Origin of the sequence: Elizabethkingia bruuniana (assembly GCF_002024805.1) — a bacterium.
Lineage (GTDB): Bacteria > Bacteroidota > Bacteroidia > Flavobacteriales > Weeksellaceae > Elizabethkingia > Elizabethkingia bruuniana.
This window is the reverse complement of record NZ_CP014337.1, coordinates 4,325,358-4,383,028: the sequence shown is the minus strand read 5'-3', so window position 1 is coordinate 4,383,028 and position 57,671 is coordinate 4,325,358. Positions and strand designations below refer to the sequence as shown.

59 protein-coding genes and 1 other RNA gene (2 of these 60 cut by a window edge) are annotated in these 57,671 nt (G+C 34.9%); 22 read left to right on the top strand and 38 right to left on the bottom strand.

Annotated elements, in window-relative coordinates:
- A protein-coding gene (locus tag AYC65_RS20400) for a GH92 family glycosyl hydrolase (RefSeq protein WP_078674700.1) crosses the window boundary here: on the top strand, window positions 1-565 show its end. Its footprint begins 1,694 nt before the window's first position; only the last 565 of its 2,259 coding nucleotides appear in the window; its start codon lies beyond the left edge, outside the window; it ends in the stop codon at window positions 563-565.
- A 217-nt stretch (window positions 566-782) separates the two neighbouring features.
- Here AYC65_RS20400 and AYC65_RS20395 read toward each other — a convergent pair whose 3' ends face one another.
- Complete coding sequence (locus AYC65_RS20395; protein ID WP_034870689.1) at window positions 783-2,117, bottom strand: dihydroorotase; 1,335 nt, start codon at window positions 2,115-2,117, stop codon at window positions 783-785.
- A gap of 177 nt (window positions 2,118-2,294) precedes the next feature.
- On the opposite strand from AYC65_RS20395, the gene AYC65_RS20390 reads away from it, so the two are divergent.
- From AYC65_RS20390 to AYC65_RS20330, 13 genes are all read left to right on the top strand, one after another.
- Window positions 2,295-3,746 (top strand): lipopolysaccharide biosynthesis protein, encoded by a 1,452-nt coding sequence (locus AYC65_RS20390; RefSeq protein WP_034870688.1) that lies wholly within the window; start codon window positions 2,295-2,297, stop codon window positions 3,744-3,746.
- A 2-nt stretch (window positions 3,747-3,748) separates the two neighbouring features.
- Entirely contained in the window at window positions 3,749-4,189 is a 441-nt protein-coding gene (gene dut / locus AYC65_RS20385) for a dUTP diphosphatase (protein WP_034870687.1), read from the top strand.
- 75 nt (window positions 4,190-4,264) lie between these two features.
- Window positions 4,265-5,068 carry a lipoprotein insertase outer membrane protein LolB1 gene (gene lolB1 / locus AYC65_RS20380; RefSeq protein WP_034870686.1) on the top strand — a complete coding sequence of 268 codons (804 nt, stop codon included), beginning with the start codon at window positions 4,265-4,267 and terminating at the stop codon, window positions 5,066-5,068.
- Window positions 5,065-6,618 carry a murein hydrolase activator EnvC family protein gene (locus tag AYC65_RS20375; RefSeq protein WP_034870685.1) on the top strand — a complete coding sequence of 518 codons (1,554 nt, stop codon included), beginning with the start codon at window positions 5,065-5,067 and terminating at the stop codon, window positions 6,616-6,618. The genes lolB1 and AYC65_RS20375 overlap by 4 nt, the downstream gene beginning before the upstream one ends.
- Before the next feature lie 38 nt (window positions 6,619-6,656).
- On the top strand, window positions 6,657-6,851 hold the full coding sequence (locus AYC65_RS20370) for a twin-arginine translocase TatA/TatE family subunit (RefSeq protein ID WP_009089111.1): 195 nt from the start codon (window positions 6,657-6,659) through the stop codon (window positions 6,849-6,851).
- 3 nt (window positions 6,852-6,854) lie between these two features.
- Complete coding sequence (locus tag AYC65_RS20365; RefSeq protein ID WP_034870684.1) at window positions 6,855-7,472, top strand: DUF4254 domain-containing protein; 618 nt, start codon at window positions 6,855-6,857, stop codon at window positions 7,470-7,472.
- Window positions 7,465-7,935, top strand: a complete 471-nt coding sequence (locus AYC65_RS20360) for a hypothetical protein (protein WP_009089115.1) — start codon at window positions 7,465-7,467, stop codon at window positions 7,933-7,935. The genes AYC65_RS20365 and AYC65_RS20360 overlap by 8 nt, the downstream gene beginning before the upstream one ends.
- 6 nt (window positions 7,936-7,941) lie before the next feature.
- Complete coding sequence (ribA, locus tag AYC65_RS20355) at window positions 7,942-8,535, top strand: GTP cyclohydrolase II (protein ID WP_034870683.1); 594 nt, start codon at window positions 7,942-7,944, stop codon at window positions 8,533-8,535.
- 52 nt (window positions 8,536-8,587) lie between these two features.
- Window positions 8,588-10,276 carry a glycoside hydrolase family 3 protein gene (locus AYC65_RS20350; protein WP_034870682.1) on the top strand — a complete coding sequence of 563 codons (1,689 nt, stop codon included), beginning with the start codon at window positions 8,588-8,590 and terminating at the stop codon, window positions 10,274-10,276.
- A gap of 19 nt (window positions 10,277-10,295) precedes the next feature.
- Window positions 10,296-11,426: an N-acetyl-alpha-D-glucosaminyl L-malate synthase BshA gene (bshA, locus tag AYC65_RS20345; RefSeq protein WP_034870681.1), complete on the top strand. Its 1,131-nt coding sequence runs from the start codon at window positions 10,296-10,298 to the stop codon at window positions 11,424-11,426.
- Window positions 11,427-11,443: 17 nt separating this feature from the next.
- The gene (locus tag AYC65_RS20340) at window positions 11,444-12,373 is read left to right on the top strand and encodes an MBL fold metallo-hydrolase (RefSeq protein WP_034870680.1); all 930 of its coding nucleotides are present in this window, start codon (window positions 11,444-11,446) and stop codon (window positions 12,371-12,373) included.
- A gap of 94 nt (window positions 12,374-12,467) precedes the next feature.
- Entirely contained in the window at window positions 12,468-13,736 is a 1,269-nt protein-coding gene (locus tag AYC65_RS20335; RefSeq protein WP_034870679.1) for a DUF2851 family protein, read from the top strand.
- Window positions 13,714-13,935: a PspC family transcriptional regulator gene (locus AYC65_RS20330; protein WP_021347045.1), complete on the top strand. Its 222-nt coding sequence runs from the start codon at window positions 13,714-13,716 to the stop codon at window positions 13,933-13,935. The genes AYC65_RS20335 and AYC65_RS20330 overlap by 23 nt, the downstream gene beginning before the upstream one ends.
- Before the next feature lie 11 nt (window positions 13,936-13,946).
- Here the strand turns inward: AYC65_RS20330 and AYC65_RS20325 are convergent, their stop codons facing one another.
- The 10 genes from AYC65_RS20325 to AYC65_RS20960 all read right to left on the bottom strand — a co-directional run bounded on the left by AYC65_RS20325 (window position 13,947) and on the right by AYC65_RS20960 (window position 25,935).
- On the bottom strand, window positions 13,947-14,531 hold the full coding sequence (locus tag AYC65_RS20325) for a hypothetical protein (protein WP_034870678.1): 585 nt from the start codon (window positions 14,529-14,531) through the stop codon (window positions 13,947-13,949).
- Between the two features lie 234 nt (window positions 14,532-14,765).
- The gene (locus tag AYC65_RS20320; RefSeq protein WP_034870677.1) at window positions 14,766-15,044 is read right to left on the bottom strand and encodes a hypothetical protein; all 279 of its coding nucleotides are present in this window, start codon (window positions 15,042-15,044) and stop codon (window positions 14,766-14,768) included.
- Window positions 15,045-15,051: 7 nt separating this feature from the next.
- Window positions 15,052-15,807, bottom strand: a complete 756-nt coding sequence (locus tag AYC65_RS20315) for a zincin-like metallopeptidase toxin domain-containing protein (RefSeq protein WP_034870676.1) — start codon at window positions 15,805-15,807, stop codon at window positions 15,052-15,054.
- 87 nt (window positions 15,808-15,894) lie between these two features.
- Window positions 15,895-16,224 (bottom strand): hypothetical protein, encoded by a 330-nt coding sequence (locus AYC65_RS20310; RefSeq protein ID WP_052114757.1) that lies wholly within the window; start codon window positions 16,222-16,224, stop codon window positions 15,895-15,897.
- A gap of 4 nt (window positions 16,225-16,228) precedes the next feature.
- The gene (locus AYC65_RS20305) at window positions 16,229-16,978 is read right to left on the bottom strand and encodes a hypothetical protein (RefSeq protein WP_034870675.1); all 750 of its coding nucleotides are present in this window, start codon (window positions 16,976-16,978) and stop codon (window positions 16,229-16,231) included.
- Between the two features lie 71 nt (window positions 16,979-17,049).
- A complete protein-coding gene (locus tag AYC65_RS20300; RefSeq protein WP_034870674.1) occupies window positions 17,050-17,403 on the bottom strand; it encodes a hypothetical protein in 354 nt (117 codons plus the stop codon).
- A gap of 5 nt (window positions 17,404-17,408) precedes the next feature.
- Complete coding sequence (locus AYC65_RS20295) at window positions 17,409-19,568, bottom strand: phage tail protein (protein WP_034870673.1); 2,160 nt, start codon at window positions 19,566-19,568, stop codon at window positions 17,409-17,411.
- A gap of 69 nt (window positions 19,569-19,637) precedes the next feature.
- Window positions 19,638-23,675: a hypothetical protein gene (locus AYC65_RS20290; RefSeq protein ID WP_034870672.1), complete on the bottom strand. Its 4,038-nt coding sequence runs from the start codon at window positions 23,673-23,675 to the stop codon at window positions 19,638-19,640.
- Between the two features lie 201 nt (window positions 23,676-23,876).
- Window positions 23,877-25,625: a PKD domain-containing protein gene (locus AYC65_RS20285; protein ID WP_034870671.1), complete on the bottom strand. Its 1,749-nt coding sequence runs from the start codon at window positions 25,623-25,625 to the stop codon at window positions 23,877-23,879.
- A gap of 133 nt (window positions 25,626-25,758) precedes the next feature.
- Window positions 25,759-25,935: a hypothetical protein gene (locus AYC65_RS20960; RefSeq protein ID WP_164474828.1), complete on the bottom strand. Its 177-nt coding sequence runs from the start codon at window positions 25,933-25,935 to the stop codon at window positions 25,759-25,761.
- A gap of 499 nt (window positions 25,936-26,434) precedes the next feature.
- Here AYC65_RS20960 and AYC65_RS20280 point away from each other — a divergent pair, with 499 nt between their 5' ends.
- The 5 genes from AYC65_RS20280 to AYC65_RS20260 all read left to right on the top strand — a co-directional run bounded on the left by AYC65_RS20280 (window position 26,435) and on the right by AYC65_RS20260 (window position 30,360).
- Entirely contained in the window at window positions 26,435-26,803 is a 369-nt protein-coding gene (locus tag AYC65_RS20280; RefSeq protein ID WP_034870670.1) for a hypothetical protein, read from the top strand.
- Between the two features lie 193 nt (window positions 26,804-26,996).
- The gene (locus AYC65_RS20275; protein ID WP_034870669.1) at window positions 26,997-27,362 is read left to right on the top strand and encodes a hypothetical protein; all 366 of its coding nucleotides are present in this window, start codon (window positions 26,997-26,999) and stop codon (window positions 27,360-27,362) included.
- Between the two features lie 131 nt (window positions 27,363-27,493).
- Window positions 27,494-28,321, top strand: coding sequence for an MbnP family protein (locus AYC65_RS20270; protein WP_034870668.1), 828 nt, complete (start codon window positions 27,494-27,496; stop codon window positions 28,319-28,321).
- A complete protein-coding gene (locus tag AYC65_RS20265) occupies window positions 28,305-29,390 on the top strand; it encodes a cytochrome-c peroxidase (protein WP_078674698.1) in 1,086 nt (361 codons plus the stop codon). The genes AYC65_RS20270 and AYC65_RS20265 overlap by 17 nt, the downstream gene beginning before the upstream one ends.
- A gap of 13 nt (window positions 29,391-29,403) precedes the next feature.
- Window positions 29,404-30,360: a transporter family protein gene (locus tag AYC65_RS20260; RefSeq protein ID WP_034870753.1), complete on the top strand. Its 957-nt coding sequence runs from the start codon at window positions 29,404-29,406 to the stop codon at window positions 30,358-30,360.
- A gap of 21 nt (window positions 30,361-30,381) precedes the next feature.
- Here AYC65_RS20260 and AYC65_RS21225 read toward each other — a convergent pair whose 3' ends face one another.
- Window positions 30,382-30,507, bottom strand: coding sequence for a hypothetical protein (locus AYC65_RS21225; protein ID WP_257788231.1), 126 nt, complete (start codon window positions 30,505-30,507; stop codon window positions 30,382-30,384).
- A 12-nt stretch (window positions 30,508-30,519) separates the two neighbouring features.
- Between AYC65_RS21225 and AYC65_RS20255 the strand changes: the two genes are divergently transcribed.
- Window positions 30,520-31,086 carry a DUF3575 domain-containing protein gene (locus AYC65_RS20255; protein ID WP_052114755.1) on the top strand — a complete coding sequence of 189 codons (567 nt, stop codon included), beginning with the start codon at window positions 30,520-30,522 and terminating at the stop codon, window positions 31,084-31,086.
- Window positions 31,087-31,117: 31 nt separating this feature from the next.
- On the opposite strand, the gene AYC65_RS20250 is transcribed toward AYC65_RS20255, so the two are convergent.
- Genes AYC65_RS20250 through AYC65_RS20230 form a run of 5 tightly spaced genes read right to left on the bottom strand, consistent with a single transcriptional unit; the run spans window position 31,118 to window position 34,873 of the window.
- Window positions 31,118-31,849, bottom strand: coding sequence for an SIMPL domain-containing protein (locus AYC65_RS20250; RefSeq protein ID WP_034870666.1), 732 nt, complete (start codon window positions 31,847-31,849; stop codon window positions 31,118-31,120).
- 20 nt (window positions 31,850-31,869) lie between these two features.
- A complete protein-coding gene (locus AYC65_RS20245) occupies window positions 31,870-32,655 on the bottom strand; it encodes a hypothetical protein (protein ID WP_034870665.1) in 786 nt (261 codons plus the stop codon).
- 1 nt (window position 32,656) lies between these two features.
- Complete coding sequence (locus AYC65_RS20240) at window positions 32,657-33,376, bottom strand: carboxypeptidase-like regulatory domain-containing protein (RefSeq protein WP_034870664.1); 720 nt, start codon at window positions 33,374-33,376, stop codon at window positions 32,657-32,659.
- A complete protein-coding gene (locus tag AYC65_RS20235) occupies window positions 33,373-34,146 on the bottom strand; it encodes a hypothetical protein (protein ID WP_034870663.1) in 774 nt (257 codons plus the stop codon). The genes AYC65_RS20240 and AYC65_RS20235 overlap by 4 nt, the downstream gene beginning before the upstream one ends.
- Window positions 34,133-34,873: a carboxypeptidase regulatory-like domain-containing protein gene (locus AYC65_RS20230; RefSeq protein ID WP_234300418.1), complete on the bottom strand. Its 741-nt coding sequence runs from the start codon at window positions 34,871-34,873 to the stop codon at window positions 34,133-34,135. The genes AYC65_RS20235 and AYC65_RS20230 overlap by 14 nt, the downstream gene beginning before the upstream one ends.
- Window positions 34,874-35,134: 261 nt before the next feature.
- Here AYC65_RS20230 and ssrA point away from each other — a divergent pair.
- Window positions 35,135-35,534: a transfer-messenger RNA gene (ssrA, locus tag AYC65_RS20225) on the top strand.
- A 388-nt stretch (window positions 35,535-35,922) separates the two neighbouring features.
- Here the strand turns inward: ssrA and AYC65_RS21220 are convergent.
- From AYC65_RS21220 to AYC65_RS20125, 19 genes are all read right to left on the bottom strand, one after another.
- Entirely contained in the window at window positions 35,923-36,057 is a 135-nt protein-coding gene (locus tag AYC65_RS21220; protein ID WP_257788230.1) for a hypothetical protein, read from the bottom strand.
- A 16-nt stretch (window positions 36,058-36,073) separates the two neighbouring features.
- The gene (locus AYC65_RS20220) at window positions 36,074-37,084 is read right to left on the bottom strand and encodes a BspA family leucine-rich repeat surface protein (RefSeq protein ID WP_052114754.1); all 1,011 of its coding nucleotides are present in this window, start codon (window positions 37,082-37,084) and stop codon (window positions 36,074-36,076) included.
- Between the two features lie 6 nt (window positions 37,085-37,090).
- Complete coding sequence (locus AYC65_RS20215; RefSeq protein WP_034870661.1) at window positions 37,091-39,145, bottom strand: CotH kinase family protein; 2,055 nt, start codon at window positions 39,143-39,145, stop codon at window positions 37,091-37,093.
- Between the two features lie 88 nt (window positions 39,146-39,233).
- Entirely contained in the window at window positions 39,234-39,662 is a 429-nt protein-coding gene (locus AYC65_RS20210) for a M15 family metallopeptidase (RefSeq protein ID WP_034870660.1), read from the bottom strand.
- Window positions 39,663-39,691: 29 nt separating this feature from the next.
- The gene (locus AYC65_RS20205) at window positions 39,692-40,216 is read right to left on the bottom strand and encodes a phage holin family protein (RefSeq protein WP_034870659.1); all 525 of its coding nucleotides are present in this window, start codon (window positions 40,214-40,216) and stop codon (window positions 39,692-39,694) included.
- Between the two features lie 82 nt (window positions 40,217-40,298).
- Window positions 40,299-40,499, bottom strand: a complete 201-nt coding sequence (locus AYC65_RS20200; protein ID WP_034870658.1) for a hypothetical protein — start codon at window positions 40,497-40,499, stop codon at window positions 40,299-40,301.
- Between the two features lie 2 nt (window positions 40,500-40,501).
- Window positions 40,502-41,509, bottom strand: a complete 1,008-nt coding sequence (locus AYC65_RS20195; RefSeq protein ID WP_078674696.1) for a BspA family leucine-rich repeat surface protein — start codon at window positions 41,507-41,509, stop codon at window positions 40,502-40,504.
- Window positions 41,510-41,518: 9 nt separating this feature from the next.
- The gene (locus AYC65_RS20190) at window positions 41,519-43,687 is read right to left on the bottom strand and encodes a CotH kinase family protein (RefSeq protein WP_157877528.1); all 2,169 of its coding nucleotides are present in this window, start codon (window positions 43,685-43,687) and stop codon (window positions 41,519-41,521) included.
- 5 nt (window positions 43,688-43,692) lie between these two features.
- A complete protein-coding gene (locus AYC65_RS20185; protein WP_034870655.1) occupies window positions 43,693-44,187 on the bottom strand; it encodes a phage tail tube protein in 495 nt (164 codons plus the stop codon).
- Between the two features lie 21 nt (window positions 44,188-44,208).
- Window positions 44,209-46,119, bottom strand: coding sequence for a hypothetical protein (locus AYC65_RS20180; protein ID WP_034870654.1), 1,911 nt, complete (start codon window positions 46,117-46,119; stop codon window positions 44,209-44,211).
- Between the two features lie 6 nt (window positions 46,120-46,125).
- Window positions 46,126-47,979 (bottom strand): phage tail tape measure protein, encoded by a 1,854-nt coding sequence (locus tag AYC65_RS20175; protein WP_034870653.1) that lies wholly within the window; start codon window positions 47,977-47,979, stop codon window positions 46,126-46,128.
- Window positions 47,966-48,223, bottom strand: coding sequence for a hypothetical protein (locus AYC65_RS20170; protein WP_131828201.1), 258 nt, complete (start codon window positions 48,221-48,223; stop codon window positions 47,966-47,968). The genes AYC65_RS20175 and AYC65_RS20170 overlap by 14 nt, the downstream gene beginning before the upstream one ends.
- A 71-nt stretch (window positions 48,224-48,294) precedes the next feature.
- A complete protein-coding gene (locus AYC65_RS20165; RefSeq protein WP_034870651.1) occupies window positions 48,295-48,660 on the bottom strand; it encodes a hypothetical protein in 366 nt (121 codons plus the stop codon).
- 1 nt (window position 48,661) lies between these two features.
- Window positions 48,662-49,135, bottom strand: coding sequence for a phage tail tube protein (locus tag AYC65_RS20160; protein ID WP_052114753.1), 474 nt, complete (start codon window positions 49,133-49,135; stop codon window positions 48,662-48,664).
- Between the two features lie 1,486 nt (window positions 49,136-50,621).
- Window positions 50,622-51,269: a hypothetical protein gene (locus tag AYC65_RS20150; RefSeq protein WP_034870649.1), complete on the bottom strand. Its 648-nt coding sequence runs from the start codon at window positions 51,267-51,269 to the stop codon at window positions 50,622-50,624.
- Window positions 51,270-51,336: 67 nt separating this feature from the next.
- Window positions 51,337-52,257 (bottom strand): P-loop NTPase family protein, encoded by a 921-nt coding sequence (locus AYC65_RS20145; RefSeq protein ID WP_034870648.1) that lies wholly within the window; start codon window positions 52,255-52,257, stop codon window positions 51,337-51,339.
- Complete coding sequence (locus AYC65_RS20140; protein ID WP_034870647.1) at window positions 52,223-53,077, bottom strand: hypothetical protein; 855 nt, start codon at window positions 53,075-53,077, stop codon at window positions 52,223-52,225. The genes AYC65_RS20145 and AYC65_RS20140 overlap by 35 nt, the downstream gene beginning before the upstream one ends.
- Before the next feature lie 120 nt (window positions 53,078-53,197).
- Window positions 53,198-53,446, bottom strand: coding sequence for a winged helix-turn-helix transcriptional regulator (locus tag AYC65_RS20135; protein WP_034870646.1), 249 nt, complete (start codon window positions 53,444-53,446; stop codon window positions 53,198-53,200).
- A gap of 194 nt (window positions 53,447-53,640) precedes the next feature.
- Window positions 53,641-53,961: a hypothetical protein gene (locus tag AYC65_RS20125; protein ID WP_034870644.1), complete on the bottom strand. Its 321-nt coding sequence runs from the start codon at window positions 53,959-53,961 to the stop codon at window positions 53,641-53,643.
- A gap of 495 nt (window positions 53,962-54,456) precedes the next feature.
- Between AYC65_RS20125 and AYC65_RS20120 the strand changes: the two genes are divergently transcribed.
- Entirely contained in the window at window positions 54,457-55,272 is an 816-nt protein-coding gene (locus tag AYC65_RS20120) for a helix-turn-helix domain-containing protein (protein ID WP_034870643.1), read from the top strand.
- A gap of 317 nt (window positions 55,273-55,589) precedes the next feature.
- Here AYC65_RS20120 and AYC65_RS20115 read toward each other — a convergent pair whose 3' ends face one another.
- Together AYC65_RS20115 and AYC65_RS20110 are read right to left on the bottom strand one after the other, a co-directional pair.
- On the bottom strand, window positions 55,590-56,564 hold the full coding sequence (locus AYC65_RS20115; protein WP_034870642.1) for a ribonucleotide-diphosphate reductase subunit beta: 975 nt from the start codon (window positions 56,562-56,564) through the stop codon (window positions 55,590-55,592).
- Window positions 56,565-56,915: 351 nt separating this feature from the next.
- On the bottom strand, window positions 56,916-57,671 hold the 3' portion of the coding sequence (locus tag AYC65_RS20110) for an MFS transporter (RefSeq protein ID WP_034870641.1). The gene runs 408 nt beyond the window's last position; 756 of the gene's 1,164 nt are visible here — the last part of the coding sequence; the start codon falls outside the window, past its right edge — the gene reads right to left on this strand; it ends in the stop codon at window positions 56,916-56,918.

Below are 57,671 nucleotides of genomic sequence, written 5' to 3'. Positions count from 1 at the left end.
GGAAGGGTTAATCCAGCAAATGGGCGGAAAACAAAAATTTGCTTCCAAACTGGACAAGCTATTTTCCATGCATCTACCAGATGAATTCTTCGCAGATACCGAAGACATTACCCGCGAGGGCATTATTGGTGGCTATGTCCATGGTAATGAACCGGCACATCATGTTGCTTATTTTTATAATTGGACCGGACAGCCGTGGAAAACTCAAAAGCAGGTACGTCATATCTTAGAAATGCAGTATAAGTCTACTCCCGACGGATTAGGCGGGAATGATGATACCGGGCAAATGAGTGCATGGTATATACTAAGTTCTTTAGGCTTTTACCCTGTAGCCCCCGGATCAGAAGATTATGCTATCGGGAGTCCGGCTGTAAGCAATGCAGTCTTAACACTGGAGAACGGAAAGAATTTTGAAATTGAAGCCGTTAATCAGAGTCCGGAAAATGTCTATGTACAAAAGATCCTTCTCAACGGGAAAGAAATTAAAAACTTTACCCTAAAACATTCAGATATTATGAATGGTGGAAAGATCGTTTTCTACATGAGCAATAAACCAAAGAAATAGCTTTCAGCAGGAAAAAAGGCTTCGATAGTTTGGTTCGTCAGGCGCCCTATAAACCAGGCTCAGCCTGACACCTATAAGCTAACAATAAAGTATTTAATAAAACTCAAACAGGTTCTTAGTTTAGTTGTAAAATCTTTTGTCTCTTTTGTGGTTAGGAAAACAAAAAAATGGCCGGAAGAAATTTCCGGCCATTTATAGTTAAGCGTTTTTATATTTCTTATGCTTCAAAAAGCAATCTTTCACCAAACTTACCTTCTGTAACTTTTCCATTCTCAAAAGCTAATTGTCCGTTTACAAAAGTATGGGTAACTTTCGAATGGAAATTCGCTCCTTCGAACGGGCTCCATCCACATTGATATAAAAGATTGTCTTTAGCTACTGTCCAGTTTTCATTTAAATCCACCAATACCAAATCGGCTTTATATCCCTCTTTCACATAACCACGTTTTTCTACTTTAAAGAGTATGGCAGGATTATGACACATCTTTTCCACAATCTTTTCCAGAGAGATTTTTCCGTTATGATAATTCTCCAGCATTACTACTAATGAGTGCTGTACTAAAGGTCCGCCAGACGGGCATTTTGTATACACATTTTGCTTTTCTTCAAAAGTATGCGGTGCATGGTCCGTAGCAATTACATCTATACGATCATCCAACAGAGCTTCCCATAATCCGTCTTTGTCCTTCTGGGTTTTTACAGCAGGATTCCATTTGATCAGAGAACCTTTTGTCTCGTAATCGTCATTGGTAAAAGTAAGATGATGTACACATACTTCTGCTGTAATCTTTTTATCTTTTAGCGGAATATCATTTCTGAATAATTCTGTCTCTTTCGCTGTTGATAAATGGAAAATATGCAGTCTTGCTCCGGTCTTTTTCGCCAGCTCAATAGCCTTGGATGAAGATTTATAACACGCCTCCTCACTACGAATCAAGTGGTGGAATTTCATCGGAATATCATCACCATATTCATCTACATATTTTTGAGTATTCGCTTTAATTGTTGCTTCATCTTCACAATGTACAGCAATAAGCATTTGAGTATTGCTAAAAATATTCTCCAGTGTTTCAGGATTATCAACCAGCATATTCCCTGTGGAAGAGCCTAAAAACAATTTAATTCCCGGAACATTTCTAGGATTCGTTTTCAGAAGTTCCTCCAGATTATCATTGGTGCCGCCCATCATAAAGCCATAGTTGGCATAGGCTTTCTCCGCAGCAATTTTATATTTATCTTCCAGCAATTCCTGCGTAACAGCATTTGGTACCGTATTCGGCTGATCTATAAAACTGGTAATCCCTCCGGCAACAGCTGCACGGCTTTCAGATTCAATATTTCCTTTATGTGTTAGTCCCGGCTCTCTGAAATGCACCTGATCATCAATAATACCCGGTAGCAAATATTTTCCTTCAGCATCTATTACTCGTTCCGCTTCTGCTTCCGAGATATTTACTGATATTTTGGAAATAATATCATTTTCAATTAGCAGATCGCTTTCAATAATTTGATTTTCATTGACGATTCTGGCATTTTTTATCAGGACTTTCATCTGGTTGTAATTTATTTAATTATCAGATAAAACTTACCAACACTTCAGTTTTCCTATATAGAAACCAATGTTATGGCTTGTTTTATTTTTACTTTTTTAGATTACAACAAATGTAAGGCTTCATCCTAAAAATAAGAAATCAAAATCTATTTTTATCTTTGCGGAAATTTTTGAGCTTTGTACAAGAAACTTTTAGGACAGACAGCAATATATGGCTTCGGGACAATTATCATTCGACTTTTCCCTTTTATTATAAGCCCTTTCCTTACTCGCGCGTTTGGTCCACAGGCACTAGCTCCGTTTGTAGATTTCTATTCTGTAGCCGGAATTATAGTGGTATTACTTTCCCATGGAATGGAAACTACATTCTTCCGTTTCGCCGAAAAAGAAGATGATACACAGAAATTAATTACCACATCAACTTTTAGTGTTGCCGGAGCATCTTTGCTTTTTATGTTGTTATGTTATATCTTCAGATATCCTATTGCAGATGCTTTCAAAACACCAGATCAGGTTAATTACCTTACCATGATGCTTTTTATCCTTGGAATAGACGGGCTTAGTACAATGCCTTTTGTTATTCTGAGAAAAACAGGACGCCCAAAGAAGTTTGCCGTTATTAAGATTCTGAATGGTGTAATCAACTTTGTACTACTAATTTTATTCATTGTAGTTTTACCTAAACTGGGAGACAAAGGACTCTTTGGTTTTACTTATAATAAAGAATTTGGAATAGGATATGTGTTTGTAGCCAACCTTATTGCCAGCATTGCAACATTTTTAATGCTTTTCAGGGAACTTAAGGAGGTCAAATTCTCTAAATTCAGCTTCCCACTATGGAAAAAGATGATGGCGTATTCCTGGCCAATCACCATTGCCGGACTTGCTGGCGTAGTAAATGAAACCCTGGATCGTCAGTTTCTTAAATATCTACTTCCAGAAGGAGAAAGTACACAACAAATGTCCATTTACGGGACAGTTTGTCGATTGGTTACTTTTATGACGCTATTCAGACAGGCATATCTTATGGGAATTGAACCCTTCTTTTTCTCGCATGCTAAAAAAGATAATTCGGGACAGGCATACTCCAAACTAATGACTTTTTTCGTAGTTGCCAACTGCCTTATGCTTTTGGGCTTATGCGCTAATCTGGAATGGATTGCACATGAATATATCCGTAACAAAGAATATTACTCGGGAATTCCTATTGTTCCAATCGTACTGGTTGCATCTGTATTCCTTGGAGTATATCTCAACCTTTCTATATGGTATAAACTAACCGATAAAACCATTTTTGGGGCCTACATTTCTATTATTGGTGCTGCTGTAACCATTGGCATCAACTACTTTTTCATTCCGGAATATGGATATTGGGCTAGTGCCTGGGCAACTTTTGCATCTTATTTTGTAATGATGATTATATCTTTCTTCCTTGGACAATATTACTACCCTATCCCATACAATATGAAGAAGCTATTGGTGTATCTGATACTTTCTATTCTGTTTTCCTACTTATCATATTACACCTTCAATGGAAATTTAATTTTAGGTAACGGATTATTCTTAATATTTTTGGGGCTTGTACTGTTCTTAGAAAAAGACACAATTAAAAATTTCAGAAAATCATAAACATGAAAATAAAAGTAATTAATAAATCTAAACACGATTTACCAAAATATCAAACCGCACAATCAGCAGGAATGGACCTTTATGCCAATATCGAAGCTCCTATTACTCTACAGTCATTGGAAAGAAGAATTATCCCAACAGGATTGTTCATTGAACTTCCGGTAGGTTATGAAGCTCAAGTAAGACCGAGAAGCGGACTGGCTTTTAAAAACGGGGTTACCTGCCTGAACTCTCCGGGAACAATTGATGCTGATTACCGTGGAGAAGTTGGCGTTATTCTGGCTAATTTATCTAAAGATGAATTTACAATCAATGACGGAGACCGTATTGCCCAGTTGGTAATTGCTAAGCATGAAACAGCAGAATGGATCCATGTAGAAAGCCTTGAAGAGACGGAGCGTGGTGCCGGAGGATTCGGAAGTTCTGGTGTTGCTAAAAACTAGTTTTCTGGTTTAGCACATTTTAACATTCTTAATTTTTTTGGTCTGATTTTCGCCGGTAATTTTAAAACCTTCAACATGAAAAATCCAATTCTGTATATTCTTGTCGCAGCATCTCTGGCATCTTGTGCATCCAGAAATATCGCAAAAGAAACTGCACCTAAAAATACGCACGAATCTGTAAAAGACAATGCGTCTTTCTTCTCACACATCCAGCAGCCATCGGCTTTTGATGCTGTGAAAATCTCCAGTAAAATAAATATAGAAAACGGAAAATTCATTCCACAGCTTAATGCTGTTTTTTATATAGAAAACAACAAGAAAGTATGGGCCAACATTACAGCTCTTTTGGGACTAACAGGCGCACGTGGAGTTGCTACACCAGAAGGAATTAAAGGTTATGAAAAAATAAACAGAACCTATATTGATTCTGACTTCACCTATCTGAATAATCTTTTGGGTGTAAACTTCATCAATTATCAGGCACTGCAAAACCTACTAACAGGAAGAACTTTTGTTCCTGTAAACGATAAAGATTTCACCCTTACTCTGAACGCACAGGGCTATAATCTAAAGTCTGTAAAGCCACAGGAAGTTACTGTAGACGGGAAAGTTTCTTCTTATAATGTAAGTATAGATTATGATTCCGGATTCAGACTAAACAAGGTGCAGATCAATGATGCTAAATCTGATAATCAGCTGGAGATTAATTATTCTGACTGGATAAGTGCCAACAATGAAAACTTCCCTAAGAATGTTAAAATAATTATAAAAAATAAAAAAACCGATCAAATTTTGATCGAAAATACGACCTTTGATTTTTCCAGGATGGATACACCGTATTCTGTGCCGTCTAACTATACAAAGAAAGAGATTAAATGACACAAAAGAAGCTATACTTTCTCCTATTTTCCATCATAAGCTTAGGTGCTTTCGGGCAGCAAAAAGAAAAACTCCAACAACAGAATGCTGATCTTAAAAAGCAAATTGCCACTCTAAATGCAGATCTGGCAAAGTCGCAAAAAGAATCCCGCCTTTCCGTTGCTTATTTGCAGAACCTGAACCAGAAAATTGGTTTACGAGAAAAACTGTACACCAATACCCAAAAGGAGAAGCGCTTCATAGAGGATGACATTTACAGACGTCAGCTGGAAATCAATAAATACAACCGCGAATTAGGTGTTCTTAGAAAAAACTATGCTGATATCCTAGTAAAAGCCTATAAAAATAAAGGTGTTCAAAATAAGGTAACCTTTATCCTTTCTTCTAAAAACTTAGGAGAAGCCCTTAGAAGAATTCAGTATTTAAAACAATATTCAGATTTTCAGGATAAAAAAGCAGCTGAAATTACAGATAAAACCAATCAGGTAAAATCAACTGTTTCATTACGCGAAAAATCTAAAAAAGATAAGGAGATCTTGATGCTGAATCAGCAGAAAGAGCTTAAAACGATTAATGTTGAAAGAGAACAGAAAGAGGTTCTTTTAGCTGAGTTTAAACAAAATGAGTCTAAAATCGCAGCTGAAATCCGCCAGAAACAGGTAGAATCTAAAAAGCTTGAAGGTGAGATCAGAAGAATTATTAATGAAGAGATCCGTATTGCTAAGGCTAAAGCCGAGGCTGAAAGAAAAGCGGAAGAAGAGAGACGCCGTTTAGCCCGAATCGCAGCCGAAAAAGAAAAAGCTCGTATTGAAGCTGAAAACCGTGCTAAAGCTGAAGCTCTGGAAAGAGAAAGAAAAGCGGCTGAAGCTGAGGCAAGAAGAGCAGCTGAATTAGCAGCGAAAAAGGCAGCGGACGAGAAAAGACGTGCTGATGAAGCGGCAAAAACTGAGGCTAATGAAAGAGCGACAGCTAAAAAATTAGCCGCTGAAAAAGAATCCCGTGAAGCTGCTGCAAGAGCTAAAGCAGCTGAGGACAGAGCTGCTGCTGCAAGAGACGCAGAAGCAAGACTGGCAAAATCAAATAATGATGCTAAGAAAGCAGCAGAAGATAAGGTGATGAAAGATTATGGTGCAACTACTACCTCAGGATCTAATTTTGCAGATAACAGAGGTCGTATGCCATTCCCTGTAAGAGGACAGATCACACACCGCTTCGGACGCCAGCCTCACCCAGTATTCAAGAATATTCAGGAAGAAAACTCCGGAATTAAGATATCTGTACCTGCAGGTTCAGTTGCAAAATCTGTATTCCCGGGTGTTGTAACCAAAATATTATATGTCGGAGGCTCCAAAACCGTAATGGTAAGACATGGTTCTTACTTTACCATCTACTCCAATCTAAGTTCAGTATCTGTATCTCAGAACCAACAGGTCTCTACGGGTACTCCAATCGGACAGGTAGGACTGGATCTGGATGGCACTTATACGCTGGAATTCCAGATCTGGAACGGAAACTCTCCGGTTGATCCACTTGGATGGATTTCGAACTAAATTATATTGTATCTTTGCAGAAATAAATAATCCAAAAAATGAACAATTTAGCAATCATATTACAGCTATCTATTACCCATGTTCTTATTGTACTGGTAATCCTTCTATTGTTATTCGGAGGTAAAAAAATCCCTGAATTAATGCGTGGTATGGGTTCTGGTATCAAAGAATTTAAGGATGCGGTAAAAGAAGAGGATAAAAAACCTGAAAACCAGGATAACAAACAAGCATAAGATATGTCCCTGACAAAAACAGCCTGGGATATTTTCAATCAGTCTATTATCCAGTATCATATTCAGGATCATGTAGATGCACCCGAGCAAAATCCATTCTCAGAAGGAAGTTTGGAACGGCTTTTGTATTCAAAGAATTGGATCGATACCGTTCAGTGGCATCTTGAAGACATTATCCGCGATGAAAATATTTCTCCAGATGAAGCCCTTCTGATAAAAAGAAGGATAGATGCCTCTAATCAGAAAAGAACTGATCTTGTGGAATACATAGACAGTTATTTTTTTGAAAAATATAAAGATGTTCCGGCAAAAGCAGATGCGAAACTGAATACAGAAACTCCAGCATGGGCCGTTGACAGGTTATCAATTTTAGCATTGAAAATCTATCACATGGACCAGGAGACTAACAGAGAAACTGCAAGCGTGGAGCATCGCGAAAAATGCGCTGCAAAACTAGCTGTACTACAAGAACAGCATATAGATTTATCTTCAGCCATAGAACAGTTGCTTACTGATATAAGTAGCGGATCGGTTAAAATGAAAACTTACAAACAGATGAAAATGTATAATGATGAGAGTTTGAACCCGATCTTATATCAGAAAAAACAGCAAAATGGCTAAAAAAAACATTGGTCTTTTTATACTTATCGGTTTACTAAGTGTTTCATGTTCTGTTGAGACACTCAACTACGTATCCCGTTCGAATAAGGACCAAATGCCCAGTTCTTTAGTTTCTAATTTCGACAATCACTATGTCGAAAGCAAAGCAGCTTCAACTGAAATCAGTATTGAAAAGGTAAAGTACGTGTCGGATTTATCTAATCTTATCACGGTATTTCCTAAATTTAAAAACTCAGCAGTAAATGCTGAAGTTAAAAAACTAAAGGCTGCTGTTCAGTCTTATATTTATGGTACCACGGAAGGAAATTCTAAACAGAAAAGATTGGCCTATCGTGATTATGCTACTTCTTATAAGACCCTTCAGACGCTAAAAAAATATATGAATCGTGATGATATTGAGCTTATCGACCGTTATCTGACGAGAATAAAAGCCAATATCAATTCTTTAGAATACCTTAAGTAATTCAAGATGATCAAAATACAGGCGGAATCTAATGTCCCTACAGAATACGGACAATTCCGGATGATTGCTTTTGCTGAAAATGAAAATGACTGGATGCCTCACATGGCAATCGTAGCCAACAATACAGACCTTAGCCAAACCGTAAACGTAAGATTCCATTCTGAGTGTATTACGGGTGAAGTTTTCCACTCCAGGAAGTGTGAATGCGGACAGCAGTTAGATGCTGCAATGCGATACACGAATGAGCACGGTGGCGTAATTATCTATCTTCGTCAGGAAGGTCGTAATATAGGTATTATCAACAAGCTAAAAGCTTATGCTCTTCAGGAGAAAGGTCTGGATACAGTACAGGCCAATCTGCAGCTTGGACTTCCGGCTGATGACAGAGATTTTAGTGTTGCTATCGAGATCTTGGATCTTCTGGGTATAAAATCTATCAATCTGATTACCAACAATCCTCTTAAGATAAAAGCGGTGGAGGAAAGCGATATAAAACTTGTAGACAGAATCCCTTTACAAATGGAGGCTACACAAGAAAGCAAAGACTACCTCAACGTGAAGAAAACTTACTTTGGCCATTATCTGGACGAGCAAAAGTAATCCGTTTTTTTTAGCATAAAATATTGTAAATTTGTTCATATACTCACGTTATATGAACAAATTCTTTTTTTATACCTTACTTACGATATCCGTTTTTCTATCTCCGGAATATTCTGCACAATATCAGCCTAAAAATATCAATAAGCAGGAACTGGAAAAAGCCCGTCAGTGGGTTGACAAAACATACAATTCTCTAAGTCAGGATGAAAAACTGGGACAGCTATTTATAACTGCTTTATATACTAACAAAGACCAGAATCACATCAATTTTGTCCGCCAGCTGGTTAATAAAGAAAAGATTGGGGGTATTATCCTGATGCAGGATAATGCGGCTCAGGAAATAGATCTTGTTAATGAGTTTCAGGAATCCTCACGAGTTCCACTTCTTATAGGAATGGATGCGGAATGGGGACTGTATCAAAGAATTGCTGCTGCACACAAATTTCCTTGGGCTATTACATTAGGCGCTATTCAGGATGATAAACTGGTGTATGAAATGGCTTCCAAAATTGCCAGTGATGCCAAGAGGATGGGTGTGAACTGGGATTTTGCTCCGGTTGTAGACGTTAATACCAATCCTTCTAATCCTATTATTGGCAATCGTTCCTTTGGTTCGGATGTACAAAATGTTATCCGCAAAGGACTAGCTTACAGCAACGGACTTCAGGACAACGGTGTACTGGCAGCTATCAAGCACTTCCCGGGACATGGAGATACTGACAAAGATTCCCACCTGGATCTTCCGGTTGTAAAACACAATATCGACAGATTAAACAATACCGAACTGGCTCCTTTTAAAGCCTTAATGGATAAAAATGTGGGAGGTGTAATGGTAGCCCATTTATATGTACCAGCTCTGGAATCTAAATCTGGGGTTCCGGCATCTGTCTCCTACTCTATTATTACAGATCTTTTAAAGAAAAAATTCGGCTACAAAGGACTTATCATTACAGATGCTCTGAATATGGGTGCTGTTGCCAGCAGATATAAAGCCGGAGAACTGGATAAAAAAGCATTTGCTGCCGGAAATGATATTATGCTATTTTCGCAGGGAGTATCCGACGGAAAAAAACTTATTCAGCAGGCTATTGATAACGGTGAAATACCACAGTCCCGTATAGAGGAAAGTGTAAAGAAAATATTACTGACCAAATATTATTTAGGTCTTCCAAATTTCAAGAAAATAAGTACTAATAATATTAACAGTGATCTCAACAATGAGAGCCATGCTCAGCTTTCAGAAAAGCTATATGCCAATGCGCTGACTTTACTGAAAAACGATCAGAAACTTTTGCCTCTGCAAAAGAATGAAACAGTATATTATGTTCCGCTGGAGGAAGCGCCTTACAAGACTTTTGCCAGCGAGTTGGGGAACAATATCAATCTTATTGTAAAGAAAGCAAATGAAATCAGCAGTATTCCTTCCGGTGCAAAAGTTATAGTAGGTTTCCACAAAGACAATTCCACAGCCTATAAACCTTACAAAATTTCTGCAGCCAGCAAAGCTGTTTTAAGTAAGCTGTCGGGAAATACAAAAGTAATATTAGATGTCTTCGGAAGCCCATATGCATTAATGGATGTAGATATACAAAATATTCCAGCAGTACTGGTTTCATACGAAAACAATGAATATTCCCAAAAAGCCGCAGCTAAGGCTTATACAGGACAAACCAAAATAAACGGACGCCTTCCTGTATTGATTAACAATCAACTGAAATACGGAGACGGACAGGATCTTTAAAAAAAACGAGAATAGAAAAATGAAAATAGGTATTCTTTGCTATCCCACTTACGGAGGAAGCGGGATTGTTGCAACAGAGCTCGGCATGTTATTGGCCGACAAAGGTTATGAGGTACACTTCATGAGCTCCAGTATGCCGGCGCGACTGGATATGACCAAACCCAATATATATTTCCATAAAGTAAATGTAGAAATCTATCCTTTATTCAAATATCAGCCTTATGATATTGCTCTTTCTTCTACCATTTACCATGTGGTGAAAATATACAAACTGGATCTTATTCACGCCCATTATGCCATCCCTTATGCATATGCAGCTTACATGGCCAAGCAAATGCTAAAGGACGACGGTATAGAAACTCCGCTTATCACGACACTGCACGGAACCGATATTACATTAGTAGGTCAGCATCCAAGTTATAAGAAAGCGGTAGAATTTTCCATCAACAAATCGGACGTTGTAACTTCTGTATCAGAGAGTCTGATGAAGGACACTTACATCAACTTCGATATCAAGAAAGAGATTCAGGTAATTCCTAACTTTATAGACAATGAGATCTTTACAACATTCAACAACTGTTGCAGATCTCAGTTTGCAGAGGACAATGAGCGTATTATGATCCACGTTTCTAACCTTCGTGAGGTTAAACGTATTCAGGATGTTCTGGAAACTTTTAAAAGGGTACAGGAAGAAATCCCAACACGCCTTATTATTATCGGAGAAGGCCCGGAAATGGAGCGTATCAATACCTTCCTTGAAAACAATCCAGAACTGATTTCTAAGATCAGATTAATGGGTAAAGTAAATGATCTTTACCAGATTCTGGCTTATGCAGATGTCTTTATGCTACCATCTCAACAGGAAAGCTTCGGTCTTGCCGCCCTGGAAGCAATGGCTGCAGGAACTCCGGTAATCAGTAGTAATGCTGGTGGAATACCGGAAGTAAATAAACACGGAGTAACCGGATTTATTGCCGATGTTGGTGATGTAGATGCTATGGTGGAATATACCAAAAAACTATTTTCCGATGAAACCCTTCTGGCAAAAATGAAAATTAATGCCAAGGATAATGCTTTAAAATTTGATATTGCTAACATTCTTCCATTGTATGAAGAATTATATAAAGAAGCTTTAATAAAAGTAACTTAAAAAAAACACGAAGCACAATGAAGCATATTCTTTCTGCCCTTTGCCTGTTAACTGCCAGCTTCTGGTCGCAGTTATACAATGCACAAAATACAGATGCATATATAGAAGTATTGGGCGTTGCACAGGACGGAGGCTTTCCGCATATGGGATGTAATAAAGAGGGATGTAACCTGGCATGGGAGCATCCGGAATTAAGAAGGAATGTGTCTTCTCTGGCTTTGGTAGATCCTGTTCAGAAAAAGTGGTGGCTCTTCGATGCTACACCAGATATCAGGCAGCAATTACACGACTTCTCGCAAAGACATAATCAGGAATATCCTTATCTGCCTGAGGGTGTATTTATTACGCATGCGCATATCGGACACTATACCGGATTGATGGAATTCGGCAAAGAGGTCATGAATACGAAGCAGCTCAAGGTATATGTATTGCCTAAACTAAAAAGTTTTCTGGAAAACAATGGTCCATGGAGCCAGCTGGTCAGTCTGAAAAATATAGAGATTATTCCTTTAACTGCCGATCAGGAAGTAAGCATAGGCAACTCTTTGACAGTAAAGGCTTTTACCGTACCTCATCGGGATGAATATTCTGAAACAGCAGGTTTTAGGATGCTAACACCTAAAAAGCGTTTCCTGTTTATTCCAGATATCGATAAATGGAGTAAGTGGAATAAAAGCATTATTGAGGAAGTAAAGAATGTTGATTTTGCATTTCTGGATGCTACTTTCTATGATCAGAATGAAATGGGCAACAGACCAGTTTCGGAAGTTCCACATCCTCTTGTAACAGAAACAGAAAATTTATTTCAGAAAGAACCTGCAGCAGTAAAGAAGAAAATCCATTTTATCCACTTTAATCATTCTAACCGAATATTATGGGATAAAGCTATTCAGGGAAAAGTAAGAGATAAAGGATTTAATATTGCTGAAGAAGGCAGGCAGTATTAAAAAGAGGCAAGATATTCCACCTGCAAACCTTTTTTAATTAAATTAAACTTACTCATTTTATTTTACGTATATTCATTTTCATAAAACACTGAAAATGAATGAAAAATATTTACAGCATATTTGGTATTACAAAAAATTCAGTAATACCAATTTCCATACATCCGAAGGCGAAAGCATTGAAATCCTCGATTTTGGTGAATGGAATATGAATGCCGGTCCGGATTTTCTCTTCGCGAAAATTAAAATTGGCAGGACAACTCTCGCAGGCAGCATAGAGATTCATGTAAAATCTTCAGATTGGCATTTTCACCGGCATTCCGGAGATATTGCTTACAACAATGTAATTCTCCATGTCGTTTATACAGATGATATTGATATTAGTGAACTTCGGGATAAAAATGTACCAACGCTTATACTAAAGGATTACATTGATGAATCTTTAACCGACAGTTATTCAGAAAAAAGTTTCATCCCCTGTGAACACCTTTTTACACCTTCGAAAATTCCTGTACAATACGAAGAGAAAGTCCTTTTGCAAAAGCTGGAAGCCAAAACTATTATCTACAACAGAATACTGGAGCAAAATAAAAATAATTTTGAAGCTTTGCTTTTTCAGCAACTGGCTTATGTTTTCGGGTTAAAGGTAAATGCCGGTATTTTCCATCAGATGGCTTATGCTATAGATTTCAGTATTATTAACAAAATTCGACAGAACAAAGTTCAACTGGAAGCTTTATTTTACGGAATGTGCGGCTGGCTGGAAGAACCTGTAGATAGCATGATGGAATTGTGGAATCGTGAATTCAGGTTTTTACAATCTAAGTTTACATTATTAGATGTTCGTTTTTCTCCAAAATTTTCACGCCTTCGGCCAGCCAATTTTCCCACAATAAGACTTTCACAATTGGCCAATCTATATGCGGAGCGGCAGAATCTATTTTCAATACTGATTCAGGCTCCCGATTATCAGAACATCCGAACTCTACTGTCTTCTCTCTCCGCATCTGAATACTGGACGGATCATTTTAGTTTCGGGAAAAGTGCTCAGATTAGTTTTGTAAAGAAACTAAGCCCTGAGTTTATCAACCTGCTGTTTATCAATTGTATTCTGCCCCTTCAATACTTTTTCCAACAGTTAAACTCGGAATCTAAAGTCAATCATATTATTGATTCTTACCGAAATATTCCTCCGGAGAAAAACCAAATTATAAAACAATGGGAGAAATTGGGTGTGAAATTTCAAAACAGCCTGCAGACACAGGCATTCCTCTATCAGTACAAAACTTTCTGTAAAGCAAAAAAATGCTTAAATTGCGCTATCGGATTTCAAATTCTGAAAAATGCTGAGCAACATAAGACATAAAATGGAAAGACAATGGTTTGGAGTATTAACCCGTATGGGAGCCAAACTAGGGATTCCTGTGTCCAAGCTCCGCGTGTTCTTTATCTACTCCACTTTTGCTACTGCAGGAGTATTCTTCCTTATCTATTTAGGTCTTGCATTTACCTTGTGGATAAAAGATATGTTTATTACCCGAAGACCTAGTGTTTTTGATTTGTAGATAATCAACTTTCATTCCCCTGTTTCAATCCATTTATCTGTTTTCTTTTTTTGATTATAATAATCTTCATTATTTTCTCCGTATTTCAAATAAAAAAACTTTTTCCTTCTAATCCCTTCTTTGCTACCAAACATATAATTTGGAAAGGTTGAATAATATTTATTAAAATCTAAAACATTAGAATTGTACTCATCAACAATTTTATTTAATTCTTCTGCATTTAGCTTTAAAGGGCTTAATTTAATTTTACTATCAGGTTGATCTTCAATACACTTCTCTAAATTTAAATAAGCCTTATTGACTTCGTATTCCAAATTCCATAATTCATCTACCTGGTTTAGACTCCTATTAGTTTTATTTTTGTCAATAATGCTATCAATGATAACTTTATCACAATTTGAGTTATTTGCGAGGTTTTCTATTGCCAAAATACGAGATGAACTTTTCTGGTACAATGATTTCCATATTTTTTCAATCTGGCTATCTTGCTGTTTTAACTTCACTAAAATAGATGACTTGTAACCATCATATACAACAAAGCCAAAAGCCAAGAATAAAATAATAGCGCCTAAAAATATTAATAAGAATTTTTTCATTTTCTATTTTTTTATTTTCCTTTACCACTGCCTCGATATCGCGGATTTGTAATCCTTGATTTCATCCTATTCCATGAAAACGACTTCAATGTCCAACATACTCTCTAATCCCGAATCGTTTCAGGCAGAGCTAAAATAATAATTTTACGGTATGAAAAAACTCAACGGCTCTTTGGTAAAATTAAAACTTTCAATTTAAAAAAAACCGCTTCAAATGAAGCGGTTTTTCTTTATCTAATCCTCCCAATCTTCGGCGTAACCTTGCGGGGTTATAGTAAATAACACTTCTCCTCTTTCTGCATCAACAGTAATATAATTAGAAATTGGATCCAAGTAACCTTCATTATGACAAGTAATTGTATAAACACTTCTTTTTTGTTCATAATACTTCCCATGAGGTATCCTAATGTTTTCTTGATAATTTACCCTTTCTGTTTCTATATATATATAATTTCTGTTTCTTGTTTTAGCATATTCGATAGCTATTTCTACAGCTTTTTCTTTTGTGATCATATGTGGATTATTTTAAAGTTATTATTTTATTGATACTTACACCTTGTCTTTTCTTAGGAATACTCTTTAAATCAATTGGCAATTTTTCTACTAAGGGGTTTCCTAAATTATCCGTCATTCCAAAATCATAATATTTTTGGTTCATATACCATTCAGCATGTTCTAATTCGTCCCTATTCAAGTATCTAGAGTATTCTACTATTTTATCATAGACAAATTTTTCCCGTGGTACTATTTTTTTTTCTATAAAAGCTGCTGGCCCTAAATTTTGACAATCTCTAAAGTGCATCAATTCATGCAGAAACTCATAAATTGTTGCATTTTCTCGTAAGATAAGTTTCATATTCTTACCATCTGTAATAAACATTGCTGCGTTATGAGATTCCAGTACTACAGGCTTTCCGCTTTTTGTATAATAACCATTTACATTAAACACTCCCTTTCCTTCTCCCAATTGAAAATCAACTTTCAAATTTCGAAGATAGTCTTCAATTTTGAATAAATCATCTAAACTCAAAGATTGTCCGAGATACTTACCCCTGTCTAAAAAAGAGGCTGGCTTATTTTTTCTTTCAAGCCTTTTCTTTATCCTATCCTGTTTTCTCTTTATCCTTCTCTCTGCCGGTGTAGAAGCACTATCCACCACTTCATCTCCAAACCCAAAGATTTCATTTAAAAGCTTCTCTAATTTCTGAAAAATATTCTTAACACCTTTCTTAAATTCCCGGATCAGTAAAGAAAAAAACTCAACGGCTTTTGTCAACACATCTTTGGTAAAATTAATGGATTAAATAAAGAAAAACCACTTTTTACTATTGTTCAAAAGTGGTATTATAACTGTATTTTATAATTAAAAGGGGATAGATTGATTTTTATATCCTCCTTTATGTATTAGTTTATCTTCAAAGTCACAAGATGCTATTGCTGAAATATTATTGTTCCATAAAAGATTTAAAATACTATTAATAATAAGTATTTCATCTGAATCGTCTTTAATACTTATTTCCAAAATACTTCTAAAATATAAGAAACCATCAGGGAAATTTTTAGATTTTTTTAAATCAAAGTCGCTGTTTTTTTCCAAAAATGTTTCCCCATTTTCACTAACTATATCTTGTATTTCATGGGAAAATAATTTTGAATTTTCTTCTATATTTGTATAAATTAAACAATCTTTCATATTTTTATTTTTTTAAATTTGGTTTTATGTCAAAAATCCCTTTTTCTAAGATAACAGAAAGATCTATTTCACCAAAAATCTTTTCAAGTAATCTTCTATCTTTACTTAGCTTTGCATAACTTGACGTTATTTTTCCAACTTCTAAAGCATGTAACATTCCTCTATGCTTAGCAGTTCCCTCCAATGGATTACCAAATGCTCTTTTAATCAATTTATTAAAAACATCTTCTGATACTAAAATTCCCACATCTATATCCTTTGGATTTATTTTTCTTACTGAAGATCCCTGAATAATTATTTCAAAATTTTCAATTTCTAATTTTGAAATTACTATTTTTCTAATTTCCTCATAAAATTTCTCAAAATCTTTCAAACTTTTAAAACCAAAAGGGTAACCTCTTTTAAGGACTATTTTTATATAATTGTCCATTTGATTTAGAAGTTCCCCAGTTCTTATTTCTTTAATATTTCCTGTTTTTATGAAACCTGCTAAATCCTGTAAGGTCATATCTAGTCTTTGCCCTTTTCCTGCTATTAGTCTAAAATCCGAATAATTATAAAATTTATGTATATTCGATTTTTCAAGAATTTTTATTAATTCACTAATAGAATAAGCATTTATTTTCTTTACTTTAACAACAACTCCTTCAATTTCAAATACTTCCCCTATTAAATCATCAACTTTAGCTCCATTTTTGGTCCCTGTAAGGAGTTCTTCTATCCATTTGATAAAACCTTTAAATCCTTTGCTCAAGCCCTTCCAAAAGGAAAACCACTTTTAAGAACATAAAAGTGGTTTAAAATTTATTTAATGTTTTTATTGAACTAAAAATATTTAATTATTTTTTTTTCATTCTTAATGTAATTCAGAAAGATTTCCTTTTCCGTTTCTGACCATTTCTTAAATTCAATTATTCCTTTGTTTATAAAGTTAGATGTACTATATTCTATAATTGATAATAATGGAATCCATGCAATTTTAGCAAATCCAAAGAATATCTCATTAATATTATCTTCTGAGCTAATTTCTGTCAATAAAAATTTCTCGAATCTAGAATCTTCTTTCATTCTTTTAGCTAGTATAGGATAATAGTTAATATTTAATTTTTCTTTTTTAGAAATAATTTGCAGTAATTCTTTATTGGAGACTTTATCATACTCTTCTTTGATTGGTATCATAATTTTTAATGTTTTAATAAATTATCTAATTTTTCTAATATCTTTTTATCTGTTGGAGCACCTATTCTTTTAGAGAAATCATCTACCTCTTCTTTTAAATTAATTTTCAAACGATTAATAATTTCAGAATTATTTCCATTCTTTTTAACAAAATCAATTTCCTTCTCATAACTAATAATCTCAGACATAGTCCTAAAATTGGGGTCATAAACTCCTTCAAAACCTAAATATCCTGCATTCTTGTCTGTAACAAAATGCTCAAATTCATGTAATAATGCAGAAAACGAGGCTTCTTTATTTAGTATTATTTGCCCTGGCTTTCCTTTTGAATATCCTGGTACATAAGCAAGAGCTTCAGAATCTTTATAAATAATTTCAACTTTATTTTTTATTAATTCTTTTATTAATTTAGACCATTCTCTTGGATGGGAATTAAATCCCGGACCAAATAATTCCACGACTGGATCCGCTTTTGTATTATATTTTTCTAAATCACTCAATACATCATCTATGTTCTTTCCTTTTTTCGCACCTGCAAGAAGATCTTCTATCCATTTGATAAAACCTTTAAATCCTTTAGCACATGCTTTCCCAAAACTAACCATAAATTTTGAAAGGAAAGCCAGTAAATCTGTAACACCCATTGTAACCACAGATACAGTCTCTCTTATCAAAACTTTAAGCGTGTTTGTTATTTTCTGTACATAAGTCACTCCCTTTACTACATTTCCAACCCCTTCTGTGAAGACGAGAAGAAGAATATTAATCAATACTTCAAAGACAACTACTCCAACATAAAAAGCTATAGTATAACGGGAAATATTTCCAAAGTATTCTTTCATTTTGTCTAACATTCCTTCCAAATCCAATAAAGACAAATCTCCGCTTGCTTTAAACAGGTCTTTGATTCCTTGCAGAAATTTTGGAGCATTCTCACTTACCCAATCTATTACATCTTCTGCTTTTTCCAGTAAATCTCTTCTCTCCAGATATTGTGTATAGGAAAATGCCGTTGTAGGCTGTAAAAGAAACTCTAATATATAAAGAATACATTGCACCAGTCCTACTAAACCATTCAATACTCCGCAATTGAAGGCATTCAGAATTTTTAAAAATTCAATTCCTTTTTCCGCCAAATCTGTGACCAGATCTTTGACCTCTGATAAAAAGGTCTTAATGCTATTGACAATTCCTGTAATTTTCTTTATCAAATTTTTAAAGGAATCCGGTAAATGGTCAACAGAAGCATTTTTTACCTTATTTGCAGCCTGTTGAACAATTGACCATACTTTTGAAAATGCAGCTTCTGCTCCCTGAACAAAAGGATTATTTCCCAGATTTTCAAAAAAATCTGCTGCTTTGGTTATATTCACAGAAACTGAAATACCTCCTATTATTGGAATTAAAGGAGAATAATCCCTGGCTTCCGGATTGTAGTTTTTCTCTGTTGGTTTCAGAGCTTCCAGCTTTTCTGCACACCATCCAATAGCATCGGCAGGAATGGAAGAAATATTTCCAATAATCTCTTCAAACCTCTTGTCCCCTGTATAGACCTGATATTCTCTCATTAAAGCCTGATGTACAAGAGTAGCATCTATTTTATCATGTTCATAAGTATAAGCGAGTTGAGCCAAATAACCTGCTTCATCTTCCATAGAAGTAATGTTTTTGAAAAATTTTCCTCCAATACTGGAAGGTAAAGGTTCTGGAAATTTTTTGAAAAGACTTACAAAATATTCTCCCATTTTAGCAATGTAAAAGTCTCCCGCAAAATTGGATTTATTTGGATCAGGTTTTTCATAAAAAAGAAACAGACTTTGTTTTTCTCTTGGATTAGAGTTATAGCTTTCTAATACTTGTGAACCATTTTCGCAGGGTAAAACTCCCGCTCTGTATTCATATCCATTTTCCCCCTTATTATTGGTTCCGGTAAAAGGAAAACCAGAAACAGGATCATCTGTAAGATAAGAATAGCCTAAAGGAGTTTCTCTGTAATCATGGAATGGACTTCTGTAATCAGGAGAATCATTTCCAACCATTACGTTTTGAAAATTACCATAGTCTTTATTTTGCAACCTCTGAACAGGAATAATTTCATCTAAAGAAGACAATAGTATTTTTTTACTATTCTCGTCAAAGTCCTCTAAATATTCTTTATAATTCATTTTTCAGTTTTTTGATGTTAATAAAAAAGGGCGGCAGTACACCGCCCTCTCTGATAGTTATTATAAAGCTTATTGAAGAGCTTCTTTCAGATCATCCAGTGATAGTTGAGCAACAACCTGCTTAGGATCGTCCTTGGTGGTCAGCTGGAGATAATCATTATTGATTTCCATACTACCTACCATTTTACTTTCAGGAGCCTGCATTGTAGCATCATTCTTTTCGAAATTACTTTCTGTAATCAGTGCTTTTGGATCTTCAAAATCTTTTGGATCTTCCTGTGTAAACGGAAGAGCGTGTTCTACTTTCAGTCCTATGCTTTCCGCCTGAAGAATGGTAAGTGGTGTAGGTATACGGGTAATCCACGCTTTTCCATATTTCTCACCCATTGGCTCACGCATTTCATCTACAATAGACAGATATAAAGGATCTCCAATTACTGGAACTTCACCACCACTCCAGATCTTACCTGTAGACATATAGAACTGTACAGCATCTTCAAAGCCAGGACGTACTGTTGCAACTACTCTTGCCATACCACTTTGTAAGAAAGAACGGAATAACGGATCTATACTTTCAGACTGATAAAGGGTTTTCCAATCGGCCTTATTTCCCCAGAAGTATGGGTAGAAATTATATGACATAATATCCCACTCAAAAGCTTGTTCCATAAACTTAACCAGAGCAGCATAATCGTCCAATATCTTCTTCTTGATCACTTCATAGGTCTCTAAACTTTTTTCGTTCACATCAAAAAGTTTGGTTCCCAGTAAGTTTGGATCCACCATATAAGCTATGCAGTTATGCTTCAATACATCCTGTTCAATCTGACGGTAGAAATTGGCATTCGTTTCTTTAATATTTATAGCTCTGGCTTCTTCTTCAGCAATTGCCTGGTTATAGATAACCATCGCTTCTTCATAGGCTCCGATAATTGCATTGTAAGCTTTTATTTTCCCTAAATTGGTGATTCGACATTTCACATCGATATTAATACTCCCCGTATGATAGCCCATTTGTGAATAAGAAACAGGAACTGCATCTACAAAACTTCCAATATTCTGATATTGAGAGTTAGAAGAGGTATCAAACTTATAATTCCCTACAATAGTGTGGATACCCACTACCTGTTCTCCTTTATACGTTGGACCGAAGGCATATACTTTTGCCATATAGGCTTCAAAGCCTTCCGGAATTGGCAACATGACATTCTCAGATTTTATTTCATCCCATTCAGCATCTTCATTGGAGTCTCCAATGACTTCAAAAGAGAAGGCTTTACCTATACTGATTTCTTCCGATAAATTCATCAGATCTACGCTATACATAGAGCCCCAGAAACTTATAGTTGTCGCATTGATTTTCTCGTAGCTGTCCAACTTTTTACCCAAATCGACTTCATAGGTTCTCGGATCTATAGGTTTTGAGATCACTCTGGCTGTTTTGATAGAGGATGAGGCAAGATTATGAATATTGGATGGTTGTGGCACCATAAATTCAAACATCATCCGTTTCCCGAAGTTAAAAATCTGATTTTTCATCAGTTTATCTACCCATCTGTAAACCCCTACCACATGTTTATCGCCTTTACGGTTATCAAAACCATGGGAATTATTTTCTTCAAACTCTTCAACAATTTTTTCAATACGCTCTTCACGTACCTTGCTCACGACCCTGTCCATTGCTCGTTGTGTAATATCCTGTGCCTGGGTAGTTGCCTGTCGGGTACTCTCTTCTTTGGAACGGTGATTGGCATAGGCTGATGCAATATTAAAATTCGCACCCCATTTTGAAAATCCGGAAGATGTACTTACTGAAGAATCATTGGATTCTTGTAACATTCTGGCAATTTCCGTTTGCATTTCGAAACGGGTCGCTGTAGTTGTATCCGTTAGCTTTTCCTGTTCGGTTTCTTTAGAAGTCGTTGTTGTGTTTTCACTTCTGCGTAACCTTCTGGTAGATTTATCACGGTACTCACGAGCCATGATATTTTCAATATTAGCTACTTCGCCTTCTACATAGGCATGAGTAGACTGTTCTACTTTCAGGTAATCTGCAATTCCCAGTCTTCTGATTCCAAATCCTTTAGGAATAAAGACTTGTCCATCAGAATCTTCATTTGATTTCTGAGCATCTTTAAATATACCTGTAGCACATTTCAGGGTATTAAAATTTTCTAAAACCAATTGCTGAAACTTTCCGCTGATAGAGGCATCAAAAACAAATTTGGTTGATTGTTGCAATTCATTTAGAGTAAGTGTATTGTCAAATAAATCGTGCAGCTGTATTACATTATTGACTGTTACATACCAATCCTGAACATGACCTGACTTCACAACCTTACCTCCATTCATCAATCTATATTCACCAAGGTTAACAAGTGTCGTAGATGGTATTTTTAAATAAGCACTTACTGCTACGATATTTTGTCCCGATGGATGATTAGATGCGCAAACCTCTCCTTCGTACACTTTTTGTTCTGGAGTTTCTTCAACAATGTACAGACCTCCACTACCAGTGTAAGGGAAAGCATTTGTTATATAATCTCTATCTCCATATGAACTAATGATCATCGTAAAATTCAGCTGATACACCTTATTATCTGACAATACTACTTCACCTTGAATAGTAAATCCATTACTTCCTGAATTATTGACAGGAATAGAATTATTACTAAATAGTTTATAAATTCCATCCTGTACAAATACAGCCGAAGAATCTGACACAGGAACAGTTCCCACAGAAGCCTGATAATTAGCACTTATAACAGATAATGCTTTATCGCTAAGCTCTAATAAAACTGACCACTCTGTATTACTTTTGGCTACGGTTGTCGCCGTAAAGCTTTTTGTATCTCCAGCACTTGCAACTAAATTACCAGCAACCGGAACCAATACCCCTCCAATGCTGGTGTATTCTTCTCGTATAACTACTGTGTTATCATTAATTTGCTTATTATAACTGTGGATTTGTTCATCTACAACAGCTATAATTCCGTCCAAATTCTCATACTCTTCTGATACCAGTCCTAAGTCTGAATTGATAGTATCAGACTCCCTTAAACCCATCGCAGATATTTCCACAGAGTCGCCATTATCTATAAGCATTGCCAATGCCTGTAGGGAACTCTCGGATAGCTTATTAGAAAGGAAAGATGCATCCGTTGGTGATGCCTCATACTTAAAGCTGAAATTTTCAGGCACCGAAGCCTGTAATGAACGGTCAGGGTTCTGCAAAGTCGCCTGATGTTCTTTTAAAGCAGCTTTATACGCTTTATGATAACCTGCATCATAACTTTTTTTAGCTTTCTCCAGATCTTTTTTAAGGCTTCTTAGATTCTCTTTGTAATAATTAGCTGCTAAAGCATTTGCTTTTCGAGCTGTGTCGGCATTAACAAGATCTATATTCTCTGAAGAAACAGGAACAGCTTTAACCGTATTTTTTGCAGAGATATAGCTTGTCCCTATATTACTTACATTAACCTGAAATGCATGATCCTGCTCCACAGGATATTCATCCAGGAAAAGTACTGGCGATAGTACTACTTTTGCATCTAGAGCCTGCTTTAATACCTCTTCTTTATTGACTCCCTCTGGAACAATATTTTTAATATAATTATAGGCTTTAAGTACCTGTGACAATGCTTCTTTAACATAGAAACTTTCCTGAGTTACAACCTGATAAATAAAATTGTCCCAGATATTGACTAAGTTAAGAGGGGCCGTTGATATCAATTCTGTTTCTCCATTAGCGTTTATACTAAAGTAGGCTTTCAGCTCAGCTTCTAATTCTGGTGAGATTTTACTTTCAACAGCCAGTTGCTTTCCGGCTTTATAAAAGCTACCTGCTGCAACTGCAACCTCATCGGCTTTTGTAAATAATTGAATTTGCTGTGTTTGTTTTAGTTCTTTTGCCTTAGCTGTTAATGCATCGAGCTTTGTAACACCCGGGGATTTCTGATTGGCCCACTGGATAATTGCCTGATCGAAAACACTCTTTATAGCTTTTGAACGATTAATAAACGTAATCTTCTCTTCTGATTCTATAAGTTGTGCATTTCTCTGGCTCACAAATCTGAATAATGTTTGTGATGATTGATTGTTGTTCATAATATTAATATTTATTGATTTTTAGACATAGTTCTCCCTGTTGACCTTTTTCAGATCAATTTTTAAGGGATCTTTAAAATTTTATTGATGATTTAAAATGGGCAATGGATAATAAATAATGAGCAATTGGCAATGAGTAATTTTGATTTATTGTAGTCTTATCTCATTGTTATATTGATACATTATTACATTGCTACATTCTTAATATGGAATCGCATTATTGAATACTAATGCAGGCACTGTTGCTTTGTCTGTGATTCTGCTATCCTGATCCAGCATAAAGAATACACCGTTTCGACCATCGGACTTATCAGCTTCCGAACCACCAGACTGCCCAAGCATTGTTTTAGCATAATTATCCACACTTCCGGCTGTAGCATTTGGGAATTTGGCTAAGAATGCAGCTCCGTTGAAACTCTGATCTATGACTACGGGATTGGCACTTCCATTATAATCTATCTGATGGTTAAAGCCGTAAGTGTCAGCAGTTGCTGCTACTGTAAATGCACCATTCAGCGTAAGAATCTTCGGATAACTTGCTTCCGGGAACATCACATTCAGATCGTATGTTAAGCCATTTCCTTCTACTTCAACAGGCTGTCCACCATCATAAGAGCGAATAGAAATCGTTTCATTCTTCGCAATAGGGATCATTCCGCCCCAGCTGATTGCATGAGAAACCTGGTTGGTCTGTGTAAGCATCCCACCGATATGTTTCATTTCAGGGGCATATTTCAGGATATTGGCTTCACAAAGGATTCTGTTATTTTTCGCAAACATATAAAATGCATTCTCAATAGTTCCTTTGGTATTGCCTAAGGATTTTCCATTCCAGAATAATTCTCTTCTTACCACATTATAAGCTAAGTATCCTGAAGTAAGGTTTCCAAACCAGCCTTCACCAATATAGTTGAAGCAGTGAGATACATCTTTCAGCTTCGGATTTTTCCAGAATAATGATACCGGAATAAAGTCATATGCAGGATCTATGGAATGCTTGTCTCTGTAATCCCAAGGATAAACATCCTGATAATATCCTTTCCCCAGTTTAGAATTTTTAAAACATTCGAATACTGTTTCCAGATTGAAGAAACTGTCTAAGAATCCCGGTAATAGCTTTTTAAGACCTGCTCTAAAGAATGTTCCTACTAATCCTGTTGGTTTGGTAATCTGTGATAGCATATCCGCCGGGAAAGATTCAAACTCTCGGCCTTCTCCAAAGCCATAGAACGAAGAATACATAGTAGTTACTTCCGGGGTTTCCACCTTAAAGTCTGCCGTTACATTAGCTTGCGATAGACCTGCAAAGGTATAATCCAGATTGGTTAATGAGTTCGATTTGAACTTGGATAGTTCAACAATATAATTGTTGGTTGTGGGTTCAAAATAACCCTGAGAATTTCTGGTAAGTCCTTCACAGAATCTTGCATAACTTACATTGGCCTCTGCGTTGATCGTAATTTCATAATCACCCGCGGTTTCATATACATGATAGAATGTATTTCCGGTGTCAACATAATGGGTATTTCCGTCTCCATCTGTCCAGGATTCTGAGCCATTATAAGTTGGAACTACTACCATTTCTTCTTTTCCGTCGCCATAGTTCACTTTTGCCTGTGCAACCTCTGCAGCAGTTCTTAGCATAGCAACCGGTACTCTCTCATTAGCCTGAGTTGTTCTGATTTTAAATTTAATCTCGGTACTTGTTAAATCTACTTTACCATAGAAAATATAGTCTAAGACTTGCTTAATTGGCATGTTCTCAAAGGTTGTACCTGTTGGAACTCCGCCTACTTTATATACTGTGGGTTGTGAATTGGTATACTGCACAGCATCTGGATCTATGGCTTCGTCTTTATGCCAGTAGCTGTCCATCCATGCCCAAAACTGTTCCTGATTAGGGATATCCCCGTTTTCGAAATAACTTTTTAATTCTGTTTTTGATGTCATAATTGTGAATTTTTAAATTGGATTGTTAATGTTCTTTTGTTTTTTTTGTATTTCTGTACTGTATTTTTTTTGGTAGTACATCATCATTGGCGGGTCTTTCATAATTTGTGTTTTTTTAAGGGTTATATGTGCTTTAATATATTGGATGATCATCTTCGGGAATCTCTGTTTCTTTGAAATCATTCATAAAGAATTCTTCCAATTCGTTCAGGTAAAATTCGAAATCCAGTTCGGCTTTCTCCTGCTCGCTGAGTATCTGAGAAATATTCTGAGACAACTCTTCTTTTGTAGTTAATGGTTCTGGTTTCATAATTTGTAATTGGTGGTTTTCTATTCTCCGACAAAGATCAGCGCCCGTGGCGCCAAAACTCGTCGCATTATATTTTCATTTATTTTTTTTTGTGTTTTTATTTTATCAACCCTTGTGTTATGTTGATGAGGCAAATGTAAATGGGCGTAGCGTCAAAACTTGACGCATTAAAATTTATCTGAAAATAATTTTGATTTTTTTATTAAAGAACCAGAGCCTGTTTAAATTTTAATTCAAAATAATATTAGGCTTTGATAGTTCGTCAGGCTCCCTATAAACTCAACTCAGTCTGACACCTCTAAAGGAAGATATTTTGGATAAGCGATGTCACTCTGAGCTTGTCGAAGAGTCTTAACTATAAATTTAAACAGGCTCTCAAGATGCTTGATTTGATGATTCATACACAACGATAAATCTCAGCTTTCCTAAAAAATATGACATTTCACAGTTTGTGTATTGATAAATGTTATTTGTTTATTTTTGCAGCAAAATAGTTTCATTGAAGTTTATACTGCCCGCATTTATAATATTGATGCTTACAATACGTCCGGTATTGCCATTGATAGACTATGCAGTAAACTATGACTATATTTCGGAAAAGCTTTGCGAGAACAAGAACAAGCCTCAACTGCTTTGTAACGGGAAATGTTACCTGGTAAAAGAATTGGCTAAAACTTCGGAAAGTGTACCCAAACAAAATAATCTAAAGATTAGTTCCGGCTTTACAGATGTTTTTCTAACAGATCAGATCTTTACATTTGACTTTCCCACAAAATACTTCACAGAACAAATTGAGCCCAGCTCATTCTATAACTCATTTTATCATTTTTTAGTCTGCTCGGATGTCTTTCATCCTCCTTTAATCTGATTTCACCCATATTTTTATTCTTTCTCTTAAGAAGAGAGTGTATCTCACTTTGTATTTATGACACAATAGATATGAAAACCTCAGGGACACCGTTCTCTGCTGGATTGTTATATACAATCTTAGAATCTATTATTCAAATCTTCTAAAAAAACTGTTCTGCCTGAACGGAACAGAAAATCGTATTATAGAATAAATGAAGCTTATTCTCAACATATTTTTCATTTTTTATCTCGTCTTTAAGCCCTTAATGCCGGTGCTGGACTATGCTGTGAACTATAATTATATTTCGGAAGAGCTTTGTATAAACAAAAACAATCCAAAATTGCATTGCAATGGTAAATGTTACCTGGAAAAAGAACTGGCCAAAAATGCACAGGATGACGCTCAGTCATCAAAAACAAAAAGTCAGGGTCAGAAAATAACCGATCTCTGCCTTCCTGTTGAAATCTCAGAAATTCGGACAGGATATTATATACTTACGATTAGAGATAAAAACATTTACAAAGAGAATTACCATTATCTCTTCCTGAAACACATTTTCAGACCTCCCGTTTTTTAATGTTTGCGTTTAAATATTAAAGAGAAATTTCAATAGAAAACTCTCTGACAATATATTCCGGACAAAAGGCCGGAATACATCTCATATGGCTTTATATAGCATTAACTGAAAACTTTAAAAATCGAAAACAAATGAAAATTTATAAACTTTTATCATTATTATTTATTGGTATCACCTTATTCATCCTCTCCTCCTGCAGAAACAGTGACAGCACAGAAACGGAAGATACCACTCCCGGAAATCTGCAGATAAAATTTGAAAACGGCTTTAATAATCTGGGAGATATTGTACTGGGCCAAACTGCCCAGACTTCATCTGGCGGACAGAAGCATAATTTCACCACCTTAAAATATATTGTGAGCAATATTGTGCTGATAGATGAAAGTGGAAAAGAATTTAAATACAATTACAATAACCCGGACAAAGGTGCTTTTATCATAGATCAGGCTGAAGCCAAGGCAGGAATTGTCTATATTGATCTGGCAGATATTCCACGGAATAACTATAAAAAAATCAGATTCGGACTTGGTATCAGTCAGTCGTCTTACCTTCTGGGACAGGACGGGCAAGGTATTTTCTGGCAAAAGGCAAAAGCTGCAGGAATGGCATGGTCGTGGGCTGCCGGATATATTTTCACGAAACTTGAAGGCAATTACGGATCAGCAACTCCGGATACCAAGTTTATGAACCATTGCGGAAATATGGGAAATACTTCTGCTAATAACACTGCTGATTTATATCGAGAAATTACTTTGGACCTGCCTATGACAGCCAGGGTTACCAAAAACATCAAACCTTCCATACATATTCTGGCAGATCTTAATCAGTATCTGAGCGGACAAGCCAGCTTAAACCTGAATAAAGATAATGAGATGGCTATGGGATCTAACCAGCATCTGGTAAACGTTACCAATAATTTAACCAAAATGTTCAGGGTAGATCATGTCCATAATGATTAATCTTTTACAACAATTCGGAAGAGGGTCATTTCCCCCTCTCCGGATTCTTTTGTTTCTTGTTTTATGGACATTTATGTCCTGTAAAAATGAGTATGAAGGTTTCTCTGTCAATAAGGACGAAGCATATCAACTGAATGTTCCAGAAGGATTTCCCAAAATGACCTTTGATGTTCTTGGAAACCCTATTACAGTAAACGGAGTCGCACTGGGCAAAAAGCTTTTCTACGAAGGAAAACTCTCCCGGAATAATACAATCTCCTGCGGATTCTGTCATATACAGGAATATGCCTTTACCCATCACGGACATACCGTTAGTCACGGTATCGACGACAGATTGGGAATAAGAAATGCACCACCTATTCAGAATATGGCATTTCTCAGGAATTATACATGGGATGGTGTAAGCCATAATCTGGATGAAAGATCATTAGTCCCTATAACAACAGATTTCGAGATGGACAGTTCTATGCCTGAAGTAACAGGAAAACTAAGTGCGGATTCTAATTACAAAAAAATGTTCAGAGCTGCATTCGGAGATGATAATATCACAGGGGAAAGAGTATTGAAAGCCTTGTCCCAGTTTATGGCAACAATGATTTCTGCTGATTCCAAATACGATCAGTATCGAAAAGGGCAAGTGTCTTTTACGCAGCAAGAATCAAAAGGCTTCTCATTATTTCAGCAGAAATGTGCTTCTTGCCATTCAGGAGAATTGTTTACGGATGAAAGCTACAGAAATACAGGAATGTATTACAATGCTCAGTTCGATGATAAAGGAAGATACAGAGTAACACTTAACATTGCCGATTATATGAAGTTTCGGGTTCCCAGTCTCAGGAATATAGAATACACAGCGCCTTATATGCACGACGGCAGGTTTTATTCACTGGAAGCAGTATTGAACTTTTACTCGGATAGTGTAGAAGATCAGCCTAATCTGGATCCACTTCTGAAACAGAACGGGCATATCGGGATTCCTATGACAAATGATGACAAGCAATACATTATTGCATTTCTAAAGACTTTAAGTGATAAAAACTTTATAACCAATCCGAAGTTTTCGGAATAAAATGACTCTCAAAATGAATAAGATAATTTTAATATTTATTGGGTTGGTAAGTATTACCAATATCTATGCTGAATCAGGCAAAGACAGCATTGCTATGGTTGCCAATCCCCGATATGAACATTTTGTATTGATGGATGATGATTGTGATGCCTGTGGGTGTGCTGCCGGAAATGGTTCTTCAGGATTTGAATCCCTACTGAATCCTCAGTTTGTTGGTATAAAATATTTTTCTCAGCATTACCTCGCAAAAGAAAACCTGTTTACAGATAAGCTAACGCAAGATCAGTATTTCAATACAATTCAGTTATGGGGGAAAATACCTGTAACGCAAAAACTCAGTATTTACGGAAGTATCCCCTATCATTTCCACAACAAAAAAACAATGCAGGGAGATATCAGAATCAGCGGAATAGGAGATGCGAACGTAATGGGAATATACCAGATACTAGTGTCAAAAGATTCTTACCACCAGCTGAACGGAGGAATCGGAATAAAGATTCCTCTGGGTAAATTCGATGAAAAGGGAATTACCGGAGTCAACCCTAGTTTTCAGCTAGGTACCGGAAGTTGGGACTATCAGATGGCTCTGAGTTACAAATATCAAAAAAGCCTGTTTGCCCTGCTTATCAATACGGACTATACCATTAAAACTGAAAATAAAAAACATTATCAGTTTGGCAATCAGTGGAATTATGCGGTAACCGGATTTTACAGATTATGGCGCAATGAGAATAGTATTTTATCCGGTAAACTAGGATTACAGGGTGAGGTTTATGACCGGAATAAACAATTTGGGGAAAACATGCCCAATACTGCCGGAAGTGCATTATATGGGAAACTCGGCTTTGAGGTTTCTTATCAGAAATGGAGCCTGGGTTCAGAGCTTATGCTACCTGCTTATACCCGCCTTGCCGGTGGAGATATTGAAGCAAAATCACGTTTCAGCATTTTTGTAAATTTTGGTTTATAGAATCTTTTGAACAAAATCAGATTATCTTTTAATATTAAGACTCGGGTTCGGAACCTGAGTCTTTTCTTTTATAAAGCACCATATTAGAATTACATTAGAAATAGCCTGCACCATTGCCGGGAAGTTCAGAATTTCACTCCTTTGCATAAAAATTTAAAATTGAAAAAAATACTTAGCATTTTTATGCTGGCAACCATAGCCAATACAGCATATGCCCAGGAATATAAAAATCAGATTAAAGGGAATGCACTTTTTGCTCCCATAGGAATGATTAATATAGGATATGAACATGCTTTTAGTCAGCATTGGACTGGACAGGCAGATTTGTTCATTTCTCCGTGGAAATCTTTTGCAGGAAGACATTTACAAATTTATATGGGGCACCTGGAAACCCGCTATTATTTCTCGAAAGCTATGGAAAAATGGTATGTAGGAGCCAATATGGGTATGGCTGTCTATGATATGCAAAAGTGGAATTACTGGAATACCAGCCTGTATCAAAAAGGATTTAATGTTATGCTTGGTGCCAGTGTCGGATATCAGTTAAAAATAAATGATCACTGGAATCTTGATATGTATCTGGGTGGTGGAAATTCACAAGGTTTCTATCATGGCTGGGATGGTTCCAAATCCCCACGTGAAAGATATGACGATGCCGACAACTGGAATAAAAGTGGTGAATGGATTCCTTATCGTGGCGGAGTAATGGTAGCGTATAAGTTTTAAGGTTTGCATATACAATGTAAAACTTAATACGTTAATCTACCTGATATTCTAATTTGATAGTAATGCTGGCTTCTTTTTCTTTGGAAGAGGTGTTGAATGCACCTCCCCATGAATAGTCTTCTCCGGAATTAGGTGCTGTAATCTGTATAACCCCCATGCTTGCTTTTTTTAGGCTGCCGAGGCTTGAACCTGCATTTTCTGCAACCTTCTTAGCCCTTTCTCTGGCATCTTTGGTTGCATCTGCAATCATTTGTTGTTTTACATCAGCAAGCTTGGTATAAAAATACATAGGTTGGGAAGAAGTAAGTTCTATCCCTTTGTTGATAATTTCGGTGACGGTTCTGGAAAGATTTTCAATTTTACCCACTTCTTTGGACTCTATAGAAACAGACTGGGTAAGGTTGTAGCCAGCAAATTCTCCTTGTCGGTAACTGCCATTAGCATCTGTAACCTGCGCATATTGTTTCTGGATATCTACAGCAGAGAATACAATTTCTTCAGACTTCACGCCCTTTGACTTCAGATAATCCAGAATCATTTGACGGTCTGCTGCCAGATTATTATAGGCTTCCTGTAGCTGATAACCGCTTTTGGAAAAAGAAGCACTCCACGTAATAAGATCGGAAGTAAACTTCTTTGCTCCTAGCCCGGTTACAGATATAGTGTTTTGAGATTTATTTCTGTTCTTAATTGCATTTCCCAGAAATGCTGCAGCAATAATAAGACCTAATGCTGCAATGCCTACGGTGATGTAATTTTTCATTAGTTTGGTGTTATATCTGTCTAATTTACAGATTTTTGTTGTAACCCGTTTAAAAAAGTTGCAGCATTATCACTCATGGTATTGCGGATAATATTGTAATTGTTTTCTTTAAGCTCTTTTTCCAGATTGTTCTTTTTCAGTACAAAAACAATAAAGCCGGTTACCTTATCTTTAGGAATACCAAGGTTTTCAAAAAACTGTGTGCCTATAGCACTGTAGATAGTTCCAACATTATTTATCATACGCAATGCAGGATCATTCTTTACTTTTTTGGGTTTGTTTCTTTTGCCAAAAAGATCAATGACTATGCTGGCTCCGCTAAGGGGAATTTGATTGTTAAAAGTGGAAGGGATACGAAGGGTAGGTCTGATTTCATTAGGATCAGGAGCCATATTAAGAGCCATTGTCAGCTTTTTTTTGAGATCTTCCAACTCTTTGTCCCTGTACAGTTTCCCTAAATCAGTTTCCAAATGTCCCGTTGGTTTGTACCCAATTTTTACTTCTTCTATAGTTTGAATGCGCGGTAGTAAGCTAATCATGAATTTTCCTTTGAAGTCATCAGCTGTTAGTATTTTGCTTTGTCTTTCAAATCTGTTTGCAAGTACCCTTATTTCATCTCCCTGCTTAGCATTGATACTAAAGATACCATAGTCATCAGCAAGAAGATTCTGATTGTTTTTCATGTTAATAACAAAAGCATTGGGAATCGCATTTCCGTTTTCATCCACAACTTTACCTATCAGAAGGCTTTGTGCATGGGTGCTCCAAGGGATAGCAATAAGCATAAAAAATAGAATTGGCTTCATATTATGGATTGGATTTTAGTTTTCTGAATTCTTCTGTAAAAGGCAAAGCTGCCAGTTCCAGCTGTTCTTTGGATAGCTTTCCGGTAATAATCTTTTTGCCCAGAAGATATTGTATAAACTCTGTGCGTTTTTCCAAAGGAATTCCACTTTGTTCCCAGAAGTCATCTCCTGGCAGCATTGCCAGTTTCGTCAGGTATTCCCGTTGGTCTTCGTATTTATATAAGGCTTTCATTCTGCGGGCATCTCCGGATACTATTTTGTAAACATTATCCACATTAATGGTACCTCCGAGTAGTGGTAATACTAAATTCCGAAAAACCTCAGGAACTTTTTCTCTTGGCTTTTCAGGTGGTCCGGGAACACCAATTTTACTTTTCATATTCTCAATCTGTGATTTAGAGAGAATATTTACCCCGGCAATTTCCCGTACAGAGGGATTCATTTTTATGTTTTGTTCTTGTTTCAGAGTAGATTCGGATACAATTATTTCTCTACGGTTGTATTGATTTGTCAGTATTCTTATTTCATCTCCTATAGAAGCTTCAATCCTGAACCGGCCTTCTGCATCTGTATAAACTGCTTTTTTGTTCTGCATATTGAAAATCTGAACACCCGGCAAGGGAGACTCTTCTTCATTCAGTATTTTTCCTGAAACAAAGGTTTGTGCTGTAATACAGCTATAACTGATAAAAAAGAGTATAAAAAGTAGTTTTTGTTTCACGGGCCTTTCTGATCAATAAGTTTTATAAAATCTGGTGCATATCGGGAGAGCGCAAATTCTACAGCTGCAATATTTCTGGCTTTAATCGGAGTAAGCAGGTTTTCTTTTCCCATAACAAACTGGACAAACTCTTTTTGCCTGTCTTTAGGTATTTTATTTTCTTCAAAGTAATCGTTACCCAGGCTCTCTGTTACCCATGTGAGATTTTCTTCGGCATCTTCGTAGCGGTAGAGAGATCGCATACGGCGGGCATCTCCGGACAAATTTTTGTAGAGGTTATTCAGGTTAAGGTTACTCAGAGCATATCTTAAAGATCCTACCTGTTTTGCTGTAGGTGGCGGTACTTCTCTTGGTTTTTTAGGTGGAGGAGGAAGGCCTATATTGTTTTGCATTATAGCAACACGCTCCTTCATAGATATTTTGTCAAGCTGCACTCCTGCAATTTCTTTTACAAATGGAGCCAGCTGTATGGTCTGTTTATTTTTAAAACTTTCCTCGGTCAGTATCATATTTGTGCGTACAAAATGTGTGGAAACCAGGCGTACCTCATCCCCCGGACGGGCATCTATACTGAAATCCCCATCGGAATTTGAGACAACAGAAATTCCGGTTCTCATATTATACACTTGTATTCCACCCTGATTTTGCCCTTCATCATTTATTGTTTTACCAGAAAAGTTCATCTGGCTTTTTCCCCAGACGAATAAGAAAACGGATAGAAACAATAATAACTTTTTCATTTGTTTTTCAATAGCTTTATCTTGTTTCATTTGTTTTTTTAATTGCCTTTATAAAATCATCCTTTTTTTCTTCCATCTGCACTTTTATATTTGTTAGATCCTGATCGGTATATATTCCGTACTTTAATAATTTTGAGATATCAAACCCTGCCAATGAGTAAGAAATAAATCTGTCGACTCTGGACTGCGGAATTTGCATTGATGCAAAATAATCTTCTCCTAAGCTTTCTCTTATCCAATTCATCAGGTGATATTTATCTCTTCTGTCCCTTATATCTCCAACCGGAAAGCCTCCTTTTACGATTCCTGTATAGTCGAATGATTCAGGTATTTTTGCTACAGGTTTTGTTATCATCTTATTTTCGCCCAAAGCTATGGATTCTTTTATATGTTCGTCCATACTTTCTTTTTTCTTATTTCGGGGCAGCCTGTTTATATCTTTCAAAAAATCTCCTGTAGGCTTAAATCCTAATTCTACTTTCTCTATTTCCCGTATTACAGAAGTAAGCTTTATTGTTAAGTTTTTGCCAAAATCTTCATGTGAAATTATTCTGAAAGCTCTTTCAAAATGAACAGAAATAAACCTCAACTCATCTCCGGAGCTGGCAATAATACTAAAGTTGCCCTGTTCTCCCGATATTATTTCATTTCCTGTGGTTATATTATAAACCCTGATTCCTGAAAGACTCTTTCCTGTTTCATCATATATATACCCGCTAATGCGCTGCTGAGCGTGTACAACATTAAAAAACGGCAAAAAAATAAAGATAAAGAATAAAGTTAGCCTCACCCGCAATAAGTTTTATCCAAAACTATTCTAAAAAAGGAATTCTAAAAGTATTTTAACCCGAATTAACAGAGTTTGACAGAAATTAAGAAAGCTACAATCATAACAGGAAAAGAATATAGGAAATGTGGCAGGTAAAATTTAGAGTTGATAAACTAGAAAACAGAACAGTATAATGTGGGTAAACTCTATATTATGGAGTATTTTTCTTATCTTTGCAATCCTTATCACGGGGCTGACTGGTTTCGACAGCAGGACCAATGGGTAAGTAAGCATGCAGAGAACCGTAGCGCGATCTCTTTAATCCCTTGCTACAGAATTTTAACTGGCAACGAAGAGTTCGCTCTTGCAGCTTAATAATCGAAGTTTAGTAGATTCAAGCGTTTCCCGAAGATAGTAAGGAAGCAAGATGTCTCGCCATCGTCTCGTTCTGCGACGTTGGATTCCGGGATATAGTAATGCGGAAATAAGGTACAGGAAGCTTCGGCTTGTACACGAAAATCTCAGAAGATAAGGTGAAAGTTGTGCGTTTTCTCACTGCTTTTTCCCGACAATTAATAGAAAACTAAGCATGTAGAAGGCTTATGTATTGCCTGTTTGGACGAGGGTTCGAATCCCTCCAGCTCCACAAAAAAAAGAGAATCTGAATGATTCTCTTTTTATTTTTCTACTATATCTAATTTATAATACTTTCTGTTAGTTCTTATTTCAACTCAAAATATGCTAATTATAAATTGATTTCCAACAACATCGACAACATTAACTATCAACTCTTTTGCTTCTTCTTTAATATAAAGAATATTGACTGCTACTAATATTTAATATTGCAAATATCCATATAATCTCACCATCTATATTGAGACAAGCGTACATACCATACAGGGGGGACAATTAATAAAATTATATTTTTTTCTCCTGTAACAATACAATTCTTTCCGAAATCCTTATTAACATTTGAAGTTTTCTACTTTTGATTCAGTGTTTTTTTTAAAGTATCTTCACTTGTTAAATTCATATATTCATTCTTTAGTAATGAAAACTATTTCATCAATAATATTTAATTCATCATAGTCATATTTTAATTCTCCAAACATTATAAACCTTCCGTCCTGCATTACTTTATAATATTGACCATCTTCTTTTGTATACTTCATAGTATGAGAATATTAATTATTGAAATGATGCACCAGCATCGGCAATAGACCAACCTTTGGCAACTAAAGAATCCTTATTCGCCTGATAGACTTTTAAATAGGTTAACCCTTCTGCACCTAAGACCTTTGGCTCTACTCTTGTAGAAAAATCCATACTATCTAGTTTTTTAAGAAGCTTACCATAATTTTCTGAATCCAAGCCTGATCTAGTTAGAAAATTATTCAATCTAACTTCTTTATTAAAATTCCATTTAGAAACATCCTGGTTAAATGAGTTTGCGTCTAAAAACATAGAATCCATTGACAAAACATTAGACACGTCCCACATTGTAATATCTTGATTAAAAGCATACGCTTGCCTAAACATTACCCCCGTATCTATCACACCGGACATATCCCACATGTCCAAAGGCTGATTAAATTTATAAGCTCTATCAAACCAATAAGAGGTAAATTTTGCATCACTAGGCACTAAATGGCTTACTGACTGGTTAAACTCCGGCATCTCCTGAAACAACATCATCATACTTTGGGCATTAGTCCAACCTTGGCCCGGTATAAAAGTGCCAATGTATTTACTAAATCTTAATCCCCATATTGGTCTATTAAAGTTTTTATTATTCTGAAAAACTAAATTTCTATCATAAAGATTATGCATTGTGAAATTATAGTCTACCTCTGGGCTATTTACAGTATTTTCGGCAGTATACTCTCTAAATATAGTTAAATTATCTAAAGAGTCTAAATAGCTGAATGAAATATACCCGTATTCATCATCTAGCCTGTATCTCTTTTGATTATTAGGATCGGAAGGTATTGACATCTCAGTAACTTCTGTGTTGTCAGGCAGAATAAATACACCTCCTTTTATTTTAAGAGTCCTTTGCTGCTGCCACGGATTGAATCCAAATCCTATCTTACCAGTCCCTGTACCATTTCCTTTTTTAACAACCTTAACTACAAAACTATTTGCAGGAGGTAGTAATTTTGTTGGATTATCTAATCCTTTTAATACTAATGTTTTCATAATTGTTTATAAAAATTTTGAATCCAGGAAGTCTTTTCTATCCTGTAAGAATCTTAGAATATTATCTGTACTCTCTATTGCTTCAGGAAGCGTTACAACTCCCCATTTTTTTAAATCGGTTTCTATATCAGATCGGCTAAATGAACTACCTATATTGGTTAACAGTTTAGTCATGTTTTCCATTGATAAAATTGTATTTCTAACTTGTGCGTATCTAGCCTTTATTTCTGGCAATAACTGCGTTCTGAATTTTGGAAATATATCTTTGCTTCCTATGTACCATGAATTAGCACCCGTTGGAGCTGGTTGAACTTTTCCAAAAGGAACTTCAGCTACACCTAGTGTAAAATCTGTATCTATTAATACAGGCATCCAATGAATACCATCATATGTAATATACATTGCATTATTTACTATAGCGTCCCAATGTCCTATTAATTCGCATTGTAATAAAAAATCAATCCATCCATTCAATACCAAATAATCCTGATATGTTCCGGAAAAACTTTTTCTACCCTCATACACATCTCGCATATATCCAAAAAATCTGCTTATGCTATCTTTTGCTTTTTGTGATGGGGCCTTAGGACTCCTTAATTCGTAATCAGTTGCTATACCTTCATAAGTAGCATAAGCAGATTTATTACCTATTCCGACATTATAAATTTGAGAATCTAATAGTATATGATTCTGATTTTTAGTATCTAAAGCAAAAACAGCTGCATGCTTTTTCATTCTAAGGATGTAACACCCCATAAATGAGCCCTGATTTAAAACTACTGTAGGTGTACCATCAAGTACAAAAGGAGCTTCAGAAGAATTTATAGACTGCTCTAATGAAGTGCTGATGCTTGGATTTAAAACTTTAAATGAACTTTCCGGATATGGGCGTGACAAAATTAATTGCTTCCACAATCTCATATTGAATAACTCTTTAACTTTATTTGCATCCGTCCAATAGGCTTTTAAATGGAATGAATCTAAAGCAGGCAATTTCCCTGTTTTAACTTTCAGCTTTTTCCAATCAGCATTGAATAAATCTAAAGTAAAACCCTTTTTGGGAACCATCCACGAAGCGGAATAATTTCCTTGTACGGATATTTCGCAATTGGCAGTAAATAATATTCTCTCGCCAATCATAAAATCAACAGTTCCTCTCCGAACATCACCCAAGTCTACTGGAAACGTTATGGAGAAATTCAATTTTAATTGACTTAACTCAGGTATATCATAAAAGGCACCATTAAATATCTCTTTTTTTATTTCTGGCTTTATCTTGTTATAATCTAGATCATCTGTTCTTAACCTGGGAATATATATCGTCCCATCCCTTTCCTGAGAAATACCTACAGATCCATCTTTAGTAAGTATTTGCAGAAGGTCTAATTTGTATTCCTTTTTAAAAGCGCCTTCATATAATGTTTTTATATCATCTGGTAAACCTTGTATTATACTTTTAGAAATTGAATTTGGAGCATAATTAGCCCATAAATAACCATCTTTATCAATAGTGAAAAGGCCTGATCCATCTTTTGTGGCAAACTCCAGTAAATTAGCATTGCCTATGGAGCTAAAACCAGCCATGATTAATTTCCATTTATCGGATTCACCTGGCACATCAGTTGCCTGTATATCTGCAACAGCCTCGTAGATTATACCGTTATGAAATACCTGATTTGTTTTTTCATAAGTTTTTGAAATCCATGTATCAACCTTTGAGTTAGGTTTCTTACTCAATAGTTTTTCTGCTACTCCGCTATTTACCGTTACAAATACAAAGTTTTCATCCAACTCTTGCTGGGTAATCGTAATAGCTGGATTTATATTAGTATAGGTTCCGGCCTGTGCTACATCATATTTATAATAACCAGTGCCTGATACTACAGTTGATGTAGTAAGTCTTCCATAGATACCGCTACTAATTTTATCTATAAAATAACTAATTGGGGTTGCACTAAGATTATCCCCCTGTGCATGTATTAAATCTCCAGAGACAGGATTACCTATCTTAGGTAGCTCACTTGCTTTTATATAACTGATTAATTCTTTGTTTACTTCCATCTTCATTATTTTTTTGCCTGAACGGCATTCTCTACTTCATTTATAGCAACCGTTCTATACAAGAGACTTTTCTATAAAATTAAAATCCTTATTTTAATTCAAAGTGAGCCGGATCATATAGCTGTTTCCAATCACCTCCCCAGATAATATTAACCTCCAACTCTTTTGCTACTTTTTTAATATGATCTGCAATTAATTTTAATTTTTTCAAAGTATCTGGATGATTCACCTGAACTTTACCATTAAAAAATGGATAAAGATCCACCGCATAGCCGTAACCATCTTTTTTAACCTGATGATTAGATTTATTCCTAATACCGTCAGCGTTGGTAACTTTTATTCCTGGTTTTGCTCTGCCTTGTGCGTATAAATCCTGTTGACGTTTTAATGTTCGGACACCTTCTATTATTGTAAAATCTACCGGACTATTTGTGATAGCACATTTCATTATCTTAACAAGATTTGGATGTATTTTATCTAAATTACTTATACTTCTTGCATCTAATTTATATGTCATAATTTTATTAATAAATTGAATGATAAAAACTAAATATCCAGATCCTTATCTCCTTTATCACTATTAACTTTTATATTTTGCATAAACTTTTCTGCCATGCTTATAAATAAGCTTCTTATCCATGCAATAAGCCGCGATATTAAATCTACATTTTGAATATTCTTTCGGGAATAAACTGAAGCTATATTGGCTAGTATCGAAAGTCCTTCATTCACGATCAATACTCGTATAGTTACATCCACTGCCCAGGTGAAATCCTTATGCAAAGGTTTGCCCATTAAAGCAACAACCAAAGGAATAATGAGTATTAAAAACTTAGTGGCAAATCCCCAAGCCATAATGCTTATATTAAATTTATTTCCTAGTCTTAAACTTTTGGTTATTCCACAGAATGTGTCTATAATCATCAATACTGACAAAATAGTAATCACCTCAGCTTCAATATTTAAATAGGCGAATACCCCATATAAGACATATTTAGAAAAACTAAATATGCCTCTGTGATTTTCTCCCACAACATAGTCAGAAAGTCTTATCATATATTCTTTCATCATTTATTCTGTTAATAGCAGGTGGAAATCAAGAATAATCTCCACCTACTTCCCTATAACTTTATTTCTCTTTCCGAAATTTTCATTACCTATTAAAGCTTTCAACTTTTGACTCAGTGTTTTTCAAAGTTTTTTCGCTTACCAAACTCATATATTCTTCTTCAGTTATAAAGATTACGTCTTTCTCCGTTGAGAGTCTAGAGGCATTTTGCATCTCAGCTATCATAGTTACATGACCATCTTCTACTACTTTAAAATATTGACCATTTTCTTTAGTATACTCCATATTTAAACAATTGTATAAGTTATAACACCAGCATCCATGATAGTCCATCCTTTGGCAATCAAAGAATCTCTGTTAGATTTGTACTTGGGGTCGTAAAACAAACCATCAGCATTCAAAACCTTAGGCGTAGTACGTCCTGTAAAGTCTAAAGAATCTAAATTCTTTAAAAATTTACCATAATTTTCAGGTCCCATTCCCGACCACATAATTATTCGTTCGAAGTATGCTTCTTTATGGAATTTAATATGTGATAAATCTTGGTCAAAAGAAACACATTCCAAAAACATGGCATCGAAATTATCTACCCAAGATAAGTCTCCCCAATCTTTAATAGACCTATTCAAATTAAAGCATCTTCTAAACATTTCTTGAAATGTTTTGGCACTCTTAACATTTAACTTACCTATAGGCTTATTAAATTTAAAACAATCATTGAAAGCGGCGGTAAAATCAACATAATTTCTAGTATCTAATGATTCTATAGGCTCATTAAATTCAGAACATCCATCAAATGTGTGATGTAAACTTCCTCCTATACCGTAATCTGGTGTATGTTTTATTCCATATATCGGCTGATTTTTCAATACAGTAAGCCATTGAAACATGGACGTTAATGACCTTAAATTATATAAATTACTGGTCCAATCTGCTTTAGGTACTGTAGGATCGTCTACATTATAAGGAAGATATCCAACTCCGTATCTTATTCTCCATCTATAAGGTGCATCGTCAGGAAAACATAAGTAACAATCATTCTCGTTTGGATTAATTTTAATTAGCATTCCATACTCTGCTCCATTATCGTATAACTCTGTTTTACCAACCGCATCGTCTAAAGATTCATACATCCTTCCTCCTACAATCTTCACCATCCCTGCGCCGTCAAATCTAATGTGTAAAAATTTGTTCTGATCTGTCTCAGGAGTTCTGAAAATCCGGAGACACATATGATCTGCCAAAGGCAAAGCTCTAAGAGATGTGCCTGGAGATTTTAATATTAAACTATTCATATTAATTATTTAAGGGTTAAGCCATTGGCTATCTAAAAAATCTAATCTATATTTACAAGTATCATATAATAAATCCATACTTGGCACGAAGTTATTCCACCACCACCAGCCTGGTGTATTCCACTTCTTAAATTCAGCTTCATATACAGGCCATGGAATCCCTCTTGATATCCCTCCATATATTTTGCGGACAGCTTCATTAGATAATACCCCAGATTTTCTAAGTTCTGTGTATCTAGCCTTAAGTTCTGGAAGAAATATAGTCCTTAGCTTAGGAAATATATCTGCTGTTATTATTAATTGATTTACTGTATGTTGTTTTGTTTTATCAACATCAATAGTTAGATCCATATCAATAAGGATTGGACTAAAGTGTAAACCGTCATAAGAAACATACCCTGCATTATTACTAATTGTATCCCAATGAAGTAAGAATTCTGCTATTATAATCCAATCTAACCAATGTGGCAGATTGATATAATCTGCATATGAAGCTCGTACCGCTGCTGCATCTAACGTTCCTGTGAAAACATCCCTACACCATTTGAAAAATCTCATAGTATTCGTTTTCGTAGTAGCCGTTATATTTTTAGCTTTAGGGCTTCTAATTTCGTAAGCTACAGCTACTTCTTCGAAATTCTTATACTCATAACTTCCAAGTCCTACAGGCATTCCTGCGGGTGCAGCTAATTCAGCTTGAGATTCAATGAAAATACAAGTATCTCTTTTGGAGTTTATTGCATATATAGAATCCGTTTTTTTAGTTCGCAATACATATAATCCCTGAAATCTACCAGCAATTCGGACTTCACACGGAACTCCTATTAAAGCGTATTGAGCATCTGTACTAAAACCTTCGTAGTCAAGAGTATTAGGAGACTTTTTAGCATATATAGCTTTAAAATGATTATACGGATATTTATTTGACCGGATAAACGTCTGCCATAGCAACCCTCCGCCAACATCTCTGGTATGTGTAAAATCAGTAAGATATGCTTTAAGATGGAACCCTTTTAAAGGCGGCCTATCCCCTATCTTCAATGTTACAGCCTTACCTTTATCGTTGAATAAATCTATAGAATAACCTGGCTTCATTAATCCAGCAGTATACTGACCTTGTATAGACATCTCGGTATTAAATACACCAATCTTTTTCCTTTTAGCATCGCGCAGCTCGCAAATCTGTTGAGTAGGAGCTCTTGATGGACCACTATCTATAGGTAAAGGACCTTGTAGAATATCTAAGTATAACATTGTCTGCTCTGGTACAGCTAGTTCTGTTCCGTCAAAAATTTCATATTTAGCAGCATGATCTTTTTCTGAGTCCCTTAATTTGCCTACTCTTAATTTACTTATAAAAACTTCACCATTTTCATCAACATAAATGTACTTTTTAAGCTCTGAGTCGGCAAAATCAACGATATCAGATCTAAGATTTGTATCGAGTTGGGCATCCCTATAGAACCCGCGCTCATTAGTATATTTAAAACTTAGAGCATTCATCAATTCCTTTAAAGCATAATCCGTATCTTTTAAAAAATACTCTAACCCCTTAACAGCACTAACAGGGATGATATTAGCATCATAATTAGTAACGAAATTCCCATTATCATCCCATTTAGCTATTTGATTTCCAGCCGCATCCAATAACTGAACTAAAGTTTTTTTACCTGATCTAATTAATGCACCTTGCACTTTAAGCATCCATACAGTTTCCGGAGCTTCTCCAGGTATATCAGTAGATTGTGTACCTAAAACAGCTTCATAGATTGCCCCTTTATAAAAAACCTGACTTCCTTTTTCATATGCTTTAGCACTCCATGTTTCAACCTTTGAATTAGGTTTCTTACTTAGCAGTTTTTCTGCTACTCCGTTACTTACCGTTACAAATACAAAGTTTTCATCCAATTCTTGCTGGGTAATTGTAATAGCCGGGTTTATATTGGTATAAGTTCCGGCCTGTGCTACATCATATTTATAATAACCAGTACCCGGCACTACAGTTGATGTAGTAAGCCTTCCATAGATACCACTACTAATTTTGTCTATAAAATAGCTTATAGGCGTGGCGCTAAGATTATCGCCCTGTGCATGTATTAAATCTCCAGAGACCGGATTACCTACCTTAGGCAGCTCACTTGCTTTTATATAACTGATTAATTCTTTATTTACTTCCATCTTCATTATTTTTTTGCCCCCAAAGCATTTTCTACTTCATTTACAACAACTTTATCACGTTCGTTGGCTAAAACATATACTCTTTCATCACTTTCCTCCGGCTTGCCATAGCCAACTAATGTTGCCGTAAACGTCATATAAGAGTCTACTTCATTACCATCGCTTATAGATGATATATAAGCCCTCCCACTGTCTATATAATAGCCATAAAGGTTTTTCCTCTGCCATTCTATGAGTGTTCTGTTTCGTTTCAGCTGACGAATTCTCCAATATGATAATATTCCAGGCTTATCTTCTTTAACTGCCTGCCCCGACAATGATATACTATATCTTTGTAATGTAGGTTTTTGGGACTCCCAGCCCCCATTTTCCCGGGTAGTTGTAGTAATCATATCAGCATCTTCCGACATTGTTGAAGATTTTTCACAAGCAATAGGGCACCATACTCCGTTGTACTTAATGTAAAATATTGATTCCTCTCCTTTTATATACCGCTCCATTTTCTATCTATAAATTTATATTTAAGATTTAACTGTGACTTTTGTGACATCACCAAAATCTGGTTCAACTTCAAAATATTTATTATCTCTAAACTCATTTTTTTCTAAAAAGTTTTTAACAAATATCTTTCTCATATTGGATTGAATTTGGCAGGTTTTGGTATTATAACTATATTTTGTGAAAATGAAATAACCTTGCAGCAAGTCTCTCATATTTACTATATTAATGAATGGAATATACCCCAACACATCTCCTTCAAAAGCAGGAACAGGAATATGATTCATTCTAAGTACATCTTCCGCTATAAAAGATATTAAAGGTCTATATTCTAAATCTGAACCATCATCTCTAAACGGCTTATCTTGCCTTCTCCATGACTCGGAAGTCGGAGTACCATCTTTCAATACCAATGAGCAGGAATAAATATTCTCTTCGCTATCACCATTATATACCGTAGCATTTTCTTTTGTTACTGTTGATACCATCTTACTTCTTTGAGATGTATAGAAAATACCTTTCTGACTAGACTTGTTATTATCAGAAAAACTAATGTAATAAACACCAAAACGACCTGGTAAATAATTTAAAAAAAACTTATCAGCACCATAAATAATAATAGTAATAGGACTGTCTTCCGGAAAAGGAGGACAAGTTACTGTTACTGATGCATCACCTTTACCCATTCCATTCCCCTCGCTATTTTGAACATCCAAAACACTATCATTTCCATTTTCCCAATAAAACTCACCAGTACTAGTACTTTGGCTTAGTTTATAATTATTAGTTATAACCCCATAAAGTAAACGCTTACTTGAACCAGTATTAGAAAACTTTATAAATAAATTATTTATAGAATACTTTTTAAATATTGGGGACTTACTAGGAATGCTTTTCAATAATGTTGTTGCTAATACATCTTTTTCTTTTGCTTTTGAATTAGCCTCAACACCTCCATTAGGTAAAAACTCTAAACCCTCATAATCTGTCGTTACCTCCCAACCATCCATTATACTATTTATTTGCTTTAAATCAGAGTTGTATAGCTTAGACATAACACTACCGTATTGTAAATGTGATCTATAGGTTTGTACAGATGGTAGAATAGTTTTTCGTTGATTGGTATTTACAAAATGTGGATAATGACCATTTATTTGGCTTCCTAAAAATGACCAAATAGGTATTTGTATTTCTCTAACAAACACATTATTCTCATATCTCCTAAAGGTCATATTTTCAACATAGGAGGGCATTCTAATTATATACCACTCACCATTATGCATAAATACAGATGCTCCAAAAATAGATAAAGTAGACTTTAGCACTGATTCACAATCCATTTCTTTTGACTTACCCGCATCCTGATAAAACCTAATTGTATTCATATATACTTTATCCAAAAAGCTTTCTGTTTGTGGGTAAGCTCCCATTAAACGGACATTGATAAAGTAATTTATGGGTAAATCATAACCTGTCTTTATAAGACAATTATATATTACATCTCGTATGCACATGTTCCCTGTAAAATTGGAACCTGTATTATCAGCAAAAGAAATATCTTTTAAGGTACTCAGTCCATCAATACAATCTATAGATATAACCCAACTATCACTAACCAAATCTTCCCAAATACCATCAGGTTTTATATACCCTTTGAAAAGCATTTTATCTGCTCCTTTTTTACATTCAACTAAAAATGATCTTTCATCTTCTGAATATAAATCGTTTAGTGTTAAAGTCTCATTTGCTTCTAAATCTATTTCTAGAGTACTCGCAATTATAGGTTTTGTTAATTCTTTTCTCTCTTCATACTTTAAAGTGGCACTGCCTTGTATTTCTATAGGAATCCCAGTGAAATCTTTCTTCTTAATGTCAATCCTCACTAAATCATTTTCAGCATCGAAATACTCAATATAATATATTGTACTATACATGTTTAATTAACTTCCTGTTCTACTTCTTCTATCCTGCTCTCTTTCTAAAACTCCAACTAAATCATTTCCGGAAATCTTAAATACAACTGTCCCGCTTCCACTACTTCCACCAGATGAAGAATAGCTGGAAGAATAACTCTGTACATTTGCCCCTGCAGAAGTTGAAACTGCAGCACCTCCTGACCCAGACCCTTTTCCTTTATTACCAACAGCTCCTTTTATAACTCCACCTGCAATACTCAGTGCTGCCCCAACACCTATTAAAGCAAGAGCCGCCCCAATTTTTGAAAATGGATCCCCAAACATTAGAACCAACTCTAATTCTCCGAACAATAATGCTAGAACTCCGAATTTTATCATCATAGCTCCAAGTTCGGAAAGAAAGCCACCTAAAGATTGAAGTAAACTACTCCCTATTGCATCCAATACATTTCCACCTTCTCCTATAGCTGTTCCTATACTGCTAAAAAGATCCGTAATAGTATTACCAATTCCAGATTCTATTAAATCGTTTACTGATTTTATATATTCTTCGGTCGCTTTATCTTGTTCCTTTTTTGCCTGATCAAATATTTCATTATTTTGTTTCAGAGTTTCTAACAGAGTTTCTCTTTCATTTTTAGCTTCATCATCTCGCTGTTGCTTTCGATTTTTCGCTAAAGATTCCATTAAAGCATCTCTATCTTCTTGGAATTGTTTTTCAATACTTAAACGCTCTCTATTTTTTTGTAATGCTTCTTGCAACTCGTTTTTAAAAGAGTCTTTATCTTTTGAATCCGTCCCTGCACTAGATATTCCCTTACTGAAAACATTCTCTTTTTTGTTTTCTTGACTTTTTCCTGAAACCGAAGATCCAAAACCGATATCTGTTATATAGGATAACTTCTTTCCATTAAATATATTATCAATACCTGTAGATACATTATTACCTATATCATTTACCATATTTGCAATCACATCTACAGTATCACTGGCCAATGATTTTAGTGTATTAACACTTCCTATCATTATCTGACCTATTCCTCGTAAGATCTTGCTGGTATTACCTGTTAATCCTCCTTCTATAACATTTCCTATACCTCCAAATAAATCAGCAACATTTTTAGCAAATGTTTTAAATAATTCCCAGACCCCTTTTAAAATATTCTTTACATTATCAAATGAATTTTTAAAACTAGTAGCAATCCACCAGACAGCACTACGAACAATTATACTTTCATTATAAAGACGTATAAAATAGTTTACCGTATCTATGATGTATGGCTTTATCTTTCCCCAATTGGCCACAACTGCTGTAACAACTCCTACTAAACCAACAGTGACAAGTCCTACAGGAGTTACTAAAGCTGCTAAAGCTGCTCCTATTCCTTCGACACCTGCTATTAATGTAGATGCAAAACCTATAAACGATCCTATACCCGCTAATATGGGTCCAACTGCTGCTAATAATCCAACAAAACCAAGAATACCTTTCTGAATAGCTGGATCCAGGTTCTCGAATACAGTAACCACTTTATCTATATAGCCTGCTAATTTTTCTGCTATTCCTGATATATCAAAGTTTTTATTGATTACTTCCCCTACTCGCTCCATATTTATAGAGAGCGAGTTTTGTAGGGTATTAAAAGCATTTGCAATTCCTGTTGTAGCGCTTAATGCTCCAAGGATAGGTTTTGTTAAATAATCTATAAGCGTACTGCCCAACTTTGAAATTTGCTGTCCAGCCTCATTAAGACTGTTTATTTCATCTTTGAATGTTTTTACTTTGGCTTGGGCCTCTTCAATTTTACCTGTTAATTCTGATATGTATATCCCAACATTAACAATATTGGTAATATCAATACTATCATTCTTCGCCATTTCTTGTTTTTACTTCATTTAAATACTCCTTCATTGCTGCCTCATAGCTTACTTTAGCTTTATCCGAGGCTTTCACCACTTTACTACCTTCCAGCGGCCTAAAACTATTGATTGATGTTTTCCTCGGATCTATTGCTCCGGTTGCAACAAGTGAATGGTATACAATATCTCTTGTAACATAGGCCGTAATTTTTCGATTCCTTTCATAGCCTAATTTTCTTAATTGATATTCCCTCCATGTCATACCCATAACATAATCATAGGATGGGCATTTTAATTCATGAAGGGAAAATGAAATAACATCAATATCAAAATTTATTTTGACGCTCTTGGCTTCCTCCGCTTTCCCAAGCCCTCAGCCTCCTTGTCCATTTTATAAGTAATGGACTCTGCAAATGTATTACTGAATTTAATCGTTTCTTGAGAACTCAATCCACCATCCTGATCAATCCAATCAATAATATCATACTTGGTAAATCCAAGTTCATTTCCTTTCCTCTCCTCAGCATATGCCAAAGAATGATACATAAGTGTAGGTAATATGGATAAAGGCTTCTTCTGAAATGATTCGAAGAGCTCATTAATACTCATATTTTCCTTATCTTCAACTCTCCCCAGGAAACCTAATCCTAAGTGTCCTTCTCTCTCTTGGCCCCCAAGATTCAATATTACTTTATTCATATTAAGGTGCAGGTTTGATTAAATCTGTCTTAGATACCCAGCCCTCACCTTGTAGTGTTCCCTGAAAAGTAGCCTCACCTTCTGCTGGCGCTGTAAGTTGTAAAGAAGTAATACTTCCTTTACCATAAGAGGTGTCTACAACTGTAGCTCCATTACTAGTTGTTTGTTTCCAAAAAGTTAGTGCTTCGGTATCTTTTGCTTCTTTAATATGCTTTAACAAAAAGTCATAAGAAGCTTTAGCAGTTGATCCGCCAACAGAGGTTGTATCAATGAATTGCCCCTCAAAAGGAATTTCATACGATAAAGCTCCTTTAGCTTTTTTCTTGTCAGGGCTACATTTCGTAACCGGCAAATCCCTCATTTCCTGTGTAACATTTAATCCGTTTGATGTTAAACATGCTACTGGACGGTAAGCCGTACCATCATGAACATAGAGAATAATATCTTTCCCCATGATTGCTTTTTCTTCAGCCATTTCTCTAATTTTTAAATTAATTATTATCTATTTTTAATATTGATTAAACCCTATATGATCTAACAATCAGAACTCACAGGATGCTCACCTCATTATTCATTTCATCACATCCTGCTTGCTCCTGATATAATTGATGCTTATTATATCACTTTTAAATGATTGGATCGTGCCTTAATAAATTTGCTTTACCCAATTCTTTTACAGTATAAAAAAGCCTTATTTTTAGGCAATAAACACCCTAGGCAGTAAATATTTATGCCTTATTATATACCCTTGAAATTTTTATGAATATTATTTTAGTTCCTTGCCTTTACACCTCACCATTATCTCTAATATAGTGAATTTTAATTAATTATACAAATATTTTCTCATAATTAATTTATTTTATATTTTATTTTAGCGTGCACAATGCAAGATCATTCACAATACCTTATATCTTTATTCTAAAATTTAAAAAACAAAGTTCATCTATTTATTTTTTACAATGCTTCCAAGCATAGAATACGATTGGCAACCAGAAAACTATAATAAAACTTTGAATTAAAATACGTTTATCATCTTGTGGTACAGATTTACGAACAAGCCTGCAACATAAACTACCAAAAGCAAAATAAAACAGTAAAAAACCTAAGACATAAACATTAATCATTTTTATAAATATTTTTTTCAACTTCCCACCTCATTTCAAAACCATCTCCAAATTGTTTGAAATATTTACTTTAACACAAGCCAAAATTATTTGACTCTACTTATTTATTATTTCATTAGAACATATCTTACCTCTTTGTTCTTCCCCTCTATCCTAATAGGTTTTTTGCGACATTCTATCGGGCAAGATTTAATTTTCGCTAGATTATTCAACGCCCTTTGTCTATCCAACCATTCCTCCTCGCCAACTTGCATTTCGTTGACCATACTACCACTTAATCCATTCTTCATCATTATCAACCTAAAAAGATTCCCTACTGTAATACAAACACTTAAAAGCTATGTGATAAAATGTGAATAAAATGAACAATACACATTAAAAGAGAACATACTACGATTTATCTTTCAATCGTTTAAAACCATAAGCAATAGCACTGATTAGCAATAAAATACCTCCAATTATCATTAACATTATTCCTTTCTCCATATTATTTTTTAGAGTTATTCAATACTTCATTTTCCTATCCTCCATTCATTATGCTAATCAACTGCTATCTGCTTTATTTATATTGATATAAGTACAATTTTTATATGTTTAATAAAACCGGGATGCTACACTTTCTACATAAAGCCTTTTCATTTTCGCATCCCGTTTTTTGAGTTTGTTAACTCGGTTCTGAAACATTCCTTACAATGTTTCAACTGTAATAAATTTACGAAAAAAATAAAACTTTTCAAAAACTAAACACTTAAAAATCAGAATATATCCACAAAAAAATCACTTCGAACATTTCCTTCAATTTGTTTTTAACTAACAGAATTCATTCCACATTAAAACCTAATTTTTTGTTCTCGACAATCTTGAATGATGAGTACGCATTTCTATGTTATTATCAACTAACACTTTTTTAATTGTTCGATGTGATAACTTCAATTTTTTTTCCATTTCACATATTGACATCCCCGATATATATAACACAACAATCTCATTTACTTTAGTAGAATCAAGCTCTTTTCTTTTCATCACTATACCATTCTTTCTTGCATATTTATATACAAATTGTCTAACCGAATGAAGTGTAGTATTATATTTTTTCACAATATCCCCAATTTCCATTTTGTGATTAAAGTAATCATTGCCAATCCTATAATAAAGAGAACTCACATCCTCCAACTTAACTCGTAGTCTTTGTTTATTTATATTATTTTTTGATTGACCTGGCAGGTTTGGCTGTTTCGTTTTCCTAACACTAGCCCGTTCTCTTTTAATTCTCTTTTCCTCAGTTCTACGCTCATAATTTAAATCACTAAGAAAAGATGACATTTTATAAGCATTTTGATCAATAATAATTTTCTGAAGGATTCTTAATTTCATTTTTGGATTATAAGACTTTGTTACCTCAACTGTGTTTATGTTATATTCATTATACTTATCCACAATCATTTGCGCTCTTTCAATAAGCTGCTTCTGTTCAAAAGTTTTCATATATCAATAGTTTATAATGGTTAATTTATCTCAACATTTTTGACATAATTATCAATCAGTTTATATATTACCGCCTTAAGCTCCCTCCTTCTAGTATTAGAATATTAAACATCTGAAATATTCTATCATAAATTCGATCTCCATACCTATCTCCTAATGCATTCAATGTATTAGCAATTTTATTTTCACTATTATCAACATAGTTTACTGTTGTATAAGTTTTCTTTTTTAGGACATATCTTTCTTCAAGTATTGACTGCATCAAATCATTATGCCCATACTTAGCTTTATCTTCCGCAAGTAAATCATCAAAATATTTTATATAATTAAGTTGCCTATTCCAATAAAATTCTTTTTCAGCAGGAGTAGATTTTGTTTCATAGTCCCTGTTTACCTGAGTCGTAGAAGTAAAACCAAAATGCATTTTATATTGCCTAAGCAACTGTACATTCTCATTCATATCTTTCACTCCTATTGGCTCCAAAAGACATTCATTAAACATATCATGAAAAGCTTTAAAAACACTTGTTTTTCCGTTTCCATACCCTCCCATTACCAGCAAACCTTTGCTGTGAGAAATTATTGATTTACCATTTTCTTTATAAATCAAAGGACTTCTAAAAAAACTCTGCTTACCTGTAAAATAAGATATCAATGTAGCCACAAATACTCCCGCCTCTCCGCCATTAGCACTTTCATCGAAATCAACGCCTTCATTTTGTTTATATTTCCCTTTGAATAACTTGAGTAAGCTACCATACTTTATAGGAGCTAATGGAAAGATCTCCTGTAAAGGATTTCCAATTTCAATTTCATCAATTTTCATAGTAGATTTTTGGCATGCTCTATTATAAATATCTATCTTCTCATCATATTCTAGCACTATTCTATGCTGAGGATTTAACCTCTTCAACTGATCATACATCAATGGCCTAATAGGCATAAAATTAATCTCAGCGATTTCGGAGCCTATTTTTTGGAGTTTCATGTTTTTGCCCTAGTTTATTATCATAATTCCCCTCTAAAATTTTAATAAAATTGGAAGGTTTAAAAATCCAATCAAAACCTGCTTTAAAATCTCTCCCTTTTACAAGACCATTTAAAAAATCAGACTTACCCGCTTTATCAATCATTTGCTTTACTTTATCCTCACCATAATCTTCCAATAGAAACCTGACCTCTCTCACCCTCTGCAATGACAACACCGTTGCTTCTTTCATATTATTTCTATTACTGTTGTAATAGTCAAAAATTTCTTTTTCTTTTTTTTCGCAACTTTTTTCTTTTCCTTCATTAATCATTTTAGCCAAGCACTCTACTTCATCAAAATCTAGATCCCAAAAGCTCTCATCCTCATTTTTAATATTTTTAAAATCAACTTCAGATACCTCTTCTTCCACTTGCTGTTGGTCTTGTTTATTATTTGTGTTTATATTTGGTTTATTATCTGGTATAGTATTCCGTATTTTATCACCTCCATTTCTTTTTTTCAACAAATGGATATTTTGCTTTACAGAAAACCATTTTGTGCGATCATAACTAGACTCGTTGAAGTTACCCGTAACAATATAACCTTCTGACTCTAAAGATTTAAGCGATTTATCAATTATATGTCGAGTCATATAAGGGAATAATTCCCCAAAGGCTTTTACACTATTATAAGTCCAATGTCTTCCCTCATAGAAGTGCTTTCCATTTGCCCTATTTTTATCAATCCAATAGCAAATATTATTAAATATAATAGCAGCTTCAATACTTAGCTTTTGTGCAAGGTTTATATCAAACTGATGGTAAGTTGTATCATTCATCTTTCTTATTCTTAAATCCGTAATACTCTATTAAATATGTCAAATCAATTCCTTCAGCCTCTTCTTCCATGATCTTTTTCCCATATCTAAACTTAAGGACTTTCATTTCTTTTCCAATCTTTACAATAACCGCCATACCCCAACTGACCTACCAGATATTTTACAAATTCTTATTTCATCTGTATATTCTATCATACCCATTCTTTCTAGCTCCGAAAGCCTCTTCCAAACTTGTTGCTCACTCAATCCCGAAGCCTCTGCAATATCTCTAAAGGAACCTTTTTTTATTTTCGTAAGCCCTTTAATTATTCTGTCATAAATACTTTCTTTATTTATTGCTTTATTTGCTATTATTGAAGTTGTTCTCATGTTATAATTTTGTAAAGTGATTATGAATGTTTCTTAGTTCATACTTTAGTTTTTCAAATTTCGCAAGCGTTATACCACATGAAAGCTTGAAATCACTAGCTTTATAATTTTCCTTCATAAAGCTTTTTCCATTACATATTGGCCTTATTTTGATTCGGTTCTCAAATCTATTTTTTAAACGATTTTTCATAACCTTAACCATAAATTGCATGAGACATTCCAACTGTAGCATAATGACCATAGGACAAAGGCTCTTTTTCAATTCTATTTTCTTCTGAAACAAATTCTTCAACCAGTTCAGAAAGTTCATCATCTAACTTGTACAAGTAATCACCATCTACAGTAATTATTAAATTCGAGGAAGTATTTCTCTGAATACACCACTGCGCATCGGATTCATCAAAAAAAAGTTCTATATAGAAACATTCTTCTTCTAAATTCATGTCTTCGAACCTATTATTCACGATTAGTTCTCTGACCTTCTCCTGATTATTTTTTTTCTCTACCTTTGTCATAACTATGGGGTATTGATTATTAATACTCTTTTAAATCCTCAACCACTTGCTGCAACAAGTGGTTGTTTATTTGAACGCTAAATTATAACATAAAAGTTATATAACAAAATAAATAATAACTTTTTTGTTATAATTTTTTGTTAAAAAAATATGCTCCTTAAAAAAAGAGGCACTTTTTTATTTTAGAAGATGTTAATTTTATGTTAATTTCACGTTATACATATTGAATATCAATATCTAATTTCAAAACTTTCACCAAACAACATAATAGCCTACAAACAGGATATACTCAATATTTCATTACTTCAAATTCAAATTAAATCTATTAATAGAGAAATACAAAGGCCGCTAAATATCAAAATCATCCATTAGAAGAAGTTGTATTTTATAATATTATTTATAACTTTATTATATAAGCATATCAAACACCAATGTAACAAGATGAAAATATAACAAATAAGTTATATAATAAATAAACATTACAACTACTATGATATGGAGACATTATTAATAAAAAAGCTTCAGTTACTCGGAAAAACGCAAGACGAAATAGCGAAAGACCTCAATATTAGTCAAGCTTATGTTTCTCAAATTATGTCAGGGAAAATTCTTAAACAAAGAGCTTTAAAAAAAATAACTGACTTTTATGGATTTGATTATTATGCAATATTAAAAGATATGGAAGATGCAGAAGCCAGAATAAATACTACCTCGGAATTTATTTCTTCTATAGAATTGGACAATATTGTTGAAAAAGAAAACTCCTCTATCAATGATGCAATGAAATCCCTCAATGCAATTACAAAACGAAGATCAAATGGCAACCACAATATAAACGAAGGAAAGCTATTGACAAATGAGGATATGGTATTAGTAAAAGTTACCAAAATAGATATTGGTGGACAAGCAGGTTTACAAGCCGCTTTTTTCTCGGATGAGTATGTTGATAAAAATTTCCCTACCGAACTTCAACAAGTTCCCCAAGAAGAGGCTGGAAATCACTATTACGAAATAAGAGTAAGAAAAGATGGATTTTCTATGATACATAAATTAGAACCCCTGGATTGGACTAGAAGCGTAGAAATTCCTATTTCACAGTGGAATGATGAAAATATATTCAAAAAAAATAAAATATATTGCCTTTGGCACCCAATAAGAGGTATTTTATTCAAAAATATAATTAATCGCTCTGAGAATATCATAACGTTACATTCAACTAATCCAGATAAAGATTCTTATCCAGATGAAAAATTCCACTTGGGGGAATTCAAAAAAATACTACTTGTAAAGAAAATAATAAAAGACGCGTAAAAAAAAAATTAAAATCTAAAATCAGAGATCTAAAGCCAGCATTACTATCAAATTAGAATATCAGGTAGATTAAATAACAAAGAGATCCGAATTTTACATCCGGATCTTTTTGTTATTCATTTTATAAGAGCCTGTTTAAATTTTGATTAAAAAAAATATTAGACTTCGACAGTCTCAGCCTGACACTCCTAAAAGGAAGCTATTTTGGACAGGCAATGTCACTCTGAGCCAAGCCTGTAATGAGCCAGTTTATAGTGAGCTTGACGAACTAAATTATCGAAGAGTATTAACAATAAAATTTAAACAGGCTCTAAAAATCAGAATAAATCGACAGCGGTAATACTCTTATCATGTTTGGTATAGTCCACTGGTCTTTTTGCAAAGAAATCGTCCATAGCATTCGCAAATACTTCTTCTTCAAACCACATCATTGGTTTGTATTGTTCAGAAGTAATATTATATCTTGGTGCCATGTTAATCTTTTTCAGACTGTCATCTACTCTATACTTCATAAAGTTCAGCAAATCATTCTTTGAAAAGACGGTTAATTCGCCTTGCTCAAAAATCCAGTCAAGAATTTCACCCTCCAGCATTACCGAATCGTCTACCAATTTATAGATATCTTCAATATCAGAATCGGTTAACAGATCAGGTTGTTCTTCCCGTATTTTATTAATCAGGAATATTCCTGCATTTGCGTGTACCTGCTCATCTACAGATGTCCATGCAATAATATTAGAAACATTTTTCAGATGACCTCTAAACCTTGTGAAAGACAAAATAATAGCAAACTGTGAGAAGAGTGATACATTCTCGATCAGAATACTAAACAAAAGAAGCGAGGAAACATATTCCTTAGGTGTTGTAGAATTAGCATGTTTCAGGACACTCGACAAAAAATCAATCCGTTTTTTTATTACCGGTACTTTTATCAGATCCAGAAAGCTCTCATTATAACCTAATACTTCGAGCAAACGGGAATAAGCTTCGGAATGGCGAAATTCACATTCTGCAAAAGTAGCTCCCAGTCCGTTTAGTTCAGGCTTTGGAAGATGATTGTAGAGATTTCCCCAAAAAGTCTTCACCGAAACTTCGATTTGGGCAATTGCCAAAAGTGCGTTTTTTACAGCATTTTTTTCATGTGGCTCTAGTTGAGAATGAAAATCCTGAATATCTGCCGTAAAATCCACTTCGGAATGTACCCAGTACGATTTATTAATGGCTTCAATAAACTGAAGTACTTCAGGATAATCAAAAGGCTTATAACTTACTTTTTTGTCAAAAATTCCCATATAAAAATATTTAAAAGATGAATAAATTATACTTTGGTAATAAGGGCTGTTACAACTGCACTAACAGAACAAATACATTTGTAATCCAGCCTCTGTGTCATTTAGTTTCACAAAATTCAGAAAATTAATACTGGCTAAAAAGGAACTTTTCACAGTTGGCTTTAGATAGTTATCCACAAACGTACGGGACCAGGCTGAAAACATAATTCTGGTGCAGTTACAATTCATAATATCAATAAATGCACAGCAATACAATTAAACAGACATATATAAAAAACTGCCAATAAACACATTAAGCCATAAACAGACTAAAAAACTGAAGACTTATGATTCAATTTCATCAGATTCCAGCTAAGACCGAACCGTTCCAAAAACTTTCATTTGTCCTGTTAAAAATGTGAGTAAAATCCCGAAACAGGCAAAAAGTCCATAAGAATACCTGAGATCAAATACTTCTGCTATAAAACCTATAAGCGGAGGTCCTGCTAAAAATCCTAAAAAAGCAATACTGGAAACAAATGACAAAGCAATACCCGGGCTCGTTAAATTCAATGCTCCGACAGTGCTATAAACAGAAGGAACACTGAGGGAACTTCCCAGACCAATAATCATAAATGCAATAATACATATCCACAATTCAGGAAAAATAATGCTCAGAAGCAGCCCTCCGCTCATCAATAAACCACTAAGCCTCAGTATTCTTCTTTTTCCATATTTTTCCAGCACATAATTTCCTGTAAAGCGCCCCAGCGTCATCATAAAAACAAAGCTTGCATACCCCAGCATAATCTGGTGCTCGGGAGCTTTTACAATAGTCTGAAGATAGACTCCGCTCCAGTCTATCATAGCCCCCTCAATAGCCATACTCAGAAAGCCAATTATTCCTAATCCGATAAGCGTCGGATTTGCCTGCTTATAAACAGATTGTTTAGATTGGCCAACTGCCGTCGGAATATTTGACAAATGTCTTTTACAATACCACCATAACCCGCCTACAATAACAAATACCAGAGTAAAATGATAAAAAGTACTCACACCAATATTAACCATTAGTAACCCCATAAGTGCTCCGACAAGCCCTGCAAAACACCATGCACCATGATAAGA

What these genes read in the sequence shown, in the direction of transcription:
- AYC65_RS20115 (WP_034870642.1), bottom strand. Translation starts at nt 56,564, where the DNA reads ATGGGAATTTTTGACAAAAAAGTAAGTTATAAGCCTTTTGATTATCCT.
- AYC65_RS20285 (WP_034870671.1), bottom strand. Translation starts at nt 25,625, where the DNA reads ATGACATCAAAAACAGAATTAAAAAGTTATTTCGAAAACGGGGATATC.
- bshA (WP_034870681.1), top strand. Translation starts at nt 10,296, where the DNA reads ATGAAAATAGGTATTCTTTGCTATCCCACTTACGGAGGAAGCGGGATT.
- AYC65_RS20320 (WP_034870677.1), bottom strand. Translation starts at nt 15,044, where the DNA reads ATGATCACAAAAGAAAAAGCTGTAGAAATAGCTATCGAATATGCTAAA.
- AYC65_RS20160 (WP_052114753.1), bottom strand. Translation starts at nt 49,135, where the DNA reads ATGGCTGAAGAAAAAGCAATCATGGGGAAAGATATTATTCTCTATGTT.
- AYC65_RS20330 (WP_021347045.1), top strand. Translation starts at nt 13,714, where the DNA reads ATGCTGAGCAACATAAGACATAAAATGGAAAGACAATGGTTTGGAGTA.
- AYC65_RS20395 (WP_034870689.1), bottom strand. Translation starts at nt 2,117, where the DNA reads ATGAAAGTCCTGATAAAAAATGCCAGAATCGTCAATGAAAATCAAATT.
- AYC65_RS20145 (WP_034870648.1), bottom strand. Translation starts at nt 52,257, where the DNA reads ATGAAACTCCAAAAAATAGGCTCCGAAATCGCTGAGATTAATTTTATG.
- AYC65_RS20210 (WP_034870660.1), bottom strand. Translation starts at nt 39,662, where the DNA reads ATGACATATAAATTAGATGCAAGAAGTATAAGTAATTTAGATAAAATA.
- AYC65_RS20260 (WP_034870753.1), top strand. Translation starts at nt 29,404, where the DNA reads ATGAATAAGATAATTTTAATATTTATTGGGTTGGTAAGTATTACCAAT.
- AYC65_RS20190 (WP_157877528.1), bottom strand. Translation starts at nt 43,687, where the DNA reads ATGGAAGTAAATAAAGAATTAATCAGTTATATAAAAGCAAGTGAGCTG.
- AYC65_RS20180 (WP_034870654.1), bottom strand. Translation starts at nt 46,119, where the DNA reads ATGTATAGTACAATATATTATATTGAGTATTTCGATGCTGAAAATGAT.
- AYC65_RS20275 (WP_034870669.1), top strand. Translation starts at nt 26,997, where the DNA reads ATGAAGCTTATTCTCAACATATTTTTCATTTTTTATCTCGTCTTTAAG.
- AYC65_RS20360 (WP_009089115.1), top strand. Translation starts at nt 7,465, where the DNA reads ATGGCTAAAAAAAACATTGGTCTTTTTATACTTATCGGTTTACTAAGT.
- AYC65_RS20340 (WP_034870680.1), top strand. Translation starts at nt 11,444, where the DNA reads ATGAAGCATATTCTTTCTGCCCTTTGCCTGTTAACTGCCAGCTTCTGG.
- AYC65_RS20200 (WP_034870658.1), bottom strand. Translation starts at nt 40,499, where the DNA reads ATGGAGTATACTAAAGAAAATGGTCAATATTTTAAAGTAGTAGAAGAT.
- AYC65_RS20245 (WP_034870665.1), bottom strand. Translation starts at nt 32,655, where the DNA reads ATGAAGCCAATTCTATTTTTTATGCTTATTGCTATCCCTTGGAGCACC.
- AYC65_RS20310 (WP_052114757.1), bottom strand. Translation starts at nt 16,224, where the DNA reads ATGAAAGATTGTTTAATTTATACAAATATAGAAGAAAATTCAAAATTA.
- AYC65_RS20175 (WP_034870653.1), bottom strand. Translation starts at nt 47,979, where the DNA reads ATGGCGAAGAATGATAGTATTGATATTACCAATATTGTTAATGTTGGG.
- ribA (WP_034870683.1), top strand. Translation starts at nt 7,942, where the DNA reads ATGATCAAAATACAGGCGGAATCTAATGTCCCTACAGAATACGGACAA.
- AYC65_RS20135 (WP_034870646.1), bottom strand. Translation starts at nt 53,446, where the DNA reads ATGAGAACAACTTCAATAATAGCAAATAAAGCAATAAATAAAGAAAGT.
- AYC65_RS20270 (WP_034870668.1), top strand. Translation starts at nt 27,494, where the DNA reads ATGAAAATTTATAAACTTTTATCATTATTATTTATTGGTATCACCTTA.
- AYC65_RS20170 (WP_131828201.1), bottom strand. Translation starts at nt 48,223, where the DNA reads ATGACATGGAGGGAATATCAATTAAGAAAATTAGGCTATGAAAGGAAT.
- AYC65_RS20365 (WP_034870684.1), top strand. Translation starts at nt 6,855, where the DNA reads ATGTCCCTGACAAAAACAGCCTGGGATATTTTCAATCAGTCTATTATC.
- AYC65_RS20165 (WP_034870651.1), bottom strand. Translation starts at nt 48,660, where the DNA reads ATGAATAAAGTAATATTGAATCTTGGGGGCCAAGAGAGAGAAGGACAC.
- AYC65_RS21225 (WP_257788231.1), bottom strand. Translation starts at nt 30,507, where the DNA reads ATGCAAAGGAGTGAAATTCTGAACTTCCCGGCAATGGTGCAGGCTATT.
- AYC65_RS21220 (WP_257788230.1), bottom strand. Translation starts at nt 36,057, where the DNA reads ATGAAGTATACAAAAGAAGATGGTCAATATTATAAAGTAATGCAGGAC.
- AYC65_RS20195 (WP_078674696.1), bottom strand. Translation starts at nt 41,509, where the DNA reads ATGAATAGTTTAATATTAAAATCTCCAGGCACATCTCTTAGAGCTTTG.
- AYC65_RS20290 (WP_034870672.1), bottom strand. Translation starts at nt 23,675, where the DNA reads ATGAACAACAATCAATCATCACAAACATTATTCAGATTTGTGAGCCAG.
- AYC65_RS20335 (WP_034870679.1), top strand. Translation starts at nt 12,468, where the DNA reads ATGAATGAAAAATATTTACAGCATATTTGGTATTACAAAAAATTCAGT.
- AYC65_RS20300 (WP_034870674.1), bottom strand. Translation starts at nt 17,403, where the DNA reads ATGATACCAATCAAAGAAGAGTATGATAAAGTCTCCAATAAAGAATTA.
- AYC65_RS20960 (WP_164474828.1), bottom strand. Translation starts at nt 25,935, where the DNA reads ATGAAACCAGAACCATTAACTACAAAAGAAGAGTTGTCTCAGAATATT.
- AYC65_RS20370 (WP_009089111.1), top strand. Translation starts at nt 6,657, where the DNA reads ATGAACAATTTAGCAATCATATTACAGCTATCTATTACCCATGTTCTT.
- AYC65_RS20205 (WP_034870659.1), bottom strand. Translation starts at nt 40,216, where the DNA reads ATGATGAAAGAATATATGATAAGACTTTCTGACTATGTTGTGGGAGAA.
- AYC65_RS20375 (WP_034870685.1), top strand. Translation starts at nt 5,065, where the DNA reads ATGACACAAAAGAAGCTATACTTTCTCCTATTTTCCATCATAAGCTTA.
- AYC65_RS20120 (WP_034870643.1), top strand. Translation starts at nt 54,457, where the DNA reads ATGGAGACATTATTAATAAAAAAGCTTCAGTTACTCGGAAAAACGCAA.
- AYC65_RS20250 (WP_034870666.1), bottom strand. Translation starts at nt 31,849, where the DNA reads ATGAAAAATTACATCACCGTAGGCATTGCAGCATTAGGTCTTATTATT.
- dut (WP_034870687.1), top strand. Translation starts at nt 3,749, where the DNA reads ATGAAAATAAAAGTAATTAATAAATCTAAACACGATTTACCAAAATAT.
- AYC65_RS20235 (WP_034870663.1), bottom strand. Translation starts at nt 34,146, where the DNA reads ATGAAACAAGATAAAGCTATTGAAAAACAAATGAAAAAGTTATTATTG.
- lolB1 (WP_034870686.1), top strand. Translation starts at nt 4,265, where the DNA reads ATGAAAAATCCAATTCTGTATATTCTTGTCGCAGCATCTCTGGCATCT.
- AYC65_RS20220 (WP_052114754.1), bottom strand. Translation starts at nt 37,084, where the DNA reads ATGAAAACATTAGTATTAAAAGGATTAGATAATCCAACAAAATTACTA.
- AYC65_RS20125 (WP_034870644.1), bottom strand. Translation starts at nt 53,961, where the DNA reads ATGACAAAGGTAGAGAAAAAAAATAATCAGGAGAAGGTCAGAGAACTA.
- AYC65_RS20185 (WP_034870655.1), bottom strand. Translation starts at nt 44,187, where the DNA reads ATGGAGCGGTATATAAAAGGAGAGGAATCAATATTTTACATTAAGTAC.
- AYC65_RS20350 (WP_034870682.1), top strand. Translation starts at nt 8,588, where the DNA reads ATGAACAAATTCTTTTTTTATACCTTACTTACGATATCCGTTTTTCTA.
- AYC65_RS20325 (WP_034870678.1), bottom strand. Translation starts at nt 14,531, where the DNA reads ATGAAAAAATTCTTATTAATATTTTTAGGCGCTATTATTTTATTCTTG.
- AYC65_RS20140 (WP_034870647.1), bottom strand. Translation starts at nt 53,077, where the DNA reads ATGAATGATACAACTTACCATCAGTTTGATATAAACCTTGCACAAAAG.
- AYC65_RS20215 (WP_034870661.1), bottom strand. Translation starts at nt 39,145, where the DNA reads ATGGAAGTAAACAAAGAATTAATCAGTTATATAAAAGCAAGTGAGCTA.
- AYC65_RS20150 (WP_034870649.1), bottom strand. Translation starts at nt 51,269, where the DNA reads ATGAAAACTTTTGAACAGAAGCAGCTTATTGAAAGAGCGCAAATGATT.
- AYC65_RS20265 (WP_078674698.1), top strand. Translation starts at nt 28,305, where the DNA reads ATGTCCATAATGATTAATCTTTTACAACAATTCGGAAGAGGGTCATTT.
- AYC65_RS20295 (WP_034870673.1), bottom strand. Translation starts at nt 19,568, where the DNA reads ATGAATTATAAAGAATATTTAGAGGACTTTGACGAGAATAGTAAAAAA.